The sequence below is a fragment of the Colwellia sp. 75C3 genome, assembly GCF_002836255.1.
Taxonomy (GTDB): Bacteria; Pseudomonadota; Gammaproteobacteria; order Enterobacterales; family Alteromonadaceae; genus Colwellia.
The window spans coordinates 1-57671 of record NZ_PJAU01000058.1 but is presented as its reverse complement, the minus strand read 5'-3'; the positions used below and the strand labels follow the sequence as shown (position 1 = coordinate 57671).

Sequence of the window (57671 nt, the reverse complement as noted above, 5' to 3'; positions counted from 1 at the left end):
TGATAACACATCAAACATAGTGTCATTAAAGGCTGCTTGAACAGGCGCATCACCATAATAAGCAGCGGAGTCGATTGAATTCATCAATGCCATGGTGGTATCACCTGCATTACTTAACGTAAACGGATTAGTTTGAATAGAGTAAAACTGAATAACTGCTAATAAGTGAGGTAAGTGGTCTTTATAATAAACAGCGCCAGAACTACGTTGGAAGTTTGTTAATGCCGCAGCATAACCTTCTTGAATAACCGCACCAGATTCACTGACGAAATCAGTCATTTGAGTGACGGCTAATAATGCAGTGCTTAACGCAGATGCTTCGGCATCGCTCATCGCTTGTGCATAATATTTATAAGAGGCTAAAAAGTACAATAATTGATTAAGGTCGGGATCAGTTAAATCATCCGATTTGGCAAGATAATGAATAGCATCAGCGACATCACTAATCGGATCATTGACAGCACTTGCAATGGTTTCAAATCCAGAGTAACTCGCGGCTAGTATCTCAGGAATAGTTGAACCGTATTCAGCTTTAGATGATATAGAAGCGGCGACAATATTGACGGGGATGTTAGTATCGTAAACAAGATATTCATCAGGCATTGGTGGTGGAATATCACCACCCGTTATGGTGACGTGTAAGCTAACTTCTTCAATGTCGCCACCTATTGCGAAATAACGATTACCCGCACGAGAGACAAATGAAATGCTTTCATCGTTTGTTGCTGCAGTAATACTACTGAGTTCAATATTGCCGCTCCAATCATCACCATCATACAACTTGATATCGGCATCACTACCACTAAACGAGCCACCTGAGGTCGTGATAGTAACTTCACTGTTTTCGTAGGGCACATTGACATAAAGGTAATGGCCATAATCGGTAATACAGTGTGTTTGATTAGCAGGTACTTCACCTTGGCGGTCTACTGTTTTTATACCGCACATTTCAATAGCTTGTACATTAGCGATATTCATCGAGAGTAATATAGCGCTAGCGAGTAACGATTTTTTTATTAATGACTTCATAGTATTGCTGTGACCTGTTTCAATTGATTTGAGTTTTTTAATACTTCACAAAGGTGAAGACTCCTTGACTGATAATGTTGCGCAGACAACTATTTTCAGATAACTCAATACATCCATTTGATGTTTTATTATATTTTTAGGCGTTTGTAATAATTTGTTACACAGACTTTATATCACAACTTGTTGTGAGTATAAAGTATACAATATTCTATGTTGTTATTGTTTATCGCTAAATAGGGGCAAGAGCAAGGCGAGATTCAGTTAGTTTGGTCTGCAAGGGCTGAAATTTAGTGGTGTTTATTTATTCGTGCACTAAATAAAACCGTCGAACAGAAAGAAGGGACCTTTCGTTTTTTCGCTGATTAGTTACATTTGAGCTTGTTTTAAAAGACTAGCAGATGATTTTGATCTACTAGTCATCATAGGGGGAGGGATAAAACACCTCAATTAAGATAAGTTGAGGCGAATTTAACATATCAATGATAAAGAGGAATACTTAGTCGTTAATCACTATGCGTAATAGAAAATAAAGAATAGTCATTATCTTAAGAGTGGCGTAGTTCCAATGATTGTTTCTCGTCAAATACTTCATCGCGTAAATATAATTTGCATATTAACGGTTAAAACCATTAGCTCTACCAATGTTATCGTGTAATAGAACGCTGTAATCTGCGTAATATAATGCTTAGAAAAATTCTATAGAGATTTCTAAGTAGTTGTTTTTATTTCCAAAGGTGTGGTTGCCTGTTACACAGTGTTGTTAAGCTATTTTCGAGCTTTGATTGCGTAAAGTAGGGGAACTTGTTGTCCCTTGTGTAACATTTGATAGCCGAGTTCGGGAATATACTCAAGACCTTCAAAACACTTATAAGGGCTGTATGGGTATTCTTTAAAATGCTCGATAGTCAAGCCGGCAGATATTAAGGCCGTAATGACTTCACTAAGGGAATGTGCCCAAGTGACCATTGTTGATTTTGTGCCATCACAGTTTTCTGTGTAGGTCCCTTCATCTTCAATATCCGGCTCAGACTGAGGGAAATAAGAGTAACCGCTGAGTAAATCATTAAAAGTATGAAACTCGACCAGGTGAAACTCTCCACCAGTTACTAATGAACTAGCGATTGTTCTTGCCCACTTATCCAGATCGGGCAGCCAGCAGAGCACACCGTAAGAGGTAAAGACAATATCAAATTTTTCTGTGCTTTCTTGACCAAATTGATAAATATCTTTAGCAATGAAAGTTGCCTGTAATCCTAACGCTGATTTGAGTTTATTTGCCTGCTCAATGGCTTCGGTAGATAAATCAACCCCTGTAACCCTTGCTCCTTGTCTAGCCAATGACATCGTATCTTGACCAAAATGGCATTGCAGATGTAAAAGGCTTTTTCCTGTAACATTGCCAACTTGCTCAAGCTCAACAATATTAAGTGAAGACTTTCCTGCTTTGAAAGCTTCTACATCATAAAATTTTGAATCCACATGAAGCTTTGCTCGCTTATCCCATGCGTCTTTATTAATATTTAGATAATCCATGTAAACTCCAGTAGTTGAATGTCACTAATCGGCTATTGGCTAATCAATGGACTTTGTTTGCTAAGGTCGATTAAGTGCTACATAGTTTCTCGTAGGGCTATAACCGTCGCCGCCCATTTTTCCTACCGAATCAATTAGCTCTTGGTTAATACCTTTATCACTGTAAAGATCATCTCTTACATAAACTGATTTCACCTCTAAAAGCACAATGGTGCCTCCAGCAGGTAAATCACCGATAGAAATTACTTCTCTTAAGGTACACTCATAACGAATGGGTGACTCAGTAACAGACAAGGGACTGACAACAGAGCTAGAGCTGTGCTCAACGTCGGCGAGATCAAATTCACTCTCATCAATGGGAATGCTGGCACTGGTAGCGTTCATTCTTTCTAGCAAATGGCTATTAACAATATTAACTACACATTCACCGGTTTCTGTTAAGTTTTGTAAGGTGTCTTTATCAATGCCGCTGCGTTGTGTTACCTGTGTATAAAGAAGTACAGGAGGATTACAGCTGGCAACGGTAAAAAAGGAGTAGGGTGCAAGGTTATCAACCCCCTCTTTTGAACGCGTGCTAATCCACGCGATAGGTCTTGGGGTTACCCCGCCATTTAATAAACGATATTTTTCTTGAACGCCAAGCTCTGTAATATCAAAATTCATCTGTTATCCATTATCTATATAAAAATTGGGTATACACTACTTAACAATTGATGCAGGCTCTATCGAACGAGTAAATAGGCACCAAAGCCTAGACCAAAATACATCATCAAAGAAAATATGCTACCAACAATATTTAAAGCTGTTGAGATACCAAAAAACTGGAAAGTCAACGCGGATGAAAGTGCTTTAGGTCGTGATTGAAATGAATGAAAAAATTTAAACTCTGTTAATTTATCTGCTAATGCTTGATTGTTTTTAATCGCATTATCAATAGTTTTGTCATAAGTAAAAGCGACTAAATAAAAGACGATTAAAAAGGCTAAAATAGGTTCCATAACTCATTTCCTGAATAGGTATAATATTACTGTCAGCAGCTTATTATTTTGGTTTAAATTGTTGAAGAGTTTAAGCCTCACTCATTATTTTTTGTTTTGCACAATAAAGTAATGACTCAAGGGCATCTGATAATCTTTTAAAATTACTTATCTAAAAATCACCCTGCGTATGTTAACGCGTAATCAGCTGGTTAAGCCATAGTTCATGGTAATTAATTATTCTTTTTTAATAGAATTAATGATTAACTTAATTCACCTATTAATTCTATAATTGATCACTTATCATTGTTGTTATCGTTACAGCGAGTAAATATTAATATGTCAAATAAACTACCAGCATTACACCTTTTTGGAATTTTTGAAGCCGCCGCGCGCCATGAAAACTTTAAACAAGCTGCGGCTGAATTATTTATAACACCCTCGGCGGTAAGTCATCAAATTAAAGCGCTAGAAACGTTTTTAGGTTTTGAGCTGTTTCAACGAAAAAGCCGTGGTGTTGCATTAAATGCCGCTGGAAAAGTATATTTACATTATGTTCAGCAAGGCATAGACAAGCTTGAGCAAGGTACAAAGGTTGTTCGTAATAAATTTTCGTCACCTTCACTTAAAATATCAGCCTTTCCGACCATGACGAGTAATGTCATTATTCCGCAATTAAGCCTTTTTCAACAGAAGCATCCAGATATTGATATTCGCATTGAAACGGGGATGAATGTTTCAGATTTGCGTTATGACGACTGTGATTTAGCTTTACGTGTAGGAAAAGGGGATTGGCAAGGTGTCGTGGTTAAAAAATTACTGGACCTTACTGCCCACGCTGTATGTACGGCAGACTTTGCCAAAAAACATAAACTTACTTCCCCTGAACAAATCAGTCAGGTACCACTTATCGATCTCGCTAATATGGACAATGTTTGGCGGACTTGGGCGGAAGCCATGCAGTTACCTGAAATGCAATATCAGCATAAATTAACCTTTAGTAATTACGATGCTTCTTTACAAGCAGCAGAACAAGGACTTGGTTTGGCACTGGCGATAATGCCGATAGAACATTCATTAATTGAACGTAATTTATTGGTGTTACCGTTCGAGCAAGGTACTAGTTTTCAACAAGCACTCTATGCAGTATACCGTGAAGAAGATCAAGATCGTCATGACATTCACTGTTTTCTTGACTGGTTAATGAAGTTAGATAATTTGAAAGTTATTTAGTTTTTCACTATATAGGTGATTTTAATTCATCTATACAGTGAATATTATCCTTTTGTAACACACTCTATATACCACTAACATTGCTTTATCAAATATGTCGCTAAATCCAGTTATAAATAGCTAAATTATCGACTAACCCAAGGATGAATAATGTTAAGTTCAAAAATTTTGGTGATTTATCGAATCATTACCGTGTTACTACTAAGTATACCAATGGCTGTAAACATTTATATTAAAGGAGATTTTGTTAGTTCGATTGTTTATGTGCCATTAATAACGTTAGTATTTTCAGGTCTCGCTATTTTCATTGATGGAAAACTTGAAGGCTTATTAAAGCGCGGTATGGTTTTACCTAGATTTACATTACCTAGGGGCAATATTCACATAAAAACGGCTAACGATATAATGGTATAAAAATCCGTTGGTTTGAATTTTCCATAACTCAATTAAGAAAGTTCTCTTCCATCATCGTTATTATTTGACTAATGCTAACGTCTTTTAATACATGTTCTGATGAAGAGTGTACGTCCCCAGCTTTGTCACCTAGGGCAATGTCGACTAAATCAGGTTTACTATCATGTAATACCAGCACTATTTTTTTATTGATGGCGATACAGTCTATTGTTATCGCATCGGCGTTCATGCCTTGCTTACGTAATGTTTTATCCATAATGCCCATTAAAGTATCTACATTTTTATGACGTTCAAAAAATATATCATTGGCTTGGGCTACTATCTCAGAGAGTTCTTTTAAGGTTTCTTTCATTATATTCTTAAAGGCAATGTGTGGGTTGTAAACAATTTCGATACTGTAAACTAGTGCGCATTTAAAATCTATCTCACCTTAGGTGATTATTTCCCACTGTGGAAACTGACCCTGACAGTTCGCTTATCTTTGCTGGCGTTGATTTACATATAGATACTGGTTAGTTGTTTTGAGACCATTTATACTGCGACCATCTTTTTCTCGGTATAAGTATAATAATTATGATAAAAAAAATTGGTTTATCACTTCTTTCAGCCACAGTGTTAGTCGGTTGTGTTGCTGCAACGTCGGATGACTCTTCACAAGGCAACTCCTCACAAGTGAATAGTGCTCAAGATATTAGCGCAAGTTATGACAGTATTAATACGGCGCAATTAATCGAACACACAAAAGTCTTATCTTCTGATAAATTCGGTGGTCGTGCGCCATCAAGTGAAGGTGAAAAACTTACCCTTGACTACTTAACTGAGCAGTTTACCGCAATTGGCTTTAAGCCAGGTAATGGCGACAGTTTTTTACAAGAAGTACCGTTAGTATCAATTGAAGCGTCAACTGATATGACATTGGCTATTGGTGGAAAAAACTACCAGCACGGTACCGATATGGTAATGGGTAGTGCCCGAATTAGTGAATTAGAGCAGCTTAAAAATTCAGAGCTAGTCTTTGTTGGTTACGGTGTTAACGCGCCAGAATATAACTGGAACGATTATAAAGGCCTTGATGTTAAAGGTAAAACGGTTGTTATTTTAGTTAATGATCCTGGTTTTGCTACACAAGACCCTGAGTTATTTACCGGTAATGCCATGACTTATTATGGTCGTTGGACATATAAGTATGAAGAAGCGAGCCGTCAAGGCGCTGAAGGGGCAATTATCATCCATGAAACTGCACCAGCTTCATACGGTTGGTCGGTAGTTAAAAACTCTTGGACTGGTCCTCAGTTTAGTTTTCAACGTGATGATTTAAATAAAGACAGAGTTGCAGTAGAAGGTTGGATTAACAGTACTGTTGCAAACGAGTTGTTTGAAAAAGCCGGTCTAGATTTTGATAAAATGAAAGAACGTGCTTCACAAGGCAGTTTCAACATTGATATGGGTAATTTGGATGCTTCGATTACCGTTAAAAATACAATCAAAAAATCAATCTCGTATAACTTTATTGCGACGTTACCAGGTCATAAAAAAGCGGATGAGCATATTTTATACTCGGCGCATTGGGATCACTTAGGTACTGATTTAACTAAAACCGGCGACCAAATTTACAATGGTGCCCGTGATAATGCTACCGGTACTGCTGCCTTAATCGAAGTAGCTGAAGCATTTGCAAAACTACCTAATACACCTGAGCGTTCAATTACCTTTTTAGCCGTAACGGCAGAAGAGCAGGGCTTACTTGGCTCTAAGTTCTATGCAGCAAACCCAGTTATTCCAGCCGCCAAAACAGTTGCTAACATTAATATGGATGCGTTAAATGTTAACGGTAAGAGTAAAGATGTTGCTGTATATGGTTTAGGCCAATCAGAGCTAGATGATTTTTTAACTAAAGCTGCGTTAAAGCAAAACCGTGATATTTCAGGTGATCCAAGACCTGCTGCAGGCATTTATTACCGCTCTGATCACTTTGCTTTTGCTAACGTAGGTATTCCAGCGTTATATGCAAAAGGTGGTGCTGTACCGGCAGATGAAGCTACAGCTGCTTTACGTGCTAAGTTAGACCCAATTCTTGGTAAGTGTTATCACGGTCTTTGTGATGAATACAGTGAAGATTGGGACTTAACAGGCGCTGTTGAAGACATGCAATTGTTCTTCGAAATTGGTGTTGAATTATCTGCTTCAGACGTTTGGCCACAGTGGAGTAAAACGTCTGAATTTAAAAGATAAGAATAGCGTTAGGTGTTGTTTTAATGGAAGTGCATATATTTTTTAAGAATTAGTATATGTACTTCATAAACTAAGCGGTAGTAGCCATAAAGCACTACCGCTTTTTTGTGACTTTTTTATATTTGAAAGGTTACTGACAAATGTCAGCTAACTTTGCTTGAGTGGCTTGCTGTAAATCTTGCGGGCTTAATTCAATTTCTAAACCTCTTTTCCCAGCACTGACAAACATAGTTGCAAATTGTTGTGCTGAGGAATCGATTACTGTTTTTAAGGTTTTCTTTTGACCTAGAGGGCTAACCCCGCCCAACACATAACCGGTTGAACGCTCAACAGCCATTTTGTCGGCCATCGAGGCTTTTTTACCCGCGAACACTTTAGCGATTAACTTCATACTTAACATTGCCGACACAGGAAGCACAGCAACCACCAACGTTTTATTATCAATATTTACTATTAAAGTTTTAAAAACTCTCTCGGTAGATAGACCAAGTTTTTTTGCTGCCTCATCACCATAAGATTTACTTGCTGCATCATGGCTGTACTCATGAAGGTGATAAAAAATGTTAATTTTCTTAGCGGCATTAATTGCGGGTGTCATGTAAATCTCTTTGTCATAGTCAGTTTGGACATAACTAATAAACATAAGTATTAGCGGAATGTCACTTTCAGTGAAATTTTTCTTTATTTGTTGATGAAAAAAATAGACAATAAAATATCAAAATAAACGTCTTAACATTAAAATACAAATCATTTTGAAGTTATGATGTTAATAAATATGCAATTCGAAAATGGTACCAAGCAATGTCTAATAGTTTAAACGTAAAGGGAATTAAGTCTGTACTATTTGTCTGTATGGGTAATATCTGTCGTTCGCCTAGTGCGGAAGCTGTTTTTAGGCATAAAATGACAGCACAAGGTCTAGCATTAAAAGTTGATTCTGCGGGTACTTTGGGTGCTCATGCTAAAGAAAAACCTGATCACCGCGCTCAAAAAGCGGGTGTTGCACGGGGATATTCTTTTGATGGCATTAAAGCACGTAAAGTGACGCTACAGGACTTTAACGACTTTGACCTCATTTTAGCTATGGACCATGACAATATTGAAGAGTTAAAAAAAGTAGCGCCTCCCGCAACGGAAGAAAAAATACACTTAATGTTAGATTTTGCCGCAGGACACGAAGAAGACCAGGTACCAGATCCTTATTATGGTGGTGCCAAAGGTTTTGATTATGTACTCGATTTAGTTGAAGCGGCAAGTGAAGGTTTATTAGCAAAAATATAAACCGACATATTTATCCTCATAGCTGCTGATCTTCTCCGGCTCACAGCGAGCAATTAGTATAAAAAGTACCACGGTATAACCTTTGTAAAGTTTAACTATCGTAAAACTACAAGGGTTATTCTATGTTTGAAAGTAAAACCACACTAGACTTAGCAAAGTCACTTCAATGCCCATCGAAACTCAGCACCTAAACATCAATAAATAAAATGACGTTATAACTTTTTGTTTTTCTTAATCTGAACTAGATTTAAGTCATGATATTTTAAAGCTTAATAAAATATTTTTGATTACCCCTGATTAAATTATTTTTATCAAAACAACTCTACAGGCTTTAAAAAAAATATGAAAATAAAAAAACTACTGATAATAATATTAGTTTTAATGTCAATTTTACCTGTTTTATTCAGCTATTTTTTTATATCAGCAGAAAGTAAAAAGTTACTTCATGATAATAGTATTGCAAAACTTAACGATGTAGCTACTTTACAACATAAGCGTATACGTCAGTTATTAAGCAGTAAAAAAGAATCGGTAAACCTAATTTCCAATAGTACACAGTTAAAAGTATTGGTACGACAGGTACAAAAAATCGATTCAAAAATTAGCATAAATACAATATTGAATATACTCGTTGATGCAAAAAATTCATCAAGTAACATCGAGGATTTATCTATTATTTCTCTTGAACAAAACCTTATAGTTTCAACGGAAAGAGAAATAAATTCACACCATCGACATACTTTTAACTACTCAAAACAAAGCACAGAAAACTTGTTCAATATTCAAATATTTAAAGGGGACGATGATAGGTTAATTGTCGGTTTTTTAGAAAGGTTGTACATAAATGATAAACATATTGGCTATATATCTGTTGAGTTTTCTAGCCAAGAATTGATCAACATTATTTCCGACTATACCGGGCTAGGTCGTACGGGAGAAGTGGTACTTGCTGGGAGGAATATCGAAGGTAACACCATGTTCTTAACGCCAACTAGGCATAATGAAAACTCTGCATTTAATATTATTATACCAAAAGATAAATTAGATATCCCCATCACCTTCGCTATGCAAGGCGAATCAAGCATATTAAAGGACTATGTTGATTACCGAGCAGTACCAGTACTTGCTATATCTCGCCATATACCAGAGATGAGTTGGGGTATGATAGTTAAAATAGACAATAATGAAGTTTTTGAACAATTAGTTCATTTACAATCTTTTATTCTACAGCTTGGTTTACTTGTTATTACTTTCGCTATCGTTATTTCAATTTATTTGAGTCGGAAAATATCTGAACCAATACTTGCATTACAGCGTGTCGTTTTAGGCATTAACGAAGGAAATATAAAGTTAAGGGCACAAAGTTCCAAGTTAACGGAAGTAAATAAATTAGGGGATTCATTTAATGAAATGTTTTCATCTCAACTGCTTGCTGAGGTGACTTTGCATGATGCTATAAAGCAGTTAACTGATACGAATGGGCAATTACACGCTGAAGCGGAGCGTTTTCAACGATGGAAAGAATCTAACTTTATCGGAATACTTCATTCTGATGCTGAGGGTAATATCCTGGATGCAAATAGTGCCCTGTTAAATATGTTAGGTTATAGCGAAGTAGAATTGCATAACGGTGATATTGATTGGCAACATTTAACACCGAAAGAGTTTCTTCATTTAGACATGGAGGCTATTGAAGAAGCAAAAGAGAAAGGTTATTGGACGCCCTTCGAAAAAGAGTATTTACATAGGGATGGCAGAAGAGTACCAATACTGATTGGTGGTTCATTATTTAAATATGACTCGCAAGAATTTATTGTATTTATTATAGATTTAACCGATAGAAATAAGCAATTAGACGTATTAGAAAAATATAGACGCATCATAGATGACTCAACTGACTTGATAGCATTTATCGATACAAACTATAAGTATCAAATGGTCAACCCTACCTATTGTAAATATCATGGAATATCTAAAAAGGAGATAAAAAATCATTATATTAGCGATATTTTGGGTGAAGATATTTTTATTGAAAAAATAAAACCCCTGACTGAGCGGGTTTTATTAGGTGAAATCATTAAAGATACAGAAACTATTAATTTTAAAGCCTTAGGAAAAAAACTACTGAACGTGACATATACGCCTTATAAAAATGATGTGGGCAACATTGTAGGTTTTATATTTAGAGGGGAAGATATTACAGAGTTAGAAGAGCATCGACAATTAATTGAATCAACCAAAGTAGAGCAGCTACAAATTATTAATAGCATGCTTGAAGGTGTATTAACTACTGATAACACCGGTGTTGTATTAACCTTTAATCCGGAAGCTGAAAATATATTTGGCTATAAAGCCAATGAAATTGTAGGAAAAAATGTCTCTCTACTTATTCCCCATCATCATGCGGTACAACACGATAGCTACTTGATAGGTTTTTTAAAAGGAAATGAATCAGCGATGGTTGGTAATCGCCAAGGACGCGATGTGCTTGCTTTGCATAAACAACACCATGAATTTCCTATTAGAGTTTCAATAGCTGAATTACCCTCAAATCAACAAAGCAAAGCAAGATTCATTGCAAATTTCCAAGATTTAACCGAAGTAGAGCGACAAAATGAAATTATAAACCGCAGTCTAAGAATGGAATCATTGGGTAAGGTTATTGGTGGGATTTCTCATGATTTCAATAATATACTAGGTATAATTACCGGTTATTGTAGTTTACTGTTAGATGCTCCAACCACTGAGTTGGATAACCGATATTTATCAGTCATATCAGCCGCTAGTGAAAGAGGTGCTAAATTAACTGAAAAATTATTAGCATTTAACAAAAATCAATCTGCAGACATTAGCTTACTCTCTCTCAATGAAGTTATCTTAATGAATAAGGATATGATAGTAACGCTACTCACTAGCCAAATATCTTTACAGTTAGAGTTAGATCCTAAGCTGCGATTGACTTGTGCTGATAAAGGCTTATTGGAAGATCTACTGTTGAATATGTCAATTAATGCCATGCATGCCATGCCCAGTGGTGGCAAATTAAAGATCAAAACAGAGAACGTAATACTGAGTAACGATGACAAGTTTGATATGTCTTTTCAAGCAGGACCGCATGTAAAATTGACCATTGAAGATAACGGTTGTGGCATGGGTAAAGAAGTGTCCTCCCAAATATTCGAACCCTTCTATACTACTAAAGGAAACGTGGGCCATGGGCTTGGTTTATCACAATGTTATGGCTTTGTGAAATCATGTAACGGTGTTATTAATGTCGATTCTGTTATCAATAAAGGTACAGTTTTTTCAATCTACCTTCCTGTCACTGTAGAAAAGAAAATCACTAAAAAATCACCTGCCACTATTAGCGATGGTAATATTAAGTTTGATGCAAGAAATTATACGTTACTCATTGTTGATGATGAAAATGAAATTCGCTCATTAAATAGTGAAATACTCAACAACGCTGGCTTTAAGGTTTTTAGTTTTGACAATGCAACACAAGCATTAGCGCTTTTAAGTGATGAGCATATTGACATGATCGTCACTGATGTAGTGATGCCTAAAATGGGGGGGCTTGAATTTATTGAAAAAGCCAAAGAATTAGTACCTTCAATAAAGTACCTTTTTGTGAGTGGTTATCTTGATGAAAAAGATTCGACTCAAGCTGAAAAAATAAAACCTTTGTTGAATAAACCATACCGAGGCAGTGAACTAATTTCGGTCATAGAAGCGTTAATTCAGTCATAGAGAATAGTTATAAAGTGAGTAATACTATTTAGATTATAAAAAAGGGAGTTATAAGCTCCCTTTTTTATTTGATTAATTATACTTTTGCCTATTTAAGCGAAACGAGTTTTAACTGAATCAGCCAATAATGCTAAAATGTCGTCACTTACGGCTAAATCAACACAAGCATCAGTAATACTCTTTCCGTATGTTAACGGTGTATCTGCCTTAACAGCTTGATTACCTTCTTCTAAAAAGCTTTCAATCATCACACCAAATAGGCTGTCTTCGCCTTGACTGATTTGCTCCGCTATCGAACGAGCAACATCAATTTGCTTATTGTGATCTTTATAGCTATTACCGTGGCTACAATCAACCATAATGCTTTGCGGTAAAGAGGCTTTTTCAAGTCTTTGGCAAGTATCTTTAATATCAGCAGTATGATAATTAGGTACTTTGCCGCCACGTAAAATTACGTGAGCAAAGGGGTTACCATGGGTTTGGTAGATACACATTTGGCCACTTTTATCAGGCGAATATAATACATGCGGAACACTTGAGGCTTGAATAGCGTCAAGGGCAATTTTAACATTACCATCAGTGCCATTTTTAAAGCCAACAGGGCATGAAAGTGCCGAGGCTAATTCACGGTGTACTTGGCTTTCGGTGGTACGTGCCCCAATAGCGCCCCAGCTGATTAAGTCAGATATATACTGACCGGTAACCATATCTAAAAATTCAGTACCAGCGGGTAACCCTAAGTCATTAATTTCGACTAATAAGTTACGGGCAAGTTTTAAACCTTTGGCAACGTGAAATGACTTATCTAGATCAGGATCACTGATCAAGCCTTTCCAACCAACAGTAGTACGCGGCTTTTCAAAATAAACACGCATAACAATGAGTAATTCATTTTTATACTTGTCACGTAAAACGGTTAATTTTTTAGCGTAGTCAACAGCAGCGGTAGTATCGTGAATAGAGCAAGGGCCGATAATCACTAATAAACGCTTGTCTTCACCATTAATGACCGCTTCAATTTCTTTACGGCTTTGCATAATGAAATCTGCTGTCGCAGTGCTTAACGGTATTTGCTCAGCAAGTTGTGCAGGAGAGGCTAAATTTTCAATTAGCGTAGTACGTAATTCATCAGTTTTAATCGTCATGAAGTTCTAATTTTTATTTCGTTTTAGTTTGATTTAAGTTTGGCTTCTTCATGGGCAGTAGTACGTCGCGCATAAAGTAATTTATGCGCGATAACATAGCTAAATTAGCCACTAAAGTGAACTGTTATTACAGATTAAAGCGAATATAAAGCAATAAAAATCGAATAACTTACTAAAAGATTCATATTAGGCAATTATTCGTAATTCAATTTAATATTTGTAACGCTGTAAGCCTGTTTCTGTCAGTATTTTAGCGGTAATTTCTTCAACAGAAAGCTTGGTGGTATTGATGAAGGGTATCTTCTCATTTTTATAGAGTTTTTCTACTTCTCTTACTTCCATACGACATTGTCTTGCCGAGGAATATTTGCTATTAGCCATTCTGCCATCTCTAATATCGATTAGGCGTTGGGCGTCGATGGTTAAGCCGAACAGCTTTTTATGAAAAGGTTTCAAGAAAATAGGAATTTTAAGTTCTTCCATATCATCATCAGTGAAAGGGTAATTTGCCGCTTTTATGCCGTATTGCAATGCTAAATAAAGTGCACTGGGGGTTTTTCCTGATCGTGAAACACCCACTAAAATAACATCAGCATCATCATAATTAGTGACGTTTGAACCATCGTCATTGGCCAAGGCATAGTTCACCGCTTCAATTCGGTAATCATAACTATTTTCATGAATACTATGGGTTCTATGTGTTTTAGGTTTGGCTTTTATCGCTAACTCTTTTTCAAGAGGGGCAACAAAGGGTTCTAAAAAGTTATAAAGAACCGCATCACAGCTCTCAATAATTTCACGAATATCGTTATTAACAAAGGTATGAAACACCAAGGAAGGTTGACCTGCGCGATTAGTGGCTTTGTTAATACGCTCTTTTGCAGCAAGGGCTTTCTCGGTCGTTTCAACAAACGAAATGGTATGATGTTGAAATTCAGTCGGGAAAAGTGACAAGAGCGCATGACCGAAAACTTCAGATGTTATGGCGGTACCATCCGAGATATAAAAAGCTGATCGCATATTTAATTCTTCTTATTGAATAGTTATTTAGCAGTGATAATTTTATTGTGAAAGTTAGACTGAAAACTTTTAACTTATATTTCTTTTTGTCTTTAAGTTTGTACAACTGGCAGTGTAGAATGTAATGATACCAAGTCTATTAAGTTATTTCCCACTCAGCAAGAATTAAAAGGCTTAATAGGTAAGGCATTGATTGCAAATAATGGTTATTCCCTTATTAAAATCAATAACGCAACATTTAAGCCTTTTAAACTTGCCCTTTGGGAGCTTGTCAGCGTTCTAGTAACGGCACTAAATTTATTTGATTTAGAGTGACTAGATCTAAATCAATTTAGCTTGTTATTAAAACGTTGACATAGCTCTGAGTTGTGAATTAATTTAATAGAATTGGTATTACGCTACAAATAAATAGATACAATCAAACAAATTTATTTTTTAATTGGAGAAGTTACGTGCAAGAAAATGTTCTTTGGTATCAAAGCTTAGGCATGAATGATGTAGACCGTGTCGGCGGTAAAAATGCATCACTTGGTGAAATGATTTCTAACTTAGCAAATGTTGGCGTGCAAGTCCCTACGGGCTTTGCGACTACGTCGTTTGCATTTAATGAATTTTTAGAGCAAAGCGGTATTAATGAAAAAATTTACCAACTCCTTGATGATTTAGACGTTGACGACATTAGTGCGCTAGGAAAATGTGGTGCTATTATTCGTCAATGGATTATTGATACACCATTTCTTCCTCAAATGCAGAGTGATATTGAAGCTGCATATGCAAAACTTGCCGGTGACTTCTCAGACGATGCATCTTTTGCAGTACGTTCTTCTGCAACAGCAGAAGATATGCCAGATGCCTCTTTTGCTGGCCAACAAGAAACTTTTTTAAACGTTCGTGGTTTTGACTCAGTCATGATTGCTATTAAGCATGTATTTGCATCGCTTTTTAATGATCGAGCTATTTCATATCGCGTACATCAAGGTTATGACCATCGTGGTGTGGCGTTATCTGCTGGTATTCAGCAAATGGTGCGTAGTGATATTTCTGCTTCAGGTGTTATGTTCTCTATTGATACCGAATCTGGTTTTGACCAAGTTGTTTTCATCACTTCAAGCTTTGGTTTAGGTGAAATGGTGGTACAGGGCGCAGTAAACCCTGATGAATTTTATGTTCATAAACCAACATTGGCTAAAGGAAAACCTGCAGTAGTACGTCGTAATATTGGTAGCAAAGCCATTAAAATGATTTACTCAGATAGCCAAGAACATTCTAAGCAAGTTGAAATTGTTGATATTGACCCAGCTGATTCGAACCGTTTTTCATTAACGGATAGCGAAGTTGAAGAATTGGCTAAACAAGCGGTAATAATTGAAAACCATTACGGCCATCCAATGGATATTGAATGGGCTAAAGATGGTTTAGATGGCAAGCTATATATTGTTCAAGCACGTCCTGAAACAGTTAGAAGTCGTGAAAATGCCAATGTAATGGAACAGTTTCAATTACAAACTAACGATAACGTAACGGTTGTTTGTGAAGGTCGTTCAATTGGTCACAAAATTGGTAGCGGTGAAGCAAAGGTCTTATCGTCACTAGCAGAAATGGATAAAATTCTACCGGGCGATGTGTTAGTTACTGATATGACAGACCCCGATTGGGAGCCTATCATGAAACGCGCTTCAGCGATTGTGACTAATCGCGGCGGAAGAACTTGTCACGCAGCTATCATTGCACGTGAAATGGGTATTCCTGCGGTTGTTGGTTGTGGTAATGCTACTCAACTTATAAACACCGGCGATCATGTTACTGTTTCATGTGCAGAAGGTGATACCGGTTTTATTTACCGTGGCGAGCTAGATTACGACGTGAAAACGTCTGAAATTAATGATATGCCAGAATTACCGCTTAAAATCATGATGAATGTTGGTAATCCTGACAGAGCTTTTGCTTTTGCCCGCTTACCACATGCTGGTATTGGTCTGGCGCGTTTAGAGTTTATCATCAATAAAATGATTGGTATTCACCCTAAAGCGCTACTTAATTTCGATAGCCAATCGGCTGATTTACAAGACGAGATTAATGAAATTATCGTGGGTTATGATAACCCTGTTGAGTTTTATATTGCTAAGCTAACGGAAGGTATTTCAACGTTAGCGGCAGCATACTCACCAGAGAAAGTTATTGTGCGCATGTCTGATTTTAAATCAAATGAGTACGCTAACCTTGTTGGCGGCGAAGCGTATGAACCGCACGAAGAAAACCCTATGATTGGTTATCGTGGTGCTGCACGTTATATCTCTAAAGATTTCAGAGATTGTTTTGCTCTTGAATGTGAAGCGATAAAACGTGTCCGTAACGATATGGATTTAACCAACGTTGAAGTGATGATCCCATTTGTACGTACCTTAGGTGAAGCGGCAGCGGTTATTGATATTTTAGCTGAGCATGGTTTAAAACGTGGCGAGAATGGTTTACGCATTATTATGATGTGTGAGTTACCTTCCAATGCATTATTAGCAGATCAATTCCTTGATTACTTTGATGGCTTCTCTATTGGTTCAAATGACTTAACTCAGTTAACCCTTGGTTTAGATAGAGATTCAGGTTTAATCGCGCATTTATTTGATGAGCGTGACCCAGCGATCAAAATCTTATTAGCGATGGCGATAAAAGCCTGTAAAGCACGTGGTAAATACGTCGGTATTTGTGGTCAAGGACCTTCAGATCATGAAGATTTTGCTGCTTGGTTAGTAGAGCAGGGCATTGATAGTGTCTCGTTAAACCCAGATACAGTGTTACCAACATGGTTATATCTTGCTGAGCAATTAGCGAAAAAAGATAACGGCTAGTTTTACGCTAGGCGAATAAAAGCGGCTTACTCTATTGATTAGATAAGTCGCTTTTTTATGTGCTTAATTTGTCGGTTATATCTTAATTTACTCACTTGTAATGAGAATTTTTACCAAGTACGTTCATTGCATAAGGTATACCAAACTATTCATTTATTTGCCAAAATATTGAATATATAGCGATTGTTTGCGTAAAAATCCATTTCTTCCATGATATACTCGAAGCACTATCCTGTTTCAAAAAAGTTAAGTCGTTATGCTTCCCCATATTAGCCATAAAAATCATCTTCCTGCTTTATACACCGATTTTATTAGTTCATTAAAAGACAAAAACTTTACTGGTGATATTAATGCCAGTTATAGCGCAAGACTTTCAGTCGCAACCGACAACAGTATTTATCAGCAGTTACCGCAATTAGTCATCCAACCGCGTACTAAAGCCGATATAGCATTACTCGCTAAAACAGCGAGTAATGAGCAATACCTGAGCATAAAGTTTAGCGCTCGTGGCGGTGGTACGGGTACCAACGGGCAAAGCTTAACTCCAGGTGTTGTGGTTGATTTATCTAAATACATGAATAAAGTATTAGAGATTAATGTCGAAGAAAAATGGGTACGCGTTGAAGCTGGCGTGGTTAAAGATCAACTGAATGATTATTTACGTCCCCATGGATTTTTCTTTGCCCCGGATTTATCTACTTCAAACCGAGCGACCGTTGGCGGCATGATCAATACTGATGCGTCAGGTCAAGGCTCATTAGTTTATGGAAAAACATCTAATCATGTTTTAGCCCTTGAATCAGTATTGGCTAATGGTGAGGTTTTTAAGACTGAACCTATGGATTTAGCTCAAGCGCAAAACTTAGCAACGTTAGAGCGTACTCATGGCGAGACTTATGCGAATATTATGGCGCAAGTTCTTGACTCATGTATTGAAAATCGTGGTTTAGTGTTACAGACCTTTCCGCGGTTAAACCGCTTTTTAACGGGGTACGATTTAGAGAATGTATTAAAAGCAAACGACAACGGAGACATTACTGGCGTTGATTTATCACGCTTGATCACAGGCTCTGAAGGTTCATTAGCGTTTGTTTGTGAAGCAAAGCTCAACATTAATCCTATTCGTGTGGCTAAAACGCTGATTAATATCAAATACGATAGTTTTGATTCCGCACTTCGTCATTCTCCAGCATTGGTCGAAGCCAAAGCCACATCGGTAGAAACGATTGATTCACGCGTACTAAACCTAGCTAAGCAAGATATTGTGTGGCATAGCGTCAGTGAATTAATAACTGACGTGCCTGGTAGAGTCATGGATGGTATTAACGTTGTTGAATATAACGGTGATAGCATCGCCGGTTTAGCAGATCAGGTTGCTGTGCTGACCTCAGGCCTTGATGATTTGATTAGCCAAAGTGGCGCAGATAGCTGTGGCGTCATTGGTTACCAAGTCACTTCTGATCTTGCTAGCATTAATAAAATTTATGCGATGCGTAAAAAAGCGGTTGGTTTGTTAGGTAAAACAGAAGGTAGCCAAAAACCGTTAGCTTTTGCCGAAGATACTGCAGTACCACCAGAAAACCTTGCCGATTTCATTGGTGAATTTCGCGCGTTACTTGATGGTTATCAATTAAATTATGGCATGTTTGGTCATGTTGATGCTGGTGTATTACATGTACGTCCGGCACTTGATATGTGCGACCCTGAGCAAGAAAAATTATTACGCACTATCTCAGATGAAGTCGTTAAGTTAACCGCGAAATATGGTGGCCTTATGTGGGGCGAACATGGTCGAGGTTACCGCTCTGAATACGGTCCAGATTTTTTTGGTGAGCAATTATTTAACGAGCTTAGAAAAATAAAATCGGTATTTGATCCTCATAATAAAATGAATCCAGGGAAAATTTGTACGCCACTTGATTCAGATGAGCAATTAGTTAGCGTTGATGATATCAAACGAGGTACTTTTGATAGACAAATACCAGTGACAGTTAAAGAGTCCTTTACCGCCGCATTAGATTGTAATGGTAACGGGCTCTGTTTTAACTATGATGCAGATAGTCCAATGTGTCCGTCGAGCAAAATTACCCGTGACAGACGTCACTCGCCTAAAGGCCGCGCAGGTTTAATGCGCGAATGGTTACGTTTATTAGAAAAACAAGGTGTTGATATTCTTAAACTAGAAGACAACATTAATAACTCGAAAAATATTTGGTCGGTAAAAGAGATACTAACAACTGCTGTCGATAAATTACGTATCAATTTTATTAGCAAACCTCAACAAGATGAACAGGGTAATGGTGACTTCTCTCATGAAGTGATGGATGCAATGCAGGGGTGTTTAGCGTGTAAAGCCTGTGCTAGTCAATGTCCAATTAAAGTCGATGTGCCTGATTTCAGATCACGTTTTATCAATATATATTACTCCCGTTATGCAAGACCATTAAAAGATCACCTTGTCGCTAACGTTGAAATATTAGCGCCATTAATGGCTAAAGCCCCTAAAATCGTTAATGCGGTACTTAATACTAAGCTTTACGACAAGTTATCAGCTAAAACAATTGGTTATGTTAATACGCCTTTGCTTTCTGTTCCGACCTTGAAAAAACAAGTGAAAAAATCCGGTTTTTCAGGCTTTGATTTAAGTAAATTACAAGGGTTAACCAAAGAGCAACGCAAAGGTTATGTACTGATTGTACAAGACCCTTTTACCTCGTTTTATGATGCTAATACCGTTCAAAGTATGATGAGTCTGATTAAAAATCTTGGTTTAGAGCCTATTTTATTGCCCTTTAAGCCCAATGGTAAAGCGCAACATGTTAAAGGCTTTTTAGCGCGTTTCGCTAAAACGGCAAAATCAAGCAGTGACTTCTTAAATCAACTTGCAGCACTTGATATGCCTATGTTGGGGATGGATGCGTCAATGGTGTTGTGTTATCGCGATGAATACGCCAAAACCTTGAAAGAACAACGCGGTGACTTTACCGTATTACTTGCTCATGAATGGTTATTGACTTTTATCAAAAAAGATACCGATTTCAAAGGAGCCTTGGCCTCAAAAAATGTCTCGACAGAAATGTCAAAAGAGCCTTCTAAAAGCAAGGTATTCAAACTTTTCTCCCATTGCACCGAAAAAACAGCGTTAGTAAACAGTGAAAATGAATGGCAAACAATTTTCGAACACTTTGGCTTAGCATTAGAAAAAGTTAGTGTTGGTTGTTGTGGCATGGCAGGTACTTACGGTCATGAAAAAGCTAACTTGGACAACTCCAAAGGTTTGTTTGAATTGAGTTGGCAACCTAAAGTCGAAGCGTTAGAAAGTGAACAAATTTTAGCTACTGGCTTTTCTTGTCGCTCGCAGGTTAAACGTTTTAGTGACTTAAAAGCGAGACATCCGGTGGCAGCTATACTCGAGGCTATGCAGTAAAGTAGCTAACATTTGTTGAACCAAGCCCTAGACTTGCAGAAAAATCGAGGGGCTTGGCATGATGTTTATCTTTATAGTTTCGGAGTATAGTTTTGGAGATTAGTTAATGTCAGAGCAACGATTAGTTCTTTTATTGAAAATATCTATCTGTATCGGCTTATGTTTGTTATTGCTAGGCGTTTACTTACATCTATATAGTGATTATATGGCGTCACTTGGTGTCACGGGGATTATCATTAGTGCTATGTGTATCGCTTTTGGCTTAGTGTTTTCATTACCTACTAAAATGTATCTAACTTTTATATTAATTAAACGCGAAAGTGAAATGCAAAGTAAAGAATAAACCATTCCCGAGTAACCCACTGCTTCATCAATACCTTCTCGTTAAGCCTTTTAATAACCGTTGAGCGGTAAATTAGCTAATAGACTTGCTATTATTCATTAAAATCAACTATTACTGCTACCTAAAGCTTATTTTTCGTGTAAAATCTATCCCATTTTTACTATTTGACTTTTTATTACATTCTTTATTAATTTAATAAAGATAGAAAAGTCTACTGGTAAACGATTAAACGCAGTGCTTATTTTTAAGCCAAGACTGTTTAATACGTTTATTAACCCCCGTTTTAGAGGAAATCATGAGCTTAGACACCACCACTATAGATGATATTGTAGCGCAGGCTGAAGTTGCCATTGCACAAGCATCAGACCCAACGGCACTTGATCAAGTGCGAGTTAACTTTTTAGGGAAAAAAGGTTTATTCACCGAACAAATGAAAGGTTTAGGTAAATTACCGAAAGAAGAAAAGCCTAAAATGGGACAAGTAATTAATATTGCTAAGCAAGCAGTACAAAAATTACTTAACGACCGTGGTGAATTATTACGTGCCCAAGAGATTAAAGAAAAACTAGCGGCAGAGTCTATTGATGTAACTCTACCAGGACGTGGCACACAAATAGGTGGCTTACATCCAGTAACGCGCACTATTGCACGTATTGAAAGTTTCTTTGGTGATTTAGGTTTTGAAGTTAAAGATGGCCCTGAAGTTGAAGATGATTATCACAACTTTGATGCGCTGAATATTCCTGAACACCATCCTGCACGTCAAGATCATGATACATTCTACTTTAATCCCAAATTAGTATTACGTACGCAAACATCTGGCGTTCAAATCCGTACTATGGAAGTTGAAAAACCGCCATTGCGCATTATCTCTCCAGGTAAAGTATACCGTAACGATTACGATCAAACGCATACGCCAATGTTTCATCAAGTTGAAGGCTTGATGGTAGATAAAGACGTTAGCTTTACTCACCTTAAAGGTATTTTGCATGACTTCTTGCATCATTTCTTTGAAGAAGAAGTAGAAATCCGTTTCCGTCCTTCTTACTTCCCATTCACAGAACCTTCTGCCGAAGTAGATATTATGGGCAAAAATGGTAAGTGGTTAGAAGTATTAGGTTGTGGCATGGTGCATCCAAATGTTTTACGTAGTGTTGGTATAGATCCAGAAGTTTACACAGGTTTTGCTTTTGGTATGGGCGTTGAACGCTTAACTATGCTGCGTTATGGCGTAAATGATTTACGTGCATTCTTTGAAAATGATCTTCGCTTCTTAAAACAGTTCAAGTAGGAAAACTCATAATGAAATTTAGTGAATCTTGGTTACGTGAGTGGGTTAATCCTACACTTTCTTCTGAAGAATTAGCGCATCAAATAACAATGGCAGGCCTAGAGGTTGATGCTGTTGACCCTGTAGCTGGCGAGTTTAGCGGTGTTGTTATTGGTGAAGTGGTTGAATGTGGACCACATCCTGATGCTGATAAGTTGCAAGTAACAAAAATTAGTTTAGGCGATTACAGTTCAGCTACCGTTGAAAAAGGCGAGTTAGTTGATATCGTTTGTGGCGCTAAAAACTGTCGTTTAGGTTTAAAAGTAGCGGTTGCAACGGTAGGTGCGGTTCTACCTGGCGATTTTAAAATTAAAAAAGCTAAACTACGTGGCGTACCTTCTTTTGGTATGTTGTGTAGTGAATCTGAAATTGGTTTAGCCGATGATTCAGATGGCATTATGGAATTAGCGAGCGACGCGCCGTTAGGTCAATGTGTTCGTGAATATTTAGATTTAAACGACGTTACTATTGATGTTGATTTAACAGCTAACCGTGGTGATTGTCTAGGTCTTAAAGGTTTAGCACGTGAAGTTGGTGTATTAAACTCTTTAGAAGTGACTGAGCCAACTATTACGGCTGTAGCGCCAAGCATTGATGATGCGCTAGCTATCAATATTGAGGCGGTTGAAGCATGTCCTCGTTACTTAGGTCGTGTTATTAAGGGGATTAACCCTAATGCAACAACACCACTTTGGATGGTAGAAAAGCTTCGTCGTTGTGGCACTCGTTCAATAGACCCCGTTGTTGATGTAACTAACTACATCTTGCTTGAATTGGGTCATCCAATGCATGCTTTTGATTTAGCTAAACTAGACGGCGGCATCAATGTACGTTTCGCAAATAAAGACGAAAAGTTAACATTACTAGATGAAAACGAAGTAACGCTAAAAGAAGGTACTTTAGTTATTGCTGATGAGACAAAAGCATTAGCAATGGCCGGTATTTTTGGTGGACTTGAGTCGGGTGTTACCAATAGCACCACAGATATCTTTTTAGAAAGTGCATTTTTCGCGCCGTTAGCTATCTTAGGTAAAGCACGTCAATATGGCTTGCATACCGACTCTTCACATCGTTATGAACGTGGTATAGACCCAACGTTACAACATGATGCCATTGAACGTGCGACTGAACTGTTATTAACTATCGTTGGTGGTCAAGCAGGTCCAGTTGTTGAAGCTAAATCTGATGCTAACATTCCGCAAACCAAAGACGTTAGCTTACGTCGTAAAATGTTAGATAGTCGTATTGGTCATCATATTGAAGATGCACAAGTAAGCGAAATACTTACTCGTCTTGGTTTTACTGTTAATACAACAGGTGAAGGCGAAGATAAAGTATGGCAAGTAGTTGTTGCTGCTTACCGTTTTGATATTAAAATCGAAGTTGATTTAATTGAAGAAGTGGCGCGTATTTATGGCTATAACAATATTCCAAATATTTCGCCAAAAGCTACCTTGAAAATGTGTGAGAAAAAAGAAGCTAAGCTTTCTTTATCAAACCTAAAACAAGTGTTAGTAAATCGTGATTATCAAGAAGCGATAACTTACAGTTTTGTTGATCCGAAAGTACAAGCCTTATTGCACCCAGGACAAGAGGTGATGACGTTACCACACCCAATCTCTTCTGAAATGTCGGTAATGCGCTTAAGTTTATGGACCGGTTTGTTGCAGTCGATGGTTTATAATCAAAATCGTCAGCAAGGCCGAGTACGCTTATTTGAAACTGGCTTACGTTTTGTTCCAGATGAAAGCGCTGAGAACGGCGTTCGTCAACAAAACATGTTAGCGGGTGTTATCAACGGTCTTCGTGTTGATGAACACTGGAGCATGGAAAAAGCGGCAACTGATTTTTATGATATTAAAGGTGATGTCGAAGCGTTATTAGCATTGACTTGTGATGCTCATGGTTATGAGTTTTCAAAAGCTGAAGTTGATGCTTTACATCCAGGTCAAACGGCACAAATCACTAAAAATGGTGTTTATGTCGGTTGTGTTGGAACCTTACACCCTGAATTAGAAAGAAAATTAGGTCTAAATGGTCGAACATTAATTTTTGAGCTATTATTGTCTGAAGTCTTAGTGCAACAAATACCCGAAGCCAGCGACATATCTCGCTTTCCTGCCAATCGTCGTGACTTAGCTATCGTAGTGAAAGAGGACATTGATGCAAAAAAAGTGTTACAACTTATTGAAAAGGTTGGCGGAAATTATTTAATTGATCTAAACTTATTTGATGTATACCAAGGCCAAGGTATTGATGACGGTTTTAAAAGTCTCGCTATAGCCTTAGTATTACAAGATACAAATAAAACTCTTGAAGAAAAAGACATCACTGATGTTATCGATAGAGTAGTTGAAACCTTAAAAACAGAACTAAATGCATCACTGAGGGACTAAGCAATGGCGCTTACCAAAGCAGAAGTAGCAGAACATTTATTTGAAAAAGTTGGGCTGAGCAAGCGCGACGCAAAAGACATGGTTGAGATCTTTTTTGAAGAGATTCGCGAGACTTTAGAAAGTGGCGATCAAGTCAAACTTTCAGGTTTTGGTAATTTCGACCTGCGTCATAAAAGCCAACGTCCTGGACGTAACCCTAAAACAGGTGAAGATATTCCAATTTCTGCCCGTAAGGTTGTTACCTTTAGACCAGGTCAGAAACTGAAAAGCCGCGTTGAAGACGGAAATAGCGACTAACTATAGAGAATGTTAAACTCTCGATAGTAAACTGGACAATTTAATTGTTCAGTTGTAGCTCGTTCTTCTGTGGGTAATTTAGTACTTGCTTGAGAAAAATAATAAAACCCGCAGTAGCGAAAGCTAATGCGGGTTTTTTGTTTTAAAAAAGGCGAGTAAAACCCAGTTTATAATTATTTGTTGTCTTCGAAGGGAGCAGGGATGCTTCTTATTAGCAAATCAGCGGCTGAGCCCCAACCATCTACCAGTAACATTTTATCCGCAAGTACACCAAACCTATTAACCGTCACTCCCGTAGGCGGGAATTTATTCGCGCTTGTGTCTTATGGCATGGGTGCCACTTATGAAGATAATGCAGACGGTACAGGACGTACCTTATTAGATAATGCAGGAGCATATTATCCTGACGCATATTGTCCTGATTCATCACTTTTTAGTGACTGGATCCTCGATTAAGACACCACGAGGATGACGCCTGAGAACGCACGTTAATTTACATGCCTATGTAGTTAACTCAGGAGCTTGCTGTAACCGTCATCTTCGAAGTATCTGATCGAAGATTCATCACTTTTTAGTAACTGGATCCTCGATTAAGACACCACGAGGATGACGTCCCGGAACCATATGCGTAGACAGGTTTATATATTTACGCAGAGTGTGGGGGTATTAATCGTTAATCACTGTTAAGGTTAATGCGTTCGTTAGGAGTAAAATTAGCCTCTTTTGTTTTTACGCCAATCACGTTATCTATTTTTCTAATTAATGTCTTAGCTTCGTTAACAGAGATGCTTATCTGTGCACTTTCTACATTGGTATCGTTAAAAGCTAATTTATTTAACTTATCTGTTAGCTGACAGTCTTTTATATATGCTTGTTTATTTGATAGTACTGCATATTGATAAAGGTATTGGCTAGCCGCGAGGTAGTTATTTTTTTTAATACTGCTTAATAAATTTCTGCGCAGTAATCGTTGTTCACGTTTAGTAAACTTATTATATAAAGCAGATAAATGATGACGTTTAACAAAACCTAAATAGATAAGTATGAGTAATGATAAAAGCATGAAAAGAGTTATTATTGTTTCAACAGTGAATCTAGCGTCTTTTAAACCAATCAATGGGTTAATTTGTCCTAAAGCTCCCCCTGAAACGGTCCATGCTGATGATGGAATGAGCAAACGTTCCAGTGTGTTTGACTGGCTATTCCACCAGTAAATAACTTGTTCAGCAATTACATAACGTCCAGGCTTTTCGAAAATATAAGTAAAAGATTCAACACGTGTACCTATTAACGAACCACGGTTCGTTTTATCAAACACTTGTCCTGGTTTGTGATAAATACTTACCCCATCTGCAATACCCTTGGTAGCTACATCATTAACGAATAAGTTTATTGGCTTTATCATCATCGCCGGCGTATCACTGGCGGTAATTGTTATGGTTTGTGTAATAGCTTCACCGACAGCATAATCTCTGTCTTCATCGAACTGACCATCAATACTCAAGGTTACCTGAGGGGATACGATGAAATCTTCAATTCCTGCCAGTGCTTCAGGCAATTCGATAGTAAAGCTACTTTCTTGCGTACGAAGCACGCCGCTAACTACACCATCCTTTTCTGTGTTAATCGATACATCAACCTTGATAGGCGCAACGTGATAAACACCTGATGCAGTTGGGTATAAAGTTATTTCATGAGTTTGCATCGCCCACGTTTGACCATTGATGCGTTTGCTGCCATTGATGGTGGTGGTATTGTTTGCTTGCATCACGACATTTTTCAAAGTGAAATGCTGAACTTGGCTACCTGTAGCAAACCATCGGTCTGTTGATATTTCAATAGAAATAATAAGTGCTTGTCCGACTATATACTGTCTATTTTGGTTAACCTTTAAACTAATCGTTAACTTACCCTGAGACACTAAGTCTTCAATGTTTTTCGCCGCCAATGCCTTTGATATCAACGCTTGTTGACAAATAAGCAGTATGAAGGCCAGAAGAGGAATAAATTTTTTATTCATCATCAGCCCCCTTGTTATCTATTTTGGCATCACCTTTATCACTATTTATTTGTTGGGTATCTTTTTTAGTCTTAATCATTTGTTGCATATAAAACTTTTGTGATAAGAAATTTGCAGGATTCTTTTGTACTTGCCTTAACCACATTTCATTTAAGTTAGGGTCGAGTAGAAGTTGCTCAGCACTGAGCTGTTCAATTTCTTGTTCTTTGGGGGCTTCTTCTCGTTCAGCGCCATCACCTGTTTGTGGTTCATCGCCGAGCTCTTTTATTGACTCTCCTTCTTCTGCTTTTTGACTAGCAGATAAGCGGTTCACTTCATCAATAATTGCCTGAACTATTTTTATATTGGTTTGTGCAGCAAGGTTTTGTGGCTCAATAGTTAATAGCTGTTGATATAAATTACGCGCATTAATATATTCACGACCATGAGCAAAAGCATTAGCCTTGGCTATTTGACTATCAATATCGTTAAATTGACTATAAAGAGTGACCGCATTTTTATACTGCTCAGCTCCATAACTGCTATAAGCTTGCCACTGAGTATTTTTAAAGGTGTTGCTGGCTTGTTGGTAATGCCCAAAATTAAACAGTACCTGTCCTTGTTGATCACGGGTCAACCATAAATCAGAAAACAGCTGTGGTTTCAAATAGGCAAAAAGGCAACTTGCGATAACGAAAGTGGTAATTAACCATTTTTTCTTAAAATAGCGATTATTCAAGTATTGGCGTTGCTTGGATTGTGATGAAAAATCAAACCAATGTCTCTGTAGTAATTTTACCATTGCAGAGTCCATCCTTTTCTAAACCAGAATAAGAAAATTCCCGCGACAACAAAGACCATAGGGTAACCGGAATCATGCCATGGCCTACTATTGTCATCTACAATTACAAGGTTGTGCTTTATGTAGTTATTAACGCGCTTAACATCACTGTCGTCGTTGCTCATCAATATCAGACGACCGTTACTTTCATTAGTTAATGCTTTTAGTTGCTCAAGTTGTAATGGAATAATATCCGTTGATATGGTGTCAGGTTCTTGCGCTGATTGGGCTGATTTACCTATGCCCCAAATGAGTAACTGCGCTGATTTTTTATCAAAAAAGTCCTGAAAGGCACTTACCGTATTACTGGTCGCGCCATCGCCGACTAATAATACAGTACCGGGCACACTTGTTGTAGCCAGTAACTTATCAACTAAAGGCAGTATAGTTTCAGGTAACTTACCGGAAACAGGCATCACCTTTTCATCTAAAGCATCGAGAAAGTGGCGTATCATCTCTCTGTCATTAGTTATAGGCATGACTATATGAGCACTGCCAGCAAAGGCGACAAGCGCTGTTTTACTATCACCTCTGAGTTCGAGTAATTCGATGATTTTTTGTTTTGCGCGTAACAGTCTTGAAGGTTGGACGTCACCTTGTTCCATGGTTTGTGACACATCAAGTGCAATGATCAGTGCTGCATTATTCTCACTAAAAGGCGACGGTTGTTGTTGCCAGGTCGGACCCATTAGTACGATGCAAAGCGGAATAGCTAAGATGATTGACATCTTTTGTGGTGACAGCCAGTTGTTATTATTACCGTTCACCGTTAAAGATGACAAAATTTCGGCAGACATTAAAGATCGCCATTGCGCTAAATTATCATCGCGTAATGAAAATGCGCGAATGATGTAAACAATAATGATAAATGCCAGCAACCAATAAGGGCGTAAAAAATGAAAGTGTTGCATGCTAGCAAAAAATTGCGAGATATTATCAATCATGAAATACCTCCTGGGTTGCTTGAGCTTTGTACATGACGCAGCTGTTTTCGTAACTGTAAACGAATACGAATGTTGACAATAAACAATGCTAATAGATAAATACTGACAAATAATACGATAGGGTAGTGATGAATACTGACCCTGGGCCTAAAAGATAAAGAGTCAAATTGCTGTGGTTCAAGTTTATCAATCTCAGCGTAGACGTCTAACAACTCCTCACTGTTTAGCGCTTGAAAACTTTTACCTTTGGTAACGCTAGCCATTTCAGCTAATACCTCAAGATCCACTTTTTCTTCGCCTACGGCCGTTGGATCGCCAATCGCTATGGTATATATCTTAATATCATGGGCCGCAGCAACTTTTGCCGCTTCTACAGGGGGGACTTTAGATGCCGTATCATTGCCATCGGTTAATACAATCAAGACACGATTTTGAGTATCAGATTGTTCAAAAACACTGATAGCTAAGCCTATGGCATCACCAAAAGCAGTACTTTGACCTGCCATACCAATATCACTTTCGTTAAGTAAGGCTTGCCATGTAGTTATGTCATCAGTAAAAGGTGCTTGCAGATAAGGCGCATCACCAAAAAGGATCAATCCTAGTCTGTCGTGCTCGCGATTTTTAACAAAAGTATTGAGCACATGCTTAACAGCAATCAGGCGATTTACTTGTTCAGGTTTGGCTGTAGAACTGTTCGTCGTATTAGGTAGGGTAAAGTCTTCAACTGACATAGAGCCGGATAAATCTACGGCAATCATTAAATCTCGCGCAGATTTTTCTTGGTTAATAGGCGCACCAATCATTTCTGGTTTAGCGATAGCAGTGACGATACAAAGCCAGGAAAAAGCCACAATGAGGCGTTGAATATTATTACGATTGAGTAACACGGCGCCACTTTGTGGTTTTTCACCTGTTACATCAACAAGGCGAGCAAAGTAGGGCACTTTAATTGAAGATTTACGTTCTTTGTATGCTGGAGCAAAGAGCGTTACAAAAACGGGCACAACTAATAAGACAAATGCCCAGGGGTAAACAAATTCAATCATGTTTGTTTCCCTAAATCATGTTGCAAGCTTTCATCATTGAGCTGATGATATTGAATCCATAAAGTAATTTGTTGGCGAAGCTGTGTTAAGGCGTCATTGAATTTACTATCATTAAGGTCAAGTTGCGGGATATAAGCGAGTTTTGTCAATAATTTTTCAGTGGAAAGGGGAGCTGTTTGATGACTGAATTTTGTTTTAGTGCACTGTTCGTCTAACCATGTTGCCCATGCATTACCAGAGAGCTGAGTGATTTCATCTCGGCGAACCTTAACAAGTTCAGCACTTTCAGCTAAGCGATTATTGTTATTTACCTCGCAAGCTAACAGTGCCGTTTTACGAAGTAGTGCAGGTAACTGCCTGACATCGTTTTCATTTGAAAGAGAACATTGTGAGAGCCATGCTAAGGCTTCACGGCGATAAGCATTCGCTTGGTAAGTTTTCCAGAATAGATAACTTTTTTTGATCGTAAATATTATCAAAAAAATAAAAATTAACTGCCAAGCAATGGTTTGCGGCCAAAAACTGATTGTCTCGGGCGCTTTTGTTTCGACAATCGCTTCAAGTAAATAATTACCCCAAGGTTTTTCAAAACTCATATGTTTACTCCGCCTTTACCACTACCGGCGCGGTGACCAAGGGCTTTACGCAATTGTTGCTCAACAGGGGCAATAGTATCAATTTCAATTAACGGGATTCTATATTTTTTAGCCGCTTTTACATAACTTGCTAACTGTCGCGCTATTTCAGTTTCATACTTCTTTTGAACCTGTTTATTATCAGAAGAAAACTGAATTTGTTGTTTACCATCACTGACAATCATTTGTGACATTTTAGGCAAGGTTTGCTCTAAGGGATCAAAGATATGACAAGCAATAACTTCATTATGTTGTCTTAATTGCTTAATGAAATCGGTGCTTTTATCGTTAAAACCGTGACCATCGCCAATTAAAATGATTAAACCATTATGACTGGCGACTTTATTTAACGTCGCCAACATTTTGTTATAGGATTCGCTATCATTATTTTGCTGAGGGTCATTGTTATCGATGGATCTCTTTAAAGATAATTCATGGTTTTTCTTTAATACTTCAGACAGTAGATTGACAACATGTTGCTTGCCACGTTTTGCGGGAATAACTTTAGTTTTTTCATCATTATAAATCACCGCACCAATGCGGTCGCCACTGTCACTTATTTGCCATGCAATTAATGCAGAAAGTTCAGCTGCTATGACTGATTTCATTTTATTTGTGCTACCAAAAAACATCGTCATACGTTGGTCTATAGCTAAAAAAACATTGCGTTCACGTTCTTCTGTGAACACTTTAATATGTGGTTTTCCGGTTCTTTGCGTGACTTTCCAATCCATAGAGCGAATATCATCGCCGGGGCGATAATGACGTAGTTCTTCAAAGTTGAGTCCACGACCACGAAGTTTAGAAACATTCTTTCCACTTAAGGCACTATTCGCAGGCTGGTTTGGCGTAAACGAAAAGCCTTTAGCTAAGTATTTTAGCTTACGCAATTCATTTAAGTCAGCGTAAATAGCTGACGTGTCTTTAGATTTGTCTTGGGAGCTATCTTTAGAGCTATTTTTATTAGCCGATGTGTTGGTGCTCATATGAACTCCCTAGGCAACAGCTACCTGTTTAAGTATTTCATCTATCACCACGTCGGCAGTAATGCCATCAGCTAAAGCATCATAACTGAGCACTAAACGGTGACGAAGGACTGAATGGGCAACAGAGCGAACGTCCTCTGGGTCAACAAAATCTTTGCCGTTTAACCATGCTTGCGCGCGGGCACATTTATCAATGGCGATACTTGCTCGTGGGCTTGATCCGACCGTTAACCACTGCTGTAAGGGAGAGTCAGGATAGCGTTCGGGCTTTCTTGTGGCCATAATAATAGCAACGATGTAGTCAATAATGGCTTGGCTTGCATGAATATTATGAATTTCATCACGGGCGGTAAAAATGTGCTCAGGGCTAATGTTTTCTACGGTTTGTATACTTTTTTCTTCGCTGCGCACTAATTTTATTATGGCAGCTTCAGCGGCATCATCAGGATACTCTAGATTTATTTTCATAATAAATCTGTCCATTTGCGCTTCAGGTAAAGGGTAGGTACCTTCTTGTTCTATCGGGTTCTGTGTCGCTAAAACCATAAATAACTCAGGTAACTTGTAAGTTTTACCGGCAACTGTGATTTGTCTTTCTTCCATCGCTTCTAGCAGTGCAGCTTGAACTTTGGCGGGTGATCTATTGATTTCATCGGCAAGTAACAGGTTATTAAAAATAGGACCTTGCTGAAAAGTCAGTACAGGTTTGCCATTAACTTCTTGGTAAACCTCGGTACCCGTGACATCAGAGGGTAATAAATCAGGGGTGAATTGCACGCGACCTAAATCAACGGCAAGTGAACGTGCTAAGGTTTTAATTGAACGAGTTTTTGCTGTGCCGGGTAAGCCCTCCAATAGAATATTACCATTGATTAATAAAGCAATAAGCAGAGAGTCTACAACATGAGACTGACCAATAACCGATTGCTCAATTTGTGCTTTTAATAACTGCAGCTGCGCTAGCGCACTCGTTTTGTCACTCATCTGCTCATTCATCTAAAAATCCTTTCTCTATTGATTTTCAATTATCTATGGTAGTTAACGCTTTTATCTTACGAAGACGTTACTGATTTAACTGTTGTCTAAGCGCTTGAATTACATTGACCGGCACTAACGGTGCAAGTTGCGCTAAACATTGCTTAGCGACAGCACTTTTATGGCGTACTTGCATGTCACATAATGCGTATAAGTGTTGTGGGTTATTACTGATCTGAAATGCTTGATACAAGGCTTTATACGCTGCACTAGGTTTCTGTTGCTCTAAACTTAAACCGTAAACATAAAAGTAATGGCTGTTTTGTGGATCAAGTTGGGTAGCGGTAGCTAACGCTTGTGCTGCTTTAACTTTATCTTTAATCCTAATATAAGCGAGTCCCAAATTGTAGGGCAGGCTTGCATCGTCAGGATTCGCAGTTGCTCCTTGTTGCAAAACTTGAATACTTTGTTGGTTGTTGCCGGTTTGATAATACACTTGGCTTAAATTAAGGTAAATTTGTGCAAAGTTTTTTTCTATAGCTATCCCTTTCTCGAAGGCTTTAATTGCTTGATCATATTGTCCTTGATAGGCAGAAATAATGCCTAAATTGGAGTGCGAAAAACCACGATCACTATTAAATTGCTGACTTGTTATATATTCGTTGAGTGCCGGGGTTAATTGTTGGTGTTGCGGCGTTGATAAATTTGACCACAAGCTCGTTAAGGCAAAAGCAGCACTGGTTCTTACGATTAGTATTTTATCATTTAATAACGGTGATAATACTCGCCACTTTTCAGCGCCGGCCATGCTCTGTGCGCCTTCAATGGCACCTAATCGTATGTTCTCATCGGGATTTTTTACCGCTCGGGCAATAGCAATAAGTGTATTGGTGTTGGATACACTTGCCATTTTGGTTAATGCAGAAGCGCGGATAATGCCAGCATAACTGATGGTTTGAGAAATACGAGATAACTCAGAGGCAACACCTTCTAATTGTTGCTCATTTAATGCCAAGTTAATCGCTGAAAATACCGCGACAAAATCTTTTTCATCTTTAATAGTCGAGTCAGGATACCAAGCAGCAACCTTACTACTGCTCCATTGACTGTCTTTATCTTTATGGCAATTTAAACAGGTATCAGGCGTACCTAATTGTTTTGCTAGGTTAGGTGTAGGAATATGAAAGCCATGATCGCGCCGGGCGTCAATTTCCATATAGGTTGTTTCTGGCATATGACAATTAACACATTGTGCGCCAGTTGAATCTTCAGGGTGTTTGTGATGTTTGGTTGATGCGTAATTATCGCTTTGATGGCACTGTAAACAAAGCACTTCTATCGGAAGCTTTAATTCAGCGGTATGCGGGTTGTGACAATCACTACAAACTACGCCATTTTTGTACATTTTTGATTGCAGAAATGAGCCATAAACGAAGTTTTCGTTATAGACTTGTCCATCGGGGTGATAATTGGTGCTAGAAATTAAATCAAGTAAGTATCGCTCACCAAAAGCATTAGCTTCTACATGGTCGTTATTACTTATTTGAGTACGTCGGCTATGACATTGGGCACACACTAATACTTGTTGGCTATGATCAATACTTTCAGGCGTTAAGGTTTTTAAATTATCTTTTGATTGCCAATTCTGTACCGATTTTGATAAATCTCGACTAAAACCTTTACCACTCGAGGTAACCGTTTTATTTGTTGTTTCCGATTTTGATTTTTTTAGTGGTAGCGCTTGATCTGCCCAAGTTAAATGGTCACTGGCAGCACCGTGACAACTTTCACAAGCAACATTAATTTCACTAAAAGTAGTATTGTAGGTATTTGTTTTTACATCAAAGTTTTTATCTACATTAGTTGAATGACAATCAGCGCACATGTAATTCCAGTTCTGGCCAGTATTGGTCCAAAAGAACTCTTGACTATTTTTAGTCATCTCAGGGTAGAGGTTAAACCAGCGTTGTCCGCCATCTTCTTTGGTGCGCGAGTCCCAAGCAAACGGTATTAGTTGAACGCGACCGTCATCAAATTCAACCATGTATTGCTGCAGTGGCTCATAGCCAAAGGTATATTTAATTTGATAGTCGTGCAGCTTGCCATCATCACCTTTGATATTTACCCAAAATTGTTGAGCCTTTTTAAAGAAAGTACTTAACTGTTCCGGGCCGTTATCTTCATAAGCTAACGTGGCGTTATTAAAATCCCCTAAAACACTTTTGCTATCGGCGTGTTTCATCGACATTTCATGGTGGGACCCTTGCCAATCTTGATAAGCTTTTTCATGGCAGCCAATACACGCTTTAAAGCCGACAAAATCAGCAGCAATACTTTGTGATGAAAGAATAGGGCTGAGTATAAAAAATAGTAGCGCGAAGCTTAAATTTTTTGATAAATTCATCATGTTTTTATACCAATATAGTAAAATAATGTGTGTCATCTAATCTGTACTCATCACTAATCGATAACCAATATCAGGCATGCGAACATTATTGGTAGCCCCGTCTCGCATAAAGACCAAGTTCTCAGTGGCATTGAATTCATAACCACCGCCACGAATCACTTTCATGGCTTTTCGTTTAAGATTTTTTTTATCGCCAATAAAAGGATTATGACTCTCAATACGGCTATAGGCTTTTCGGCTCATATCATCTAAGCAAAATTCCCAGAGGTTACCTGTCATATCATAAAGACCAAGTTCGTTGGGCTGTTTAAGCCCTACAGGGTGACTTTTCTTATTGGCATTATCGGCAAACCAAGCGACATCATTGAGAGTGTTCGACCCACTGTACTTAAAGCCTTTAGATTTATTTCCACCTTTGGCGGCATAAGCCCATTGTGCTTCGGTAGGTAGGCTGAATTTTTTACCCGTAATACCATTTAAGCGCTCGATGAATAATTGCATATTAAACCAACTAACGTTATTAACCGGGCAATTACCGCATTGAAAGTAGCTATAATTCCAGCCCATGACTTGTTCAAAGATATCTTGGGTTAATTCATATTTGCTAATGTAAAAGCTATCGAGAGTAACAGGTCGAACGGGTTGTTCTCGTTTTCTGGCCAATGGAGAATCAGAGCCTAAAGAAAAACTACCTGCTTCTACCAATACCATGTTACTTAGTAGCTCATCTAACATGGGCTTAGGTAATGCTTTTGTTAACGATAAGTCTCTTTTCTTTTGGTTAACATTTTTAGATTCAGGCGCTGATGACTCTGTTAAAGAGGGTATTGTTTCTGCCTTGGATATCATATGTACAGATAACAAACTACAAGCAAGCGAGACTGAGAATAGGGTACGAAGGGATGTTACTGAAAAAGAGGATGTTTTAGCCATAACTATTATTGGTTCTTATTAATGAAGTAGATGATTAATTTTCTTACCTTATGGCACTTATTAAATAACGATAAGGTAAAAAAGTTAATGCTTAGGATTTATCTTAATAGTGAATAGAGCCAAGCGGCTCTATTCACTTACCAAAGACTTTAAAAAACAGTCATTGTTAGCTTATGGAACAAAGCTTCCCGGCTTTTGGCGCTGTGGAAAGTCTTTAAAGGTAGCTTTAAATTTGACTACTTCAGTTACCGCAGGGGCAATTAAGAACATGTGTTCGGCAAACCATTGCTGATATCCACCGCCGTCATGACCCATACGTTCTAGAGGATCCATTCTTAAGTTAAATATTCTAGGCGCCCTCAGTTCAGTCCACGGGTTTAACCAAACATCCAATCCATGGGCATGCTGTTCACGAAATACAAATTTGTAATCATTGTAACGTAAACCCACTACGTCCCCAGTATCAGAGCTATAAATAAACTCTTTACGTGGACCTTTTGTTTTGGTGTCTAAAAAGTGTGGTAAAAAGTTATAACCATCAAGATGCACTTTATATTTAGTACCGCCAATATTCGTACCTTTTTTTAGCTTGGTTTTTATTTTAGAATCGCCAACAGCGGCCATAATGGTCGGCATCCAATCTTGAAGACTAATGATTTCATTAGACACTTGATGTGGTTTGATTTTACCTGGCCATTTTACCATCATAGGAACACGGTAACCGCCTTCCCAGTTAGTGTTTTTCTCACCACGAAATTGTGTATAACCACCATCAGGCCATAACATTAATTCAGCACCATTATCTGTGGTATACATGACGATGGTATTATCAGTAATGCCAAGTTTATCAATTTTATCTAATAGTTGACCAACATGACCGTCATGTTCAACCATGCCGTCAGCATACAAACCTTGGCCACTAACACCAACAGATTCGGGTTTTAAACGGGTAAATATGTGCATGCGGGTGGTATTAAACCAGACAAAAAATGGTTTTTTAGCAGCATGAGCTTTATCGATGAATTTTAATGTTTTTGCTAAAACTTCTTCATCAATAGTTTCCATACGCTTTTTAGTTAATGGACCAGTATCTTCTGTTTTTCCATCGGCAAAAGAATGAATAACGCCACGTGGACCAAACTGTTTTTTAAAGGCTGCATTTTTAGGATAGTCGGCATGCTCAGGTTCTTCTTCAGCATTTAAATGATATAAATTACCAAAAAACTCATCAAAACCATGGTTAGTGGGTAAATGTTCATCTCCATCACCTAAATGGTTCTTACCAAATTGGCCAGTCATATAACCGTGTGGTTTAAGTAATTCGGCAATAGTAGGGTCTTTTTTATGTAGACCTTCTTTTGCACCCGGTAAGCCAACTTTAGTTAAACCAGTACGCATAGGGTGTTGGCCAGTAATAAAACCGGCACGACCTGCAGTACAACTTTGATCGCCATACGAATCAGTAAATAAAATACCTTCATTGGCAATGCGGTCAATGTTAGGCGTTTTATACCCCATCACGCCGCGGTTATAGGCGCTGATATTAAAGGTGCCAATATCATCGCCCCAGATAGCAAGAATATTTGGTTTTGAAGTGTCGGTAGTTGCTAACGCAGCACTTGATGCAGCAATTAGTCCCAAACCTAAAATCAGTTTTTTCAACTTATTTTGACTTACCATGGTTTTTCCTTATCACAATGGATGAGTATATTGCTCACGTTAAATGAGCGATATGCTAATTAGTATCATTATCAATATTACACGGTTATTTTGATAAATCTATTGTTAATGGAATATACTCATCAGTGTTTATTCTTGTGTTTGGTGTTGTGTTAGCCATTGTTTCTATTGTGATTTTTTAAATTTTAAGCAATAACCCATGAATACTGGACTTTTAGCACTTGGAAAAGCATATTGATTAACAAATATCATTTTTACTTAAACGACTACCTGCTTGGAAAGGATATCCATCAATAGTGCAGATAAACTTTTTTATTATCGTGTAGTTTTATTTAATTAATTTTTATAAGGAAAATTGAAGATGCTCATGCAAAAAAAAGGAACGTTATGGCAATCAAGTTTTGTTATTGCAGGTTTGTTATCATCCTTACCCCTTCAGGCTGCCTCAGTAAAGCCTAAGTTAGTGCTACAAATAACCGTAGATCAACTTCGCGGCGATATGCCTACCGCTTATTTAGCTAAAATGGGCAAAGGCGGTTTCAGATACCTTTTAAATGAGGGCGTGGTATATAAAGATGCTCATCATATTCATGCTAATACAGAAACCATTGTCGGGCATGCAACGTTAGCTACGGGCGCACTACCGGCTGTACATGGCATGATAGGCAATGTTTGGTATGACGATAAATTAGAGCGTCTTGTTTATAACGTTGAAGATTCAAAGTATCCCTTATTATCAGCAAATGCGGGGGTTAATCAAAAAACAGAACTTGACCCGACTCAACGAACCGCTAAATCTTCAGGTCGATCGCCAAAGAACATACAAGTATCTACGTTTAGCGACGAATTAATGATTGCCTCAAATGGCAAAGCGAAAGTCTTTGGAGTGTCGGTCAAAGACAGAGGTGCTATTTCCATGGCAGGGCATATGGGCAAGGCTTTCTGGTTTTCTAAAAAATCAGGGGAGTTTGTCACCAGTGAGTATTATTACGATAAATACCCTGAGTGGGTAGCTAATTGGAATGAGGCAAAACCAACTAAAAAGTATCATCAAAAATCATGGCAGTTAAACCAAGCACAGAAAGGTTATGTGTTTGCCAAACAAGATGACCAAGAATGGGAAACTAAACTCCCTGGTTTTGGACGCACGTTTCCTCATCAATATGGTGATATGAACAATGCTTATTTTAATACATTTTTAACGCTAAGCCCTGCAGGTGATGAGTTAACGTTAGACTTTACTAAAGCCGTGGTAACTAACGAACAACTTGGACAAGATGATATTACTGACTATTTATCGGTAAGCTTTTCTTCAACGGATTATGTTGGTCATATTTTTGGACCATCGAGTTTAGAAGCTGAAGATAATTTACTCAGGTTAGACCGTACGTTAGCAAAGTTACTTAAATTTATTGATAAAAAAGTCGGTTTAGATAATACCCTTATCGTGTTATCTGCCGATCACGGTGCTGCGGAAGTGCCAGCATATTTGTCATCCTTAGGTATGAAAACCACTGCGGTTGCTCCTAAAGAATGGGATAAAAAACCGAGTATGAAAGCCCTTAAGAAACAGTTTGGTTTTGATACTGCACTCATAAAAAGCTACTTTCACCCTTACATTTATCTTGATAGAGACTTAATTGCTAAGCGTAAGTTATCGTTAAAGCAAGTACAAAAAGCAGTGGCTGCTGAGGTTTCAAAATTTGATGGTGTAGCCCTTGCGGTCACAAGTAGTGATATTGAAGCCGGTAATACCCCGCAAGATTATTTACATACCTTAGTGGTTAATAATCACAGTAAAACTCGCTCGGGTGATATTTATGTTGTGCTTGAGGCACATCGCTTTGTTGCAGACATGGAAGGACTTACCGTAGCCGCTACTCATGGCTCTCCTTGGGGATATGATACTTTCGTACCACTCATATTTGCTGGTTTTAATATTGATGACGAAATTATTTACGACAGAGTAAGTACCACTGATATCGCGGTAACATTATCGGCAGTACTCGGTATTAAAGCGCCATCAGGTGCCCAAGGACAAGTACTTAAGAAGGTACTAGATATTGACTAAGCTTTTATTAGTGAGTGCTGGTCAGTTGTGATTGGTTAATAACCACAACGATATGACTATAAAAAATAGGTAGAATAACAAAAGCGTTGTTCTAGCTATTTTTTTGGGTGAACAGAAAGTGTAATGAGTATTTAATACATGTCACATTTAATTTAATGAAAAATTATTATAAATCAATATATTTACTGTAATTATTAGGCGAAATTAACTTTCTAATTTATTATTAAATTTTTACCGTTAAACACTCACCTTAAAGAGACTCCATGCGCCCCTCTAGTTACTCAGACCAAGAAGTCAGTTCCATCAACTGGCAAGCATTCAAACTTATATTACCTTACTTATTCGAGTATAAAAATCGCATAGCAGTGGCGATGTTTTGTTTAATATTAACTAAAATAGCCAGTGTTTATTTACCTTTCATCCTCAAAGACATTGTTGATACCTTAGACGCTAATAGCTCAAATGAACAATCTGCGCTGATTATTGTACCGTTAGGTTTAGTGGCTGCTTATGGTTTAGTACGATTGTCGATAGTCGTTTTTGCCGAAATTAGAGATACGTTATTTGGCCGCGTTACAGAACGCGCGATAAGACGCATTGGTTTAAAAGTTTTCCGTCACTTACATTCACTTGATTTAGACTTTCACCTGAATAGACAAACCGGTGGCTTGTCTCGCGATATTGACCGAGGCACTTCGGGCATTAATTTTTTAATGCGCTTTATGGTCTTTAATATTGTACCTACCTTGCTTGAAATAGTGATGGTGGTGACTATTTTATTCGTTAAATACGGCATCTGGTTCGCGGTAATAACGCTTTCCTCAATTATTACCTATATTGCTTATTCTATTTTTGCTACTGAGCTGCGCACACGTTACGTTCGTGCCGCTAATAAAGCTGACTCCTCAAGTAATACCCGCGCCATTGATAGTCTCTTAAACTACGAAACCGTCAAATACTTCACCAATGAAGAATTTGAAGCACAAGCGTATGACCATCAATTGTCCACGTGGGAAAAAGCTAAAATAAAAAACCGTTTATCGTTATTCGCCTTAAACGGTGGTCAGGCACTTATTATCGCGATAGCGATGACCGCTATGTTGGCACTTGCCGCTAATGAAGTCGCTGCCGGCGCTATGACCCTTGGTGATTTTGTGCTGATAAATGCCTTTATGATGCAGTTGTTTATGCCGCTTAACTTCTTAGGTTTTGTTTATCGAGAAATAAAAGGCTCGTTGGCCAATATTGAAAACTTATTTGGGCTATTAGCCAAAAAACCTAAGGTACAAGATGTTGCTGACGCAGTAGCGTTAAACCTGACAGAGCAGGGCGACAGTTCTACTTCTCAGGATACTTCTCATTTGACTTCTCATATGAGAGAGCAGGCTAGCATTGTTTTTGATAATATTGCTTTTGCCTACAATGCAAAACGCCCAATCATTAAAGGTATTTCTTTTAAGGTAAATGCCGGTGAAAAGGTTGCGGTAGTTGGACAAAGTGGCTCGGGTAAATCAACGCTAGTTAAATTACTATTTCGCTTTTATGATGTTGATTCAGGCGCTATTAAAATTAACCAACAAGATATTAGCCAAGTTAGTCAGCAATCTTTACGGACTCACATAGGAATCGTGCCGCAAGATACTGTGTTATTTAATGACTCGTTATTTAATAATGTGCAATACGGTTGTCCAACAGCCAGTAAAGACGAAGTTTTAAAAGCCATTGACCTCGCGCACTTATCTGAATTTATCGCTAGTTTGCCTGATGGATTAGATACAGTGGTTGGTGAGCGTGGCTTAAAACTTTCAGGTGGTGAAAAACAGCGGGTTGCGATTGCTCGAACTATTTTGAAAAACCCACAAATATTAGTGTTTGATGAGGCGACATCATCTTTAGATAGCCAATCAGAGCAAGCTATTTTAACAGCAATAAATGAAGTGGCTAAAAGTAGGACCAGTCTTGTGATAGCGCATCGATTATCGACCATCATAGATAGTGATAATATTATTGTAATGAGTCATGGTGAGATAGTTGAGCAGGGTAATCATCAACAATTACTCGCGCTTCAAGGGCAATACAGTAAAATGTGGCAATTACAGCAATCATAACGTTATTAAATTAATTACAAAAACAGCAGTGTTAGAGTAGACAGTAATGAGTAAAGAGAATCAACAATCAGTAAACCTAAAAGCATCAGCTGAAATTGATGCAACAAAACAATGGTTAGATGAAATTATTATCGGGTTGAATTTTTGCCCTTTTGCGAAGAAAGAGTTTGTAAATAATACCATTTGTTATCATCAGTCTGAGGCAGAGCAAATTAAACCCGCTTTGAAAGAATTCGTAGAACAATGCCATCATCTGCAACAACATGATGACATTGAAACGACTTTACTCATTTATAGTGAAGGATTTCGCAGTTTTGAGCGTTATTTAGATCTAGTTGATTATGCCAATGATTTATTAATTGAATCAGGCTTTGAAGGGATATTCCAACTAGCCAGCATGCACCCCGAATATTGTTTTGCTGATGATGACTTTGATGCGGCCAGTAACTTTACTAATCGCTCTCCGTATCCCATGATCCATATTATTCGTGAAGCCAGTATGGCTAAAGTACTTAAGGTATATAAAAATCCCGAACAAATCCCAGAAGATAATATGGCGTTAGCTGAGCACAAAGGCAGTAATTATTTTCAAGATATATTAAAAGGCATTCACCAAGCCCATCCGCAAAAATAAAAACCACCAACAACTCAGTTATAATTGCGTTATTACTATGCAGTATTATTTTGAAGTACTACTTTGCAGTATTACTTTACGGTATTGCTGTGAAGTAAGCTGCTCATAAGTAACCAATCAATACGCTAAATTACATTTGGTTAACGGTGCTGCTTGATCAAAACTTATACAATGCTTGTTCTTTATTTAACATTAATAAGTTAGCGTATGAAAACAAGTTACCACGGTACAGAATATCGCTTTAATTGCTTTGAAGATCTTTGGGCTTTTTACCGCGGCATATTAGTGCAAAGTTCTGTGGGCTAATGCAGAGTAATTAGTAGCTAATTACTTACACAATGAACTGAGCCTTTTTGAGGCTAAGGTCGCTTTATTTCATTTCTAAGGTAAAATAACGCACTTTTCATAAACAGCCACGTTGTAATATGCCAGCTTTAGAACAGTTTTTACTTATCGCCATGGTACATTTTTTTGCCGTAGCCAGTCCCGGTCCTGACTTTGCACTTATTTTAAAACAAAGCATCCGATATAACCGCCGCATTGCGATCTACACTAGTTTTGGTATTGCCGCAGGTATTATTGTCCATGTGACGTACTCCCTAGTTGGCATAGGGCTATTAATTGCGAGCGATGAGCGTTTATTTACTGCCTTAAAGTATATTGCTGCTAGCTATTTTTGTTATATCGCATGGCATTGCCTTAGGGCTAAAAAGCCTGATGAAGTGTTATCTGCAGCAGATAGTCATGATACAGATAATAAATCCCTCATAACGAATGAAGATCCGACCCAAGAAGCCAAAGATGGGACGAAAACTAATAGCCCGTCGGCTAAAAAAGCTTTTCTTAATGGTTTTTTAATCAATGCGTTAAATGTTAAAGCGACCTTATTTTTTGTCAGTTTATTTTCTGTTGTTATCGCCCCTGAAACCTTGTTAAGTATTAAAATTGCTTACGGCGCTTATTTAGTTGCAGCAACAGGTGCCTGGTTTTGCTTTTTATCTTACATACTGACTCAAGAAAGAGTCCGTTTTGTTTTACAACGTAAAGGCTACATTCTTGATCGGATTATGGGGGTAATTTTATTGCTATTAGCCATTCAACTCGTACTAAGCGACCTTAACTAATCGCTAGTTATCCATAATATTCCCCTCAAACTTCTTATTAGTTTAGGGGGAAGTTTTCTTTGTCGAATTGTCGTTAAATTGAGCAGTGAGCAATCTGCTAATATTTCTAGTATAATAGCCAAAAAATGTCGTATTAATGTATTAAAAAAGGGTTGATTTTGCCAGAGAAAAATATAATTGTATCCATTGGTGGTAGTGTTGAGGGTGCTGTAAAAGGTGAGTACTCAATTGATGTGAAAGCTGTGTTAAGTGAAGCATGGCAGCATACAGTAAAGTCCAGAATGTCGATCAATCTAGCATTACTCTTCGTTTTAATTTTTGGCATGATGGTGTCGTTTATTGCCAGTAGTTTTTTTGGTGGTATCGAACTTGTTATCAAAGACCCAGAGTTACTACAGTTAATTAATGTCATTGTCACTATTGCCGTATGGCCATTTATGGCAGGTATTGAAATGATGGGTATCTTCCATGCAGTTAACAGACCTACGCAGAGTAAAATGGCGCTGTCGTTCTTACATCGAGGTAGTTGGGTTGCGCTTTGTGCGCTGTTAACGTCTATTCTTATTAGTATTGGTTTTCAATTGCTAATCGTACCCGGTATTTTGTTGGCTGTACTGTTGTCGCTAACGATACCTCTAGTAGTAGAAAAAAAACTCACGCCAGTACAAGCTATTATCCTATCAATCAAAGCGTTGCGCTTTAAAGTAGTGCCGCTACTTAGCATTTATGTTGTCTTGTTTATGGCATTAATTTTTCTTACCCTGCCAATTGCTTTATTGCTTGAATCTAGCTTAGCACCACTTGGCATTGTAATATTCTTATTTGGCTTCTCATATTTAGCACCCTGGTATTACAATGTTAAAGGCGTATTGTACCGTGAGATTTTTGGCGTATTTGTCGATGAAAATAGTATTGATAGTGACTTGGTTGATTCTGTTAATCAAAATTCAGCGAATAAAGACACTGACCACAATGGCTCAGACGATAGCTTTTCCGCTTAACTTTCATCGTATATAAGGACTTTTTATGCAAAGAAATTATTTAATTCGCTTTATTTTTATTACAGCGTTACTGGCAGCTATTATTGCACCTTTTACTTTTTTGAAACCTCAACCTATGGTTATTGTTACTGTCGTTGAGGTTGTACCGACACTTGTTGAAGTAGTTGTCCCTGTTGTTGAAAAAGTGAAGGTAATAGAGAAACCATTACACCAGGTAAATCTACCTGATTTTGCTGCTATTTATGATATACCCACTAAAAAAAGTGAATTTTTTGCTTTTATCCGTCCAGCCATTGAAGATAAAAACAATGAGCTATCCGAAGATAGAACGAAACTTGAGTTTTGGCAGGGGCAAATATCATTAGGTTTAGGGCTAACTGAAGAGGAACAAGCTTCTCTAGACATACTTATCAAGGCTTACCGTATCAATAAGCAAGCTTCAATATTACAACAAATCAATGATTTGTTGGTGCGTGTCGATATTATCCCTACCTCGTTGGTTTTGGTGCAGGCTGCTAATGAATCTGCTTGGGGAGCCTCACGCTTTGCTCGAATAGGGCTAAACTTCTTCGGTATTTGGTGTTACAGAACGGGTTGTGGCATGGTACCTGGTGGACGTAATACTGGCGCAAAACATGAAGTCGCGGCATTTCAAAGTGTCGATGCTGCTGTTTCGGGATATTTCAATAATATAAATAAGCATAATGCTTATCATATGTTTAGAACAATCCGCGCTGAGTTAAGAGCACAAAATCAGCCGCTTGATGCCGGAATTTTAGCAACGGGTTTGTTACCTTATTCTGAGCGTGGTGCCGAATACGTATTAGATATCACTGATATGTTACGCCATAACCAGCGTTACTTTGTTCAACCAAGTAGCCAACAAACTGCTCTAGCTGATTAACACGCTAATTTATCAATGAAAGCTATCAGTTAAAGTGGACAAATAAAAACGGCCAATGTTATAAACATTGGCCGTTTTTTTTATTTGCGATTTTAGTTCAGCTTGTTATCTAATTACTGAGAGGTAACCACAGTGCTATTATTTAACTTCAACGACATTGAGCTGTTGGTCAACATTAAGATAATCTTTAGCGGATTTCTCTTGTGGTGTTTCAATCACTACTTCATCAAAAGCAGTATCACCGCCGTTAATAATACCGGACGTACTATCTATGTTTTTAAAATCAAATAAATTACTATCACACAAGTGAGAAGGAACAACGTTTTGCATTGCCGTAAACATAGATTCAATTCTACCCGGGAATTGCTCTGACCAACCATTAAGCATATGTTTAATGTTTTGTCTTTGCATATTGGGCTGTGAGCCACATAAATTACACGGGATAATCGGGAATTTTTTCAATTCACTGTATTGAATAAGCTCACTTTCTTTACAAAAAGCTAAAGGGCGTATAACAACATGTTCGCCATTGTCAGAAACAAGCTTGGCAGGCATAGCCTTCATTTTTCCGCCATAAAACATATTCAGCATTAAGGTTTCAATCATATCATCACGGTGATGACCTAAAGCTATTTTTGTTGCGCCAATATTTTTAGCTGTTTTGTATAAAATAGCGCGACGTAACCGAGAACATAAGCTACAGGTCGTTTTACCTTCTTCTACTTTTTCTTTCACTATACCGTAGGTATTCTCTTCAACAATATGATATTCAATACCGAGTTTATCGAGGTACTCGGGTAAAATATGTTCAGGGAAGCCAGGTTGTTTTTGATCTAAGTTAACGGCAACAATGTCGAAGTGGATAGGGGCAGCTTCTTTTAACAGCATTAAAATGTCGAGCATGGCATAGCTGTCTTTACCGCCTGAAAGGCATACCATCACCTTGTCACCATCTTCAATCATGTTGTATTGCGCTATGGCTTGGCCAACATTACGTCTAAGCTTTTTTTCTAACTTAGATAATTGCGTTTTTTGGATCGATGTTAGTTTGGTCGTTGGTAACGTTAGTTGTTCTACAGTCATGTGGCTTACTTTATTGATTGAAATTAACGGCGGGAATTATAGCAGTTTGATAAGGAATACCAAGAGGATTAATTATTCATCTTAATGACAGAGGGAACTTGAGAGGGGATAGATGTTTTAGACACAATAAATCACCTATATAAAATCGTTTTTGTGTTTTATTTGGTACTGTTTCTGGTGCCTATTTTTAGTCGGGTGATCATTCACCAAGTAACGCATAGTACTAATTCGTTATGAGGGGCGTTTTTCAGATGTATAAATCTATGTTGAATTGAAATGGCATAGTTACAATTTTTACGTATTTTTACATCACGTATTTATCGTCTATGCTAGCTCTGCATTATTAAATATCCTTAATATAATTTTAATTCAATATATGTTAGAATTTAACAATATTAATATTTAAAATCATTAGGCGTATTTCATGTCTGAACACCCAATTTTCGACATCTGTGTTGAACCGATAGAACTTTATAAATTGCTCAAAATTTCCAATTTGGTTGGCGATGGCGAAGCTAAAACCCTGATCAGCGAAGGTAAAATTTTAGTAAATAAGAAAGTAGAAGTGCAAAAGCGTAAAAAAATTCGCCGTGGCGATGTTATCGGTTTTGACGGTAAAACGATTGAAGTTGCTTATACTCCGACTAAAAAATCAGCAGAGTTTATTAGTACCGTTGTTTCAGCGAATAATAAATCAAAAATTAAAAAAAGAGCTAAAAGTAAGGCGCGGGTTGCTGCATCAGAAACTGCTAGTAAACCTTCGACCGAACGCTCGAAAAGAAAGTCTGAATCGGTTTAATTATTCGTTAAAACTTGACAGTAATTTAAAAATTGAATTAGACACTTAAGAACCAATAAAGCCCTGTAAAGCCTGATTAATAAGGATTTACGGGGTTTATTGTTTCTTAATGAAAACTTGAGATACCCATACTTTGTTGAATAATTAAAACCAGCACGCGCTGAGTCACAAACCGCTTTGTCTGTTCCATGAAAGAGAGCTATACGCAGTTGTAAAGCTGAAAACTGTTCATTAGTTTCAATATCACAGATCAATCAGAAAGTATGACGGTGAGTACTATCACGTGCCTGAGTAAAGTGAGGCGTCAAGCCCCATCTTAGCTCTATTACCCCATCATAATCTGCGAACACTGCACGATAACCAATAACTAAATTATCAGCACGCTTGTCACCATCTATTTTATTGACGCTTATTTTATAATACCAATTCCGATAAGTTTCTGATCTTGTTGTACGAAGTGAAAATATTTCAGGGCAAGGCGCTTGATTGACCAATAGCTGGCTATTGGGATTGAAAGCAACGCCGTCATGGAGAATTTTAGCCAGTACAAGTGGTCAATAATTTAACGGAATTGGTATAATACCTTGAATTCAATCAGTGGATGCTACGCATAGCCGACCTAATTTCGTCTTGAACTCACCAATTATGAACATTTAAACGAAAGCCTGAATAGCAATATTCAGGCTTTTTTATTTATCATTAAAAATTAGGACCTACATACCTCTATCAACTTGCTGAAATCTGCATCTTGAAGTGTGATGGGTATAATAAACCAAACATTATTTAACAAAGCTAAGAAGTAAGTAGATACCAAGCATCACAGCAATCCACATAGCCATGCTACCTGAAGGGTGGTTTCGTGAAAGTAAGCCACTTAGTCGGTTATTCTTAGATGCTAGGTAAGCAAAAGAGTGACTGAGTTTTTCTTTTATCATATCTCTTACCATCCGATCTACTTTCCAAATAACACTGAACATGTTTTGAAAAACTAGTGGCATAGCACGGCGATATATCCAATCAAAATCTAGATTTGTCGAGCGAAGCTCCGGTGGATACATGCCCTTTAAGTTGAGCCAAACAAAAGCTAAAGCAGAGAAGAACAATAGTTGTGTTTGCGCTAAAACATGGGTGGCATCATATGGATTGTAGCCAGTGTCGTAAGGTAACAATGAATACAAAGCTGATGGATATATACCAATGGCTATACAAAGACATGCAGCGATTGTCATTGCAAATAACATATTTTTAGGTGGATCACTTGCTCTTAGACCGGAGTCATGTGCGAAGAAGGCAAAATAAGGGATTTTAATGCCTGCATGGTGAAATACACCTGCAGAAGCAAATAATAACATTAACCAAATCCAATCATAACCTTCTTCAAGTGCTGCGGACATCACCATTGATTTACTAACAAAACCGCTAAAAAGAGGGAATGCTGAAATAGAAGCTGCGCCAACAATACATAAGATTGTCGTCTTAGGCATAGTTTTGTAAAGGCCACCCAAATCAGAGCCATTTATCTTTCCTGTCATGTGCAATACTGCACCCATCGACATAAATAACAAGCCTTTAAATATTACATCGTTAAATGCATGAGATACCGCTCCGTTAATCGCTAGTGCGGTGCCTATTCCTATGCCCACAACCATAAAACCAACTTGGTTGATCAGGCTATAAGCTAATACTCGGCGTAAATCATTTTCAATAACAGCGAAGAATATTGGGAAACAAGTCATGGCCGCACCAATGTATACCAATAGCTCGGTACCTGGGTATGATCGAGCTAACGCATACACGGCAACTTTAGTGGTAAAAGCACTAAGGAAAACAGTACCAGTAACTGTTGCTTCAGGATATGCGTCGGTAAGCCAGTTATGGGCGATAGGAAAAGCACATTTAATACCAAAAGCTATAAAAATGAGCCAGCCAGCAATGCCATTGAGTCCAATATAACCAAAATCTAAGGTGCCATTTTCAACAGCATAAAAAAGTGCTCCAACTAACAGAATAACCCCTGAGAGCACTTGAATAATCAAATAGCGCATTCCTGCTACATACGATTGTGGAGTACGCCTCGCCCAAATTAGAAACACTGAGGTAAATGCTAAAAGTTCCCAGAAAACAAACAAAGTAAGTAAATCACCGGCAAATACCGCACCTAAACCACTACCAGCGTATAACATTGCTGATACTTGCTGCACAGTGTCTTTTACATGAAGCGAATAAATAATGGCAATAAATGCGGCGATGTGAAAAACATACCCAAACATCAGACTTAGCTTATCAACGCGATAAGGACTAAGTTGGTAGTCAAGAAAAGCAAATTGTAAGTGAATACCTTCTGGTACCATCCAAAGGTGCAAACCACTGACAATAGGCACGATTATCATCAGAGTGTTACGTAATACTCCACGGGTAAAGGCAGCAATTAATGCCCCGATAAAGAAGGGGATAAAAGGAGGTATTTCAATCATCCACATGATGACCTCCTGTTTTTGATGCGATATTTTTAGTTAAGGGCTCTTTGGTTGTTTCACCTAAGTTTTTCAACTCTATATTTTCATAGTAATCTTCATCTCGCATAAGGAAACTGCGCATCCAAGTGGCAACCACAACAAGGATCACACAACCAACAAAGCCATAAAGTGGGTAGAACCCCCATAAACTTTCCCAACTGTGTATAACATGGCGGTGAATAACAAAGTCTAAAATAACTAAAAGTGCACAACAGCTATAAAGAATGTATAAAACACGTTTTACATTTTTGGGATCATCAAATAAGTACTTTTTCTCATTTTTCATGAATTATTGCCCGCTGGCTAAAATAGCCGTTGCCAAATCAAATAAAGGTTGTGGATAGATAAACAGGAATAAGCAGCCGAACGTGGTTATTCCAATAGCGAGTAAAGAAGGCCATGGAGCCTCTTTTATTTGTACTTGTGATTGGTCTACGTTTGAAGCTAAATCTACTGATTCGTGGTTACTGGATGATGCATCATGTTTTTCGGGTAAAGGGTTAGAGAAAAAAGCATGAAAGGGGATAGGTAATAAATAAGCGATGTTAAGTAAAGAGCTGATCATTAACACTACCATTAATATCCATTGCTCGGTTTCAATTGTTCCCATTAACAAAAACCATTTACTCCAGGTTCCCCCTGTTGGCGGAACACCTATAATACTGAGACTGCCAATAAAAAATGCAATCATTGTTAACGGCATTTGACGGCCAAGCCCTCGCATTTCACTTATTTTAGATTTGTGTGCAGCAACTAAAATAGCACCAGCACAGAAAAATAAGGTGATTTTACCAAAAGCGTGAGTAGCGATATGCATCGAACTACCAATAACACCTGAAGACGTCGCTAATAGTGCACCTATAGTAATGTAGCCTAATTGACTGATTGTTGAGTAGGCGAGCCTTGCTTTTAAATTATCTTGTCGCATCGCTACAATCGAGGCCAGTAAAACCGAAGCCCCTGCTAAATAGAGTAGGAATTGAGTGGTAGGTAATATGGCTAATAAATCTAAGCCAAAAATAAATACGCAGACTTTTAAAATAGTGAAAACACCCGCCTTTACCACAGCCACAGCATGCAATAATGCACTTACTGGTGTTGGTGCTACCATCGCGGCAGGTAACCACCGGTGAAAAGGCATTATCGCTGCTTTACCAATACCAAAAATAAACAAGACAAGTAGTGCTCCTGCAATTGCTTTATCAACATCAGGATTGAATATGCCTCCTTGCTTGAAATCCAGAGTGCCAGTGATAAACCAAGTACCGGCAATAGCTAATAAGAAGAATGCAATTGAAGTACTTAATAAAATGCCTAAATAAACTCTGCCACCTTGTTTAGCTTTTTCGGTACCTGCATGGGTAACTAACGGATAGGTAGAGAGGGTTAATACTTCATAAAATACAAATAATGTAAATAGATTATCAGAGAATGCTATGCCCATTACTGCGCTAATAGCTAAAGCAAAACAGCTATAAAAACGGGTTTGATTTTCTTCTTGATGACTACGCATATAACCAATGGCATAAAATGTAGTGATCAACCATAAGAAGCTAGCGATTAATGCGAATAACATGCCTAGCGGCTCAATGGAGAAGCTAATACTTAAGTTGGGCATTATGTCCCACCAAAAAACATTAACGTTTTTACCCGAGAGTAGACTCTGATATAAACTCGTAACAATAAACAGCAACAGAATACTGGCGGAAATTGTTATGCCTTCACGAATGTTTGGTCTGTTATTAGCAAGGATAATCCCTACAATCGTCAACAAAGGTATTACAATAGTTAGTTGCAACATGACTTCTATAGAAAAGTTCACGGTGATACTCCAAACAGACTTTGCGCCGCAGCACTAGCAACTTGCAAACTAAGGCGGGTATCTATGCCAAAATAGATATTGGCTGTAATTAATAGCCATATAGGAATGAGGAAAAACAGCGGCGCTTCTTTTACCGGAACGCTGTCAGCTAACGGTTTTTTAAAGTAGGCGGCTTCTACAATACGCCACACGTAAATAACCGCGAGCAATGAGCCTAACAAGATAAGTATGGCTACTGGCCACCAGCCTTTCTCTAGTAAAGCGGTTAATAAATACCATTTACTAACAAAACCAACCGTGAGAGGCACACCGATTAAACTTAACCCACCAATAACAATTGCCGCCATAGTTAACGGCATCTGACGGCCTAAGCCATTAAAACTGCTCAGTTGAACATTACCTAGTCGATAAACTACAGCTCCGAGTGCTAGAAAAATGGCGCTCTTCATAAGCGCGTGATTAAACAAGTGAAGTAACGTTGCGGTTAAACCTGTAATGGTGCTGGTACTGAGTCCAACGATAATGTAACCAACTTGCGCGATGCTCGAATAAGCAAAAACATGCTTAACATTGTTTTGATAGATAGCGGCACTAGAAGCAACAAATATTCCAGTTAAACCAAGCAGTAAGAACAAACCTTGCAAAGGTAGTGTAGTAAAAGAAAAGGACAGTCCAAACACCGTAAAAGTGAAACGAATCAGTAAATAAATGGCTACTTTGGTTGCCGTTGCCGCAAAGAAAGCGGTGACAATAGAGGGCGCATACGCGTAGGCATTAGGTAACCACAAGTGAAGAGGAAATAACGCCAACTTTAAACAAACACCGACAATGACAAAAGCAAAGGCAGTAAATACGGTTCGTGTTTGAGCAACCTCTGGCAAGCGTTGAGATAGATCTTGCATATTGAGCGTGCCCGTCATCTGATACATCAAGCCGATGCCAATAAGTATAAACGTTGCGCCGATAGTGCCCATGATAAGGTATTGATAAGAAGCCCAAAGTGCTCGTCTGTCTTGCCCTAAAGCAATTAAGGCATAAGCTGACAAGGAGGATATTTCAAGAAATACAAATACATTAAAGGCATCTCCTGTGGACACAATACCTAACATACCCGTTAGGGATAACAAATATAGAATATAAAAAAGTGTGTGTTTCTCTTTGGGAATTTCTTTTTCGATGCTGGTCTGCGCGGCAATTAACACCACAGTGCTAATAGCTGAAATGATTAATAATAAAAAGGCATTGAGTTTATCAATGCGGTATTCAATTCCCCAAGGGGCTTCCCAGCCGCCTAATTCATAACTAATCACTCCAGAGGTCATTACTTGTTGCAACAGCAAAACACTGATAATAAATGCGATAGCGCTAGCAAAAAGTGAAAACAACCAAACTAGCTGAGAACGTTTTAATAACAAACAGATAGGTGCTGCCATTAACGGCACAATTACCTGTAAAATTGGCAAATGAGATATCACGATTGATCACCTTCTGTTGCCTGAATTTCAGTTTCGTCTTGAGTTTTATTATCTAAATGCTGAATATCCTCTTCTTCAATACTGCCATAAGCCTCTTTAATGCGAACTACCAAGGCTAAACCCAATGCAGTAGTTGCAACACCAACCACAATGGCAGTGAGAATTAACACATGAGGTAGGGGGTTAGAGAATTGTTTTATACCTTCAGCCAAAATAGGAGCACTACCGCCTTCAACGTTTGCCATGCTGATATATAAAATAAATACAGACGTTTGAAAAATAGCGAGTCCTACTATTTTTTTTATTAGATTTCCGTGAGCAATAACGATATAAAGTCCGATCATCATTAGCACAACAACAACCCAGTCATTAAAGAGTCCTATTATCATTACAGTGAGTCTCCCTCTATATTGTTAACTTTTTCATTGTTTTGTTGCATTTCTCTACGCCCAGCAAAATTGAAAAATATCATAATCATGACTGACGCAACCGTACAACCAACGCCCCACTCAATTAATAATATGCCTAAATGTTGTCCTGCAACGGGGTCACTGGCTAAAACGTTGTAATCGAAAAAATTAGCACCGTTAAGCATTGAAACTATGCCAACACAGCCATATAACAAAACACCAGCAGCAGCGATGAACTGGATAAATGATTGATTGATAACCTTTCTTGCGGTAGTTAAACCGAATAACATGGTATATAAAATAATAGCGGCTGCGAATATCACACCCGCTTGAAAACCACCGCCAGGACCAAAGTCACCATGAAACTGCACATAAAGTGCATACAATAATATAAAGGGGATCAACATTTTTGTGACGATGCGAATAACAAGATACTCTTCATGCATAGAGTCATTTATAGCTGTTGTTTTTTCGTCTTCTTCTGGTCTACGACCAACAGAGAGTAGTGCCATAACGCCAATGCCAGCAGTAAAAATAACGACAACCTCGCCGAAAGTATCAAATGCGCGATAACTTGCAAGAACAGAAGTGACAATATTTGGTATGCCAATTTCTTTCATTGACTCATTAATATATCGAGGGGCTACATGACTATGGATAGGGGCATCAGCGATGCCAAAATAAGGCATATCAAACGTACCGTAGATCAATACACCGCCAGTAAACACAACCACTAATAGTGCAAGCCAGGGTTTATGTCTGGTAGTTTTTTCACTGCGACCAGTCATGGTAATGACGACCAACATCAGTAAGGTCGAAATGCCAGCACCCACAGCGGCTTCAGTAAAAGCAACATCTACAGCGTCCATAGCGACAAAAAAGCTAGCAGATAATAAGCTGTAAATACCTAATAACATCACAACAGCAAAGAGGTCTTTCATTTTAATAATAGCAAAAGCAACTATTAGCAATAAGGTTAATAAAACAATATCAATTAATAATTCGATGAGCTCGTCTCCTTAATATTGTCCTCTTGCTGTAATTTTGGCATCAAGTTGTTATGCATGGCCGCTTTTGCCAACACATGGCTGGTAGTAGGACCTATTAATAACGTTAAAAGCAGAATGATTACTAATTTTGAGAATGTGAGAAAGTCAGGACTATAAAACATTAGACCGATTAATATCATTCCCGCTCCCAAGGTATCGGTAACCCCAACGGCATGCATACGTGTGTAAAAATCGGGAAAGCGTAATAAGCCCACACCACCAGATATACAAAGAAAACTACCAATGAGTAAAAACAAGGCACCACTAATATTTATAATTATGTCCATTTAATATTCCTTATCCAATGGTTTTTCATTAGAAGGCGTGTGTTTAAGTTTATTCGTATCTGAGTAGCGTAAAACGCCGATAACACTTATAAAATTGATGAGCGCGTAGACTATTGCAATATCTAAAAACTCTGGACGGCCCATGACAAAACCTAATAAAGAGATCAGTAATACTGTTTTTGTCCCAAACATATTAACCGCGAGTATACGATCATACAGTGTAGGACCAACAATCCCGCGTATGATGGCTAAAATCATGGCAACAAAAATAGCGAGTGTGGCAGCAATAAACATTAGCGTTCCAATTGACTAACGCGGCGATCCATTTCGCCAGCGAGTAATGATTCTATATCTTGTTTTAGCAGTGCGTGCACAACCACTTCGTCATCAATAATATCAATTGCTACGGTGCCAGGGGTTAAGGTAATAGAGTTTGCATAGATGACTTTACCCATATCAGTTTTTTGGCTAATTTTAATTGTTCTTAGCGTTGGCGATATACTTTGATTTCCAAGCCAAATATGTTTTACCACCACGATATTGGCTTTAATAATTTCTTTGGTAAGCCATAAATAGTAACTAAAAATATTACGCGTTAAATAAAGCGGTTGTGACTCGTGATCAACTACATCCATTTTATGAGAAATGACTAAAACCAAAAGTATAGAAGCGAGCCCAAGCAGTAGAATAAGTAAAGTATTATGACCTGAATTGAGTAACCAAAAAGCAGCTAAGTTTAAAAATAAACAGACGGTGTGGAGCTTCATTATCTTTTACTCCCTTGTGATGAGATTTTACGATAAATAAGTCGAGTTGCTTTTTGAATGGTTCGATCTATAGCGCTATAGATATCTACCTGAGAGTCTTCAATCAAAATTTCTGAAAATTGTTTAAGGGTAATAGTTAACGAGCAATGCTTGGTATGTTGCGCAGTTCGACTCAATACATTTGTTAGAATAAAAGTGACGGAAGATATATGTGATTTTACGTTTGAAAAGGCGAGCATTAATCGTCGCTGAATATCAGCTTCTAATGTAGGTTCGTAATCAACTAAAGCATTCTGAATATCGATTTTCATCTGATTTACTCATTGTTACTTTCATTAAATCGGAGTATTTATTTTATAAGGACATGTATAAAATATTGATAACCCCACAGACCATTCATTGATCAGGTGAATTAACGGTATAGTATATTTATCACAAAAATAAAAATTTACCCTTAAATAAAAAATTAATCATTTAAGTATATGATCTTCAAGTACTCTAAATTTATAGCTCACTTGTTGTTGAAGGTAAATTCGAATATTATTGATTTTATCATCGAAAAAACTTGGTTTAATAATTTATGAGCCCGCTTAACTACAATCATCTTTTTTATTTTTATACCGTTGCCACTGAAGGGAGTATTAGTAAAGCAAGTACAAGGTTAAATCTAACACCACAAACAATAAGTGGGCAAATCACCAGTTTTGAAGCACAAATGGGTGTTACTTTATTTGATCGTAAAAGAAAAAAATTATACCTTTCAGAAATGGGACAATTAATCTATAGCTATGCAGAAGAGATTTTTCAGCTGGGTGATGAAGTAAAACATATACTTAAAAAACATCAACCAGTAATGTGGCATACCTTTACAGTAGGAATAACAGACGTAATTCCTAAAGTATTAGCGCATCAACTACTTGCTCCTGTGTTAATGATGAAAGAGCGGGTTCGTTTAATTTGTGTGGAAGGAGATCAAAATAGCTTACTGGCAGACTTAGCTGATAATAAGTTAGATTGTATATTGACAGACCAATCACTCCAGTTGGGAAGCCATGTTAAAGCTTATAATCATCTACTGGTTGAAAGTGGTTTTACTTTTTATGCGTCGGACTCCCTATTAAAAAATTGTAGTAGTGATTTTCCTCAATCTTTATCAGAGTTACCTTGGCTAATACAGAGCAAAAAGTCAGCAGTAAGAGCACGCTTATTTTCTTGGTTTGAAAAGAATAATATATCACCAAACATTGTGGCAGAATTTGACGATAGCGCACTAATGAAATCTTTTGGACAAGCCGGTTTTGGAATATTTAGTAGCCCGACGCTAATTGAAGATTATGTTGTTGATAAATATGATGTGAAAATTATCGGTCGTAACGATGAAGTTGAAGAAAATTATTATATTATTTCTCCAGAAAGAAGATTAAAGCATCCTGCTATACTTGAAATTGTAACCGCGGCAAAAAAACAGTTTCAATCTGAAATTTAGTAAACACTTTATTTGGTAATCTATAACTGTTTAGGTTTACTATTCAGATTGTATTGGTATAGATTCAGCCATATTGACAAAGCAGTGTTTCATCTAAGATGTTATCGTTTAGGTGTGAATACTAAGTGATTTACTTGTTATCCATCGTTAAATAAATACAAAATCACCAGTCATCACCAATATCAAACGCACCTGAAAGAAAGTGTTGTATTTTTCTTTTTTTAGCTGGTTTTTTAGTCGGTATAGCGTTCTCTTTGCTAGTTAGGTTATTTGACCTATTTTGTTCTGGTTCCTCAATCAACTGTGTTTCAATTGTCATTTTTGCTATATCCTCAGACTTTAACCATACCCCATGACATTGAGGGCATTCGTTCACTTCCAAAGATTGACGCTGGATAATAATAAAAGAGAGCTTACATTCAGGACATTTCAT

Annotated in this window: 50 protein-coding genes (1 of these 50 running past the window's edge); 20 read left to right on the top strand and 30 right to left on the bottom strand. The window is 37.8% G+C overall.

Features of this window, described 5'->3' with window-relative positions; translation table 11 throughout:
• The 4 genes from CXF85_RS17135 to CXF85_RS17120 all read right to left on the bottom strand — a co-directional run.
• On the bottom strand, nt 1-1029 hold the 5' portion of the coding sequence (locus CXF85_RS17135) for a collagenase (RefSeq protein ID WP_101229862.1). It extends 2271 nt beyond the left edge of the window; 1029 of the gene's 3300 nt are visible here — the first part of the coding sequence; its start codon is at nt 1027-1029; its stop codon lies beyond the left edge, outside the window.
• 765 nt (nt 1030-1794) lie between these two features.
• Nucleotides 1795-2562, bottom strand: a complete 768-nt coding sequence (locus CXF85_RS17130) for a class I SAM-dependent methyltransferase (protein WP_101229861.1) — start codon at nt 2560-2562, stop codon at nt 1795-1797.
• Nucleotides 2563-2622: 60 nt separating this feature from the next.
• Complete coding sequence (locus tag CXF85_RS17125) at nt 2623-3225, bottom strand: flavin reductase family protein (protein WP_101229860.1); 603 nt, start codon at nt 3223-3225, stop codon at nt 2623-2625.
• A gap of 59 nt (nt 3226-3284) precedes the next feature.
• The gene (locus CXF85_RS17120) at nt 3285-3560 is read right to left on the bottom strand and encodes a hypothetical protein (protein WP_101229859.1); all 276 of its coding nucleotides are present in this window, start codon (nt 3558-3560) and stop codon (nt 3285-3287) included.
• Nucleotides 3561-3878: 318 nt separating this feature from the next.
• On the opposite strand from CXF85_RS17120, the gene CXF85_RS17115 reads away from it, so the two are divergent.
• Complete coding sequence (locus CXF85_RS17115; protein WP_101229858.1) at nt 3879-4772, top strand: LysR substrate-binding domain-containing protein; 894 nt, start codon at nt 3879-3881, stop codon at nt 4770-4772.
• Between the two features lie 150 nt (nt 4773-4922).
• Nucleotides 4923-5186 (top strand): hypothetical protein, encoded by a 264-nt coding sequence (locus CXF85_RS17110; protein WP_101229857.1) that lies wholly within the window; start codon nt 4923-4925, stop codon nt 5184-5186.
• A 28-nt stretch (nt 5187-5214) separates the two neighbouring features.
• Here CXF85_RS17110 and CXF85_RS17105 read toward each other — a convergent pair whose 3' ends face one another.
• Nucleotides 5215-5538: a hypothetical protein gene (locus CXF85_RS17105; RefSeq protein WP_101229856.1), complete on the bottom strand. Its 324-nt coding sequence runs from the start codon at nt 5536-5538 to the stop codon at nt 5215-5217.
• A gap of 221 nt (nt 5539-5759) precedes the next feature.
• On the opposite strand from CXF85_RS17105, the gene CXF85_RS17100 reads away from it, so the two are divergent.
• Nucleotides 5760-7418 carry a M28 family metallopeptidase gene (locus CXF85_RS17100; protein WP_101229855.1) on the top strand — a complete coding sequence of 553 codons (1659 nt, stop codon included), beginning with the start codon at nt 5760-5762 and terminating at the stop codon, nt 7416-7418.
• A gap of 130 nt (nt 7419-7548) precedes the next feature.
• Here the strand turns inward: CXF85_RS17100 and ybaK are convergent, their stop codons facing one another.
• Complete coding sequence (ybaK, locus tag CXF85_RS17095; protein ID WP_101229854.1) at nt 7549-8016, bottom strand: Cys-tRNA(Pro) deacylase; 468 nt, start codon at nt 8014-8016, stop codon at nt 7549-7551.
• A gap of 203 nt (nt 8017-8219) precedes the next feature.
• Between ybaK and CXF85_RS17090 the strand changes: the two genes are divergently transcribed.
• On the top strand, nt 8220-8699 hold the full coding sequence (locus CXF85_RS17090) for a low molecular weight protein-tyrosine-phosphatase (protein WP_232771246.1): 480 nt from the start codon (nt 8220-8222) through the stop codon (nt 8697-8699).
• Nucleotides 8700-9080: 381 nt separating this feature from the next.
• Nucleotides 9081-12449: a PAS domain S-box protein gene (locus CXF85_RS17085; RefSeq protein ID WP_198555680.1), complete on the top strand. Its 3369-nt coding sequence runs from the start codon at nt 9081-9083 to the stop codon at nt 12447-12449.
• Between the two features lie 92 nt (nt 12450-12541).
• On the opposite strand, the gene CXF85_RS17080 is transcribed toward CXF85_RS17085, so the two are convergent.
• Together CXF85_RS17080 and ppsR are read right to left on the bottom strand one after the other, a co-directional pair.
• The gene (locus CXF85_RS17080; RefSeq protein ID WP_101229851.1) at nt 12542-13594 is read right to left on the bottom strand and encodes a 3-deoxy-7-phosphoheptulonate synthase; all 1053 of its coding nucleotides are present in this window, start codon (nt 13592-13594) and stop codon (nt 12542-12544) included.
• Between the two features lie 210 nt (nt 13595-13804).
• Nucleotides 13805-14614 (bottom strand): posphoenolpyruvate synthetase regulatory kinase/phosphorylase PpsR, encoded by an 810-nt coding sequence (ppsR, locus tag CXF85_RS17075; RefSeq protein ID WP_101229850.1) that lies wholly within the window; start codon nt 14612-14614, stop codon nt 13805-13807.
• 452 nt (nt 14615-15066) lie between these two features.
• Between ppsR and ppsA the strand changes: the two genes are divergently transcribed.
• From ppsA to CXF85_RS17040, 7 genes are all read left to right on the top strand, one after another.
• Nucleotides 15067-17460 (top strand): phosphoenolpyruvate synthase, encoded by a 2394-nt coding sequence (gene ppsA / locus CXF85_RS17070; protein ID WP_101229849.1) that lies wholly within the window; start codon nt 15067-15069, stop codon nt 17458-17460.
• A 256-nt stretch (nt 17461-17716) separates the two neighbouring features.
• Entirely contained in the window at nt 17717-20887 is a 3171-nt protein-coding gene (ydiJ, locus tag CXF85_RS17065; protein WP_101229848.1) for a D-2-hydroxyglutarate dehydrogenase YdiJ, read from the top strand.
• A 106-nt stretch (nt 20888-20993) separates the two neighbouring features.
• On the top strand, nt 20994-21230 hold the full coding sequence (locus CXF85_RS17060; protein ID WP_101229847.1) for a hypothetical protein: 237 nt from the start codon (nt 20994-20996) through the stop codon (nt 21228-21230).
• A gap of 295 nt (nt 21231-21525) precedes the next feature.
• Nucleotides 21526-22521: a phenylalanine--tRNA ligase subunit alpha gene (pheS, locus tag CXF85_RS17055; protein WP_101229846.1), complete on the top strand. Its 996-nt coding sequence runs from the start codon at nt 21526-21528 to the stop codon at nt 22519-22521.
• Nucleotides 22522-22532: 11 nt separating this feature from the next.
• Nucleotides 22533-24956, top strand: a complete 2424-nt coding sequence (gene pheT, locus CXF85_RS17050; protein WP_101229845.1) for a phenylalanine--tRNA ligase subunit beta — start codon at nt 22533-22535, stop codon at nt 24954-24956.
• Between the two features lie 3 nt (nt 24957-24959).
• Nucleotides 24960-25253 carry an integration host factor subunit alpha gene (locus CXF85_RS17045; protein ID WP_101229844.1) on the top strand — a complete coding sequence of 98 codons (294 nt, stop codon included), beginning with the start codon at nt 24960-24962 and terminating at the stop codon, nt 25251-25253.
• A gap of 201 nt (nt 25254-25454) precedes the next feature.
• Complete coding sequence (locus CXF85_RS17040; RefSeq protein ID WP_101229843.1) at nt 25455-25709, top strand: hypothetical protein; 255 nt, start codon at nt 25455-25457, stop codon at nt 25707-25709.
• A 217-nt stretch (nt 25710-25926) separates the two neighbouring features.
• Here CXF85_RS17040 and CXF85_RS17035 read toward each other — a convergent pair whose 3' ends face one another.
• From CXF85_RS17035 to CXF85_RS16985, 10 genes are all read right to left on the bottom strand, one after another.
• The gene (locus tag CXF85_RS17035) at nt 25927-27276 is read right to left on the bottom strand and encodes a hypothetical protein (RefSeq protein WP_232771245.1); all 1350 of its coding nucleotides are present in this window, start codon (nt 27274-27276) and stop codon (nt 25927-25929) included.
• Nucleotides 27266-28054: a hypothetical protein gene (locus CXF85_RS17030; protein ID WP_101229841.1), complete on the bottom strand. Its 789-nt coding sequence runs from the start codon at nt 28052-28054 to the stop codon at nt 27266-27268. Before CXF85_RS17030 ends, CXF85_RS17035 begins: the two co-directional genes overlap by 11 nt.
• Entirely contained in the window at nt 28048-29037 is a 990-nt protein-coding gene (locus tag CXF85_RS17025) for a VWA domain-containing protein (protein WP_101229840.1), read from the bottom strand. The genes CXF85_RS17030 and CXF85_RS17025 overlap by 7 nt, the downstream gene beginning before the upstream one ends.
• Entirely contained in the window at nt 29034-30086 is a 1053-nt protein-coding gene (locus tag CXF85_RS17020; RefSeq protein ID WP_101229839.1) for a vWA domain-containing protein, read from the bottom strand. The genes CXF85_RS17025 and CXF85_RS17020 overlap by 4 nt, the downstream gene beginning before the upstream one ends.
• Entirely contained in the window at nt 30083-30682 is a 600-nt protein-coding gene (locus CXF85_RS17015; protein WP_101229838.1) for a DUF4381 domain-containing protein, read from the bottom strand. Before CXF85_RS17015 ends, CXF85_RS17020 begins: the two co-directional genes overlap by 4 nt.
• On the bottom strand, nt 30679-31707 hold the full coding sequence (locus CXF85_RS17010; RefSeq protein ID WP_101229837.1) for a DUF58 domain-containing protein: 1029 nt from the start codon (nt 31705-31707) through the stop codon (nt 30679-30681). The genes CXF85_RS17015 and CXF85_RS17010 overlap by 4 nt, the downstream gene beginning before the upstream one ends.
• A gap of 9 nt (nt 31708-31716) precedes the next feature.
• On the bottom strand, nt 31717-32703 hold the full coding sequence (locus tag CXF85_RS17005; RefSeq protein WP_442871880.1) for an AAA family ATPase: 987 nt from the start codon (nt 32701-32703) through the stop codon (nt 31717-31719).
• A gap of 67 nt (nt 32704-32770) precedes the next feature.
• Nucleotides 32771-35089 carry a tetratricopeptide repeat protein gene (locus CXF85_RS17000; RefSeq protein WP_232771244.1) on the bottom strand — a complete coding sequence of 773 codons (2319 nt, stop codon included), beginning with the start codon at nt 35087-35089 and terminating at the stop codon, nt 32771-32773.
• Between the two features lie 36 nt (nt 35090-35125).
• Nucleotides 35126-36022: a formylglycine-generating enzyme family protein gene (locus CXF85_RS16995; RefSeq protein WP_198555678.1), complete on the bottom strand. Its 897-nt coding sequence runs from the start codon at nt 36020-36022 to the stop codon at nt 35126-35128.
• Nucleotides 36023-36193: 171 nt separating this feature from the next.
• Complete coding sequence (locus tag CXF85_RS16985) at nt 36194-37702, bottom strand: arylsulfatase (RefSeq protein WP_101229833.1); 1509 nt, start codon at nt 37700-37702, stop codon at nt 36194-36196.
• Nucleotides 37703-38069: 367 nt separating this feature from the next.
• Here CXF85_RS16985 and CXF85_RS16980 point away from each other — a divergent pair, with 367 nt between their 5' ends.
• The 6 genes from CXF85_RS16980 to CXF85_RS16955 all read left to right on the top strand — a co-directional run bounded on the left by CXF85_RS16980 (nt 38070) and on the right by CXF85_RS16955 (nt 45544).
• The gene (locus CXF85_RS16980) at nt 38070-39773 is read left to right on the top strand and encodes an alkaline phosphatase family protein (RefSeq protein WP_101229912.1); all 1704 of its coding nucleotides are present in this window, start codon (nt 38070-38072) and stop codon (nt 39771-39773) included.
• A gap of 263 nt (nt 39774-40036) precedes the next feature.
• Nucleotides 40037-41881 carry an ABCB family ABC transporter ATP-binding protein/permease gene (locus CXF85_RS16975; RefSeq protein WP_101229832.1) on the top strand — a complete coding sequence of 615 codons (1845 nt, stop codon included), beginning with the start codon at nt 40037-40039 and terminating at the stop codon, nt 41879-41881.
• A gap of 46 nt (nt 41882-41927) precedes the next feature.
• The gene (locus tag CXF85_RS16970) at nt 41928-42515 is read left to right on the top strand and encodes a DUF1415 domain-containing protein (protein WP_101229831.1); all 588 of its coding nucleotides are present in this window, start codon (nt 41928-41930) and stop codon (nt 42513-42515) included.
• 425 nt (nt 42516-42940) lie between these two features.
• Entirely contained in the window at nt 42941-43639 is a 699-nt protein-coding gene (locus CXF85_RS16965) for a LysE family translocator (RefSeq protein WP_101229830.1), read from the top strand.
• A 158-nt stretch (nt 43640-43797) separates the two neighbouring features.
• Nucleotides 43798-44640, top strand: coding sequence for a hypothetical protein (locus CXF85_RS16960; protein ID WP_101229829.1), 843 nt, complete (start codon nt 43798-43800; stop codon nt 44638-44640).
• A gap of 25 nt (nt 44641-44665) precedes the next feature.
• A complete protein-coding gene (locus CXF85_RS16955; protein WP_101229828.1) occupies nt 44666-45544 on the top strand; it encodes a glucosaminidase domain-containing protein in 879 nt (292 codons plus the stop codon).
• 138 nt (nt 45545-45682) lie between these two features.
• On the opposite strand, the gene ttcA is transcribed toward CXF85_RS16955, so the two are convergent.
• Complete coding sequence (gene ttcA, locus CXF85_RS16950; RefSeq protein ID WP_101229827.1) at nt 45683-46627, bottom strand: tRNA 2-thiocytidine(32) synthetase TtcA; 945 nt, start codon at nt 46625-46627, stop codon at nt 45683-45685.
• 424 nt (nt 46628-47051) lie between these two features.
• Between ttcA and CXF85_RS16945 the strand changes: the two genes are divergently transcribed.
• Nucleotides 47052-47426 (top strand): RNA-binding S4 domain-containing protein, encoded by a 375-nt coding sequence (locus tag CXF85_RS16945; protein ID WP_101229826.1) that lies wholly within the window; start codon nt 47052-47054, stop codon nt 47424-47426.
• Nucleotides 47427-48205: 779 nt separating this feature from the next.
• On the opposite strand, the gene CXF85_RS16940 is transcribed toward CXF85_RS16945, so the two are convergent.
• From CXF85_RS16940 to CXF85_RS16895, 10 genes are read right to left on the bottom strand one after another with little or no spacing between them, the layout of a single operon-like run.
• Nucleotides 48206-49906 (bottom strand): Na(+)/H(+) antiporter subunit D, encoded by a 1701-nt coding sequence (locus CXF85_RS16940; RefSeq protein WP_101229825.1) that lies wholly within the window; start codon nt 49904-49906, stop codon nt 48206-48208.
• Nucleotides 49893-50228: a hypothetical protein gene (locus tag CXF85_RS16935; RefSeq protein WP_101229824.1), complete on the bottom strand. Its 336-nt coding sequence runs from the start codon at nt 50226-50228 to the stop codon at nt 49893-49895. The genes CXF85_RS16940 and CXF85_RS16935 overlap by 14 nt, the downstream gene beginning before the upstream one ends.
• A gap of 3 nt (nt 50229-50231) precedes the next feature.
• Nucleotides 50232-51764: a monovalent cation/H+ antiporter subunit D family protein gene (locus CXF85_RS16930; protein WP_101229823.1), complete on the bottom strand. Its 1533-nt coding sequence runs from the start codon at nt 51762-51764 to the stop codon at nt 50232-50234.
• Nucleotides 51761-53239 (bottom strand): monovalent cation/H+ antiporter subunit D family protein, encoded by a 1479-nt coding sequence (locus CXF85_RS16925; RefSeq protein ID WP_101229822.1) that lies wholly within the window; start codon nt 53237-53239, stop codon nt 51761-51763. The genes CXF85_RS16930 and CXF85_RS16925 overlap by 4 nt, the downstream gene beginning before the upstream one ends.
• Nucleotides 53236-53628, bottom strand: a complete 393-nt coding sequence (locus CXF85_RS16920; RefSeq protein ID WP_101229821.1) for a cation:proton antiporter subunit C — start codon at nt 53626-53628, stop codon at nt 53236-53238. The genes CXF85_RS16925 and CXF85_RS16920 overlap by 4 nt, the downstream gene beginning before the upstream one ends.
• Nucleotides 53628-54596 carry a Na(+)/H(+) antiporter subunit B gene (locus tag CXF85_RS16915; RefSeq protein WP_232771250.1) on the bottom strand — a complete coding sequence of 323 codons (969 nt, stop codon included), beginning with the start codon at nt 54594-54596 and terminating at the stop codon, nt 53628-53630. Before CXF85_RS16915 ends, CXF85_RS16920 begins: the two co-directional genes overlap by 1 nt.
• 47 nt (nt 54597-54643) lie before the next feature.
• Nucleotides 54644-54985, bottom strand: a complete 342-nt coding sequence (gene mnhG / locus CXF85_RS16910; protein WP_101229819.1) for a monovalent cation/H(+) antiporter subunit G — start codon at nt 54983-54985, stop codon at nt 54644-54646.
• The gene (locus CXF85_RS16905) at nt 54986-55279 is read right to left on the bottom strand and encodes a monovalent cation/H+ antiporter complex subunit F (RefSeq protein ID WP_101229818.1); all 294 of its coding nucleotides are present in this window, start codon (nt 55277-55279) and stop codon (nt 54986-54988) included. It abuts the gene before it with no gap.
• The gene (locus CXF85_RS16900) at nt 55279-55752 is read right to left on the bottom strand and encodes a Na+/H+ antiporter subunit E (RefSeq protein WP_101229817.1); all 474 of its coding nucleotides are present in this window, start codon (nt 55750-55752) and stop codon (nt 55279-55281) included. The genes CXF85_RS16905 and CXF85_RS16900 overlap by 1 nt, the downstream gene beginning before the upstream one ends.
• Entirely contained in the window at nt 55752-56063 is a 312-nt protein-coding gene (locus tag CXF85_RS16895; protein WP_101229816.1) for a hypothetical protein, read from the bottom strand. Before CXF85_RS16895 ends, CXF85_RS16900 begins: the two co-directional genes overlap by 1 nt.
• A 269-nt stretch (nt 56064-56332) precedes the next feature.
• Between CXF85_RS16895 and nhaR the strand changes: the two genes are divergently transcribed.
• The gene (gene nhaR, locus CXF85_RS16890; protein WP_101229815.1) at nt 56333-57238 is read left to right on the top strand and encodes a transcriptional activator NhaR; all 906 of its coding nucleotides are present in this window, start codon (nt 56333-56335) and stop codon (nt 57236-57238) included.
• Nucleotides 57239-57401: 163 nt separating this feature from the next.
• Here the strand turns inward: nhaR and CXF85_RS16885 are convergent.
• The coding region (locus tag CXF85_RS16885) for a TFIIB-type zinc ribbon-containing protein (RefSeq protein ID WP_101229814.1) at nt 57402-57671 on the bottom strand (270 nt) is incomplete at its 5' end.

Coding starts and splice junctions, on each gene's coding strand:
- CXF85_RS17130 (WP_101229861.1), bottom strand. CDS start 2,562: ATGGATTATCTAAATATTAATAAAGACGCATGGGATAAGCGAGCAAAG.
- CXF85_RS17125 (WP_101229860.1), bottom strand. CDS start 3,225: ATGAATTTTGATATTACAGAGCTTGGCGTTCAAGAAAAATATCGTTTA.
- CXF85_RS17120 (WP_101229859.1), bottom strand. CDS start 3,560: ATGGAACCTATTTTAGCCTTTTTAATCGTCTTTTATTTAGTCGCTTTT.
- CXF85_RS17115 (WP_101229858.1), top strand. CDS start 3,879: ATGTCAAATAAACTACCAGCATTACACCTTTTTGGAATTTTTGAAGCC.
- CXF85_RS17110 (WP_101229857.1), top strand. CDS start 4,923: ATGTTAAGTTCAAAAATTTTGGTGATTTATCGAATCATTACCGTGTTA.
- CXF85_RS17105 (WP_101229856.1), bottom strand. CDS start 5,538: ATGAAAGAAACCTTAAAAGAACTCTCTGAGATAGTAGCCCAAGCCAAT.
- CXF85_RS17100 (WP_101229855.1), top strand. CDS start 5,760: ATGATAAAAAAAATTGGTTTATCACTTCTTTCAGCCACAGTGTTAGTC.
- ybaK (WP_101229854.1), bottom strand. CDS start 8,016: ATGACACCCGCAATTAATGCCGCTAAGAAAATTAACATTTTTTATCAC.
- CXF85_RS17090 (WP_232771246.1), top strand. CDS start 8,220: ATGTCTAATAGTTTAAACGTAAAGGGAATTAAGTCTGTACTATTTGTC.
- CXF85_RS17085 (WP_198555680.1), top strand. CDS start 9,081: ATGTCAATTTTACCTGTTTTATTCAGCTATTTTTTTATATCAGCAGAA.
- CXF85_RS17080 (WP_101229851.1), bottom strand. CDS start 13,594: ATGACGATTAAAACTGATGAATTACGTACTACGCTAATTGAAAATTTA.
- ppsR (WP_101229850.1), bottom strand. CDS start 14,614: ATGCGATCAGCTTTTTATATCTCGGATGGTACCGCCATAACATCTGAA.
- ydiJ (WP_101229848.1), top strand. CDS start 17,717: ATGCTTCCCCATATTAGCCATAAAAATCATCTTCCTGCTTTATACACC.
- CXF85_RS17060 (WP_101229847.1), top strand. CDS start 20,994: ATGTCAGAGCAACGATTAGTTCTTTTATTGAAAATATCTATCTGTATC.
- pheS (WP_101229846.1), top strand. CDS start 21,526: ATGAGCTTAGACACCACCACTATAGATGATATTGTAGCGCAGGCTGAA.
- pheT (WP_101229845.1), top strand. CDS start 22,533: ATGAAATTTAGTGAATCTTGGTTACGTGAGTGGGTTAATCCTACACTT.
- CXF85_RS17045 (WP_101229844.1), top strand. CDS start 24,960: ATGGCGCTTACCAAAGCAGAAGTAGCAGAACATTTATTTGAAAAAGTT.
- CXF85_RS17040 (WP_101229843.1), top strand. CDS start 25,455: ATGCTTCTTATTAGCAAATCAGCGGCTGAGCCCCAACCATCTACCAGT.
- CXF85_RS17035 (WP_232771245.1), bottom strand. CDS start 27,276: ATGATGAATAAAAAATTTATTCCTCTTCTGGCCTTCATACTGCTTATT.
- CXF85_RS17030 (WP_101229841.1), bottom strand. CDS start 28,054: ATGGTAAAATTACTACAGAGACATTGGTTTGATTTTTCATCACAATCC.
- CXF85_RS17025 (WP_101229840.1), bottom strand. CDS start 29,037: ATGATTGATAATATCTCGCAATTTTTTGCTAGCATGCAACACTTTCAT.
- CXF85_RS17020 (WP_101229839.1), bottom strand. CDS start 30,086: ATGATTGAATTTGTTTACCCCTGGGCATTTGTCTTATTAGTTGTGCCC.
- CXF85_RS17015 (WP_101229838.1), bottom strand. CDS start 30,682: ATGAGTTTTGAAAAACCTTGGGGTAATTATTTACTTGAAGCGATTGTC.
- CXF85_RS17010 (WP_101229837.1), bottom strand. CDS start 31,707: ATGAGCACCAACACATCGGCTAATAAAAATAGCTCTAAAGATAGCTCC.
- CXF85_RS17005 (WP_442871880.1), bottom strand. CDS start 32,703: ATGAATGAGCAGATGAGTGACAAAACGAGTGCGCTAGCGCAGCTGCAG.
- CXF85_RS17000 (WP_232771244.1), bottom strand. CDS start 35,089: ATGATGAATTTATCAAAAAATTTAAGCTTCGCGCTACTATTTTTTATA.
- CXF85_RS16995 (WP_198555678.1), bottom strand. CDS start 36,022: ATGGCTAAAACATCCTCTTTTTCAGTAACATCCCTTCGTACCCTATTC.
- CXF85_RS16985 (WP_101229833.1), bottom strand. CDS start 37,702: ATGGTAAGTCAAAATAAGTTGAAAAAACTGATTTTAGGTTTGGGACTA.
- CXF85_RS16980 (WP_101229912.1), top strand. CDS start 38,070: ATGCAAAAAAAAGGAACGTTATGGCAATCAAGTTTTGTTATTGCAGGT.
- CXF85_RS16975 (WP_101229832.1), top strand. CDS start 40,037: ATGCGCCCCTCTAGTTACTCAGACCAAGAAGTCAGTTCCATCAACTGG.
- CXF85_RS16970 (WP_101229831.1), top strand. CDS start 41,928: ATGAGTAAAGAGAATCAACAATCAGTAAACCTAAAAGCATCAGCTGAA.
- CXF85_RS16965 (WP_101229830.1), top strand. CDS start 42,941: ATGCCAGCTTTAGAACAGTTTTTACTTATCGCCATGGTACATTTTTTT.
- CXF85_RS16955 (WP_101229828.1), top strand. CDS start 44,666: ATGCAAAGAAATTATTTAATTCGCTTTATTTTTATTACAGCGTTACTG.
- ttcA (WP_101229827.1), bottom strand. CDS start 46,627: ATGACTGTAGAACAACTAACGTTACCAACGACCAAACTAACATCGATC.
- CXF85_RS16945 (WP_101229826.1), top strand. CDS start 47,052: ATGTCTGAACACCCAATTTTCGACATCTGTGTTGAACCGATAGAACTT.
- CXF85_RS16940 (WP_101229825.1), bottom strand. CDS start 49,906: ATGTGGATGATTGAAATACCTCCTTTTATCCCCTTCTTTATCGGGGCA.
- CXF85_RS16935 (WP_101229824.1), bottom strand. CDS start 50,228: ATGAAAAATGAGAAAAAGTACTTATTTGATGATCCCAAAAATGTAAAA.
- CXF85_RS16920 (WP_101229821.1), bottom strand. CDS start 53,628: ATGATAATAGGACTCTTTAATGACTGGGTTGTTGTTGTGCTAATGATG.
- mnhG (WP_101229819.1), bottom strand. CDS start 54,985: ATGGACATAATTATAAATATTAGTGGTGCCTTGTTTTTACTCATTGGT.
- CXF85_RS16905 (WP_101229818.1), bottom strand. CDS start 55,279: ATGTTTATTGCTGCCACACTCGCTATTTTTGTTGCCATGATTTTAGCC.
- CXF85_RS16900 (WP_101229817.1), bottom strand. CDS start 55,752: ATGAAGCTCCACACCGTCTGTTTATTTTTAAACTTAGCTGCTTTTTGG.
- CXF85_RS16895 (WP_101229816.1), bottom strand. CDS start 56,063: ATGAAAATCGATATTCAGAATGCTTTAGTTGATTACGAACCTACATTA.
- nhaR (WP_101229815.1), top strand. CDS start 56,333: ATGAGCCCGCTTAACTACAATCATCTTTTTTATTTTTATACCGTTGCC.